Here is a 57671-nt window from a genome sequence, read left to right as displayed (position 1 = left end):
AATTTGATTTTACCTTGTTAACCATCTCTAAATAAGCCTTTCTTCCATCTGATACATAATGTTTTAAATCGTTATGTACTTCGTCTATTGGATTTTCTGTAAAATCTCTTAATATCCTTCTAGCCATTGCGATATCTAGAGGGGTATCAATATATATAGCTAAATCAATAAATTTTCGCATCTCACTATTTAAATACGCAAAAGGATAATCTAGCAAAATATAATCAAGCTCAGTATTATTTAGGAGAGACTGAACGTCAGTAATAAGAGGCGTCAATATCCATTTGTTGTAGTCCGCTCCTTCATCAACCCATTTACAAATATCTGATGGACATTCATCAAAATCATAGTTATCAAAATATAAAGCTTTAGAGTGATGTAGTTTACGATTTAGTCCCTCTGTAATTGTAGTTTTCCCTCCTCCAGAGACAGCTGCGATAGAGATTATTTTTGGTTTTTGATTCATAATATACCCCCAAGAAGAATTGTACAAATTATAATATCATTGTACTTAGTTTATAAGATTTCTATAGAACAGGTAAATTACATCTAATTATATAGATGTAATTTACTCAATTTTATTCTAAAACGGTTCTACTGTATACTACACCACTTATTGTACGAAATGCTCATTTCCCATAAGTTCCAATACTCATTCCCTATTTTACGTGCATCTCTCAGAAACTCTTCTTTTACAAACCCAACCTTTTCATAGCATGCGATAGCAGCTATATTGAAATCAAATACCCCAAGGGAAACTCTATTTAATTCTAATTCTTCAAATGTAACATTAAGAACCGCATTTATCATCTTTTCTCCAATAGATTTTCCCCTCATATCTTTATCGCCAACTAAAACTTTCCCGATTCTTGCAGACTTATTTATTCGATCAATTTTCCCAAGTGAAATATGCCCGATAACCGTTCCAGTATCTTGTTTTATCACTTTATATACAAATACATCTGCATTCTCATGATTGGCATTCTCTATATACTTCTCTAGTTGCTTTTCCTGTAATGGGTATGTAAATACCGGTCCTCCCCACTGTAATAAAAACTCTTCCGAATCAATCCAATCTATAAGTTGGTTAAAGTCTTTTCTTTCAAAATAATCAAGTTGAATCATTCTCTTTTACTCCTTTTAAGCTCGATAATTCTTCCCTAACCCTTCTCCAATTGAAAAATAATGTCTAAAATTATAAAATAAAGGATTCCACTTATTATTTCTTCATGTCAAGCGATTTTCCCTTATTCTATTTATTGTTATCACAATAAAAGATGAGCTCTTTTCATAAAAGGGCTCATCTTTTATTTCATATTTGACTAGATTGTAACCCTTGAATATGTGGGACAACCTCTGGATTTATAAGTGAAGATAAATCTCCTAACTCTTTTCCTAAGTATGCTGCTTTAATCACACGTCTCATTACTTTAGAATTGCGTGTTTTCGGTAAATCTTCTACAACATGTATATCTTTTGGACATAACGCTTTTCCAATATGAGAGTTTACTAAACTCATTAATTCTTTTTTTAGCTCCATTGTGAATGTTACTCCTTCTCGTAAGACAACAAAGCAATGACAAACTTCACCTTTCACTTCATCTGGCACCCCAATTGCCGCTGCTTCTATTACATGATTATGCTTTACAAGAATTGATTCATATTCAGCGGGTCCAATACGTTTTCCTGCAATATTTAATGTATCATCGGAGCGTCCAGTAATGATGTATTGTTCCCCGTCATAAATAACCCAATCACCATGTACCCATTTATTTCCAAAACGTGACCAATATGTATTAACATAACGTTCGTCATCTTCCCAGAAACTTTTCGTCATTCCAACCCAAGGCTTTTCTAGACATAATTCTCCAACTTCATCACGAATTGGATTACCTTGTTCATCTAACACAACAGCTGCCATTCCAGGTAAAGATGCATTGAAACTAATCGGTGCGATTGGTTTAACTAAGACATTCCCAAAAATCCCGCCAGAAATTTCTGTTCCTCCCGAATAGTTACAAATTGGTACTTTTCCTTTTCCAACTGTTTCAAAGAGCCACATCCAAGGATCTGGATTCCATGGTTCACCCGTTGACGCAAATACTTCTAGACTCTCTAGAGAATGTTTCTTTACATGCTCATCACCTTTTGCCATCAATGCTCGAATTAATGTTGGTGAAATACCAAGATGAGTAATTTGGTATCGGTCAACCGTTTCCCACAATCGACCTGCCTCCGGATAATCTGGGACACCTTCATACATTACCATTGTCGCTCCATTAATAAGAGAACCGAATAATAGAAATGGTCCCATCATCCAGCCCATGTCAGTAACCCATAATACACGATCACCTTGCTTAATATTCATACCAAATCCTGCATCAAATGCCGATTTCAGAGGAAATCCAGCATGTGTATGTACTGTTCCTTTTGGTTTTCCAGTCGTCCCTGATGTATATATGAGCATAAGTGGATCATCACTCTTCATTTCTTCAGCATGTGTAAATGGTTTTTCTTTTTCAAGAATACTCCATGAAACGTCATAGTTATGAGGTGTAAAATCATTTCCCGCATGGCGAACAATAACAACTTTCTCAACAGATGGACATTCTTCACACGCCTTATCTACCTCATCTTTTAAAGAAACAATTTTACCACGACGTGAAAATCCATCAGCTGTAATAATCATTTTTGAGCCTGCTGCTTGTACACGCGTCATGACTGCATCAGCTGCAAAACCCGAAAAAATTGGGGAAATAATCGCGCCGATTTTCATTACTGCCAGCATGGCAACAACTGTTTCAGGTATCATCGGCATATAAATCGTTACGCGATCACCTTTCTCAATTCCTGAATGCTTGAGTCCATTTGCAACTCGGCTCACCCAATTATCAAGTTCTTCATATGTAAACGATTTTGTTGTACCATTCTCTCCTTCATACATAAGAGCTGGCTGTGTTCTTGTTTCTTCCTCTGCTAACCAGCGAGATAAAGCAGATTCTACTACATTGCATGTTCCCCCTGTATACCACTGTGCAAATGGTGTACCATTTTCTAAATCTAGTACTTCTGTGTATGGCTCCATCCATTGATAGCCAACTGCACGCTCTGCTTCTCCCCAAAACCATGCAGTTTCTTCAATTGATTTATTATAAAACGCTTCATAATCCTCATAACCAAGTGATTTCATCCACCCATATAAACGTGTTTTATCTTTATATTCTTCTGTCGGAAACCAAACAGCTTGTTTCAATGTTTTTCCCTCCTTATTTTTCGAACAAGAAAGCCCTAAATAGGGCTTTTACACTGGATAAACTGGATGTTTTCGATCTGTAAATACTTGATATTTACTCATGTACATTTCAAAGCGTTTCTTTAACTCTTCACGTAAATCATTCGGGTGAACAATACCGTCAATCACCATTTCTGATGCTAGACGATAAATATCAATATCTTTTTTATACTCTTCACGTTTTTCGGCAATAAAACTTGCACGCTCTTCTTCTGGTAATGCTGCAATTTTATTTGCATATACAGCATTGACAGCAGCTTCAGGTCCCATTACAGCAATAGAAGCCGTCGGCAATGCTAAACAGCAATCTGGTTCGAAGGCAGGTCCTGCCATTGCATACAAGCCAGCGCCATATGCTTTACGCACAACAATTGAAATTTTTGGTACTGTTGCTTCACTCATTGCAGAGATCATTTTCGCACCATGACGAATAATACCAGCTCGCTCAACTTTTGTTCCAATCATAAATCCAGGCACATCAGCAAGGAATAATAATGGAATATGATACGCATCACATAAATTAATAAACTTCGCTGCTTTGTCAGCAGAATCATGGAATAGCACGCCGCCTTTCATACGCGGCTGGTTAGCGATAATTCCAACAGGCTTTCCATCGATTCGTCCTAATCCTGTAATAAGTTCTTGGGCAAATAGTTTTTTCACTTCAAAGAAGGAGCCTTCATCGATAATGCGATTAATAAGATCTTTCATATTAAAAGGAGCATTTTGATTTTCTGGGATGATTTGTTCTAACGTTTTTTCAAACTGCTTTGGTTCTTGAGGTCTCATCGTAGGAGCATTTTCTAAGTAGTTGCTTGGAAAGTAAGAAATATATTGTCTCGCTTGAGCAATTGCATCTTCTTCTGTTTTGCATAAAACATCTCCGCATCCTGATACAGAGCAATGCATACGGGCACCGCCCATTTCTTCAAGTGTTACTTTTTCACCAATAACCATCTCAGCCATACGCGGAGAACCTAAATACATAGATGCATTACCTTCAACCATCATAACGACATCACAGAAAGCAGGAATATAGGCGCCACCAGCTGCAGAAGGCCCAAATAATAAACAAATTTGCGGCACCTTACCTGATAGCTTCACTTGGTTATAGAAAATTCGCCCTGCACCGCGGCGTCCTGGGAACATTTCAACTTGATCAGTTATGCGCGCACCAGCAGAATCAACAAGATAGAAAAGTGGCACACGTAACTTTTCAGCTGTTTCTTGGATTCGTAATATTTTTTCAACAGTACGTGATCCCCAAGATCCTGCTTTCACTGTTGAATCATTAGCCATAACACATACAGTACGACCATGCACTTTGCCCGTTGCAGTTACAACACCATCTGCTGGTAATCCTGTTTGCTCACAATTCGCAAATAATGCGTCTTCTACATATTCACCGTTATCAAACAAAAGAGCTAGGCGATCTCGAACAAATATTTTTCCCTTTGCTTTATTTTGCTCATGATATTTCGGTGCGCCGCCTTGTTTAATTGTTTCAACACGTTCTTGAAATGAATTGGATTGTTGTTTTTGTTCTAGCACATTTACTCCCCCTTATACATCGGTTTACGTTTTTCTTTAAATGCTTGTAATCCTTCCAATCGATCTCTCGTATGGATGACACCTTCGTACGCTTGTTTTTCCATTTGTAATCCGGTATGTAAATCTACTTGTATACCATTTGAGATTGCTTGTTTTGCTAATCGAACAGCAATTGGACCATTGCTAGCAATACGCTCTGCAATTTCAATTGCTTTTTCCTCTAATAGATGAGCTGGTACCACAAACTCTACCATTCCATATTCCTTCGCTTCATGTGCTGAAACACGTCTTGCTGTATAAATTAATTCTTTTGCTCTGCCAACACCAATTAATCTTGGCAAACGCTGCGTACCACCAGCTCCTGGGATAATAGCTAGAGATGTTTCGGTAAGTCCAAGGCTTGCTGTTTCTGCTGCAATTCTAAAATCACATGCTAAACTTAATTCCGTTCCACCACCAAGTGCAATTCCATTTATTGCAGCAATAACCGGTTGTGATAAATGTTCTACCATATCCATTGTAGAACGAATCATCCCAACTGCATGACGTACTTCTTCTTCATTCATATTGGCGCGTTCTTTTAAATCAGCCCCAGCACAAAATGCTTTTTCACCAGTTCCTGTCAAAATAACAACGCGAACATCTGATGCTTCATTTAAATGACTTAATGTAGACTGTAATTCTTCTAATAATGCAAGAGATAACGAATTTGCTCGTCCTTCACGACTTAATGTTATTTTTACGATGTGTGGTGTTACGTAATCGACTGAAATGTTTTGTAGTTGTAGCATCTTATCACCTACTTATTGTTTTATGTTGCATTGCTCGGTATACATGACTTGGTAATGGTATATTTAATTTACTTTGAATAAACTGACTAGCTTGTAATAGTTTTTCTTCATTTATATTTGTTTGTACGCCCAGTTTATGGAACATATGTACTAAATCATCCGTTGCAACATTACCTGATGCCCCTGGCGCATAAGGACAACCACCAAGACCACCACAAGAACTATCAAATGTTGTAATGCCGTATTCCAGTGACTGAACAACATTTGCAAGCGCCATACCGTACGTATTATGAAAATGCATTGCAAATTGTGAAGAGTCATATTTTTTCAATAAACGCTCTAATACACTTTCTACTTGTAAGGGGTTTGCTACACCAATCGTATCCCCAAGTGAGACTTCATATATGCCGTATGAAAAAAGTTGATTACATAACTCATCTACAGCATCAATACTCACGTCACCTTCATATGGACAACCAAATACAGTAGAAACGTACCCTCTTACTCTTTTACCTGCGAACTCTGCTTGCTTTGTAATATCTTGTATGACAGATAACGCTTCTTTAATAGACTTATTGATATTGCTTTTATTATGTGATTCACTCGCTGATAGAAAAACATTCACCTCATCTACATTTTGCAAAAGAGCTCGTTCCAAACCATTTTGATTTGGAACAAGCGCAGCATATGTAACATCTGATTCCCTTTTTAGCTCTGTAAATACATCGCTTGCATCAGCTAAAGCAGGAACCCATTTTGGGTGAACGAAAGAGGAAACTTCAATATACGATAATCCAGCTTCTGAAAGTAATTGAATCCATTTTACTTTATCTTTTGTGCCAACAATTTTCTTTTCGTTTTGTAAACCATCACGTGGTCCCACTTCTTTAATGACAGCAAAAGTAGGTAGTTTCAATACATTTCACCCCTTTTTCTCCCTATTCAATTTCTACCAATACATCTCCTTCATTAACAAAGTCGCCTTCTTGTACATTTATTTTCATTACCATTCCAGCTTCTTCAGAAACGATTGGAATTTCCATTTTCATAGATTCTAAAATGACGACATCCTGTTCTTCTTCTACTGTATCTCCTACTCCTACAACAATCTTCCAAACATTACCTGCCATCGATGCATACACTTTTGTCATCATTTTTCCCCCTTTAATATTCATAAGTCTTATTTTTTTACAAGTTGTTTTGTTACAAAGCCTGTTGTATAAACTCCACTTTGGAACACTTCATCTTCCAGCACTTGCAATAGCATGGATGTATTTGTTTTGATACCCTCTACTTTTAGGTTTTGAAGAGCATCCTGTAATTTTCCAATTGCATCTTCACGTGTTTCACCATGTGCAATCACTTTTGCAATCATTGGATCGTAAAAAGGTGTAATTGTTACATCATTCTCTAAAAAGTGATCAATACGTACATTAGTTGGTAAAGTGAGTTCTGTAATTTTCCCTGGAGATGGGAAAAATGTTTTTGGGTCTTCCGCATAAATACGCGCTTCAATAGCATGGCCACTACGATTTACATCATCCTGCGTAAAAGACAACTTTTCACCATATGCAATGCGCAGCTGTTGTTCAACGAGATCCAGGCCAGTAATTTCTTCTGTAACGGGATGCTCCACTTGTAGTCTTGTATTCATTTCTAAGAAATAAAAGTTTTTTTGGTCATCTACAAGAAACTCAACTGTACCTGCATTTATATAGCCAAGAGCTTTTGCTGCTTGTACAGCAACCTCTCCCATCGCTTTACGTGTTTCCTCATCCAAAAATGGAGACGGTGCTTCTTCAATCACTTTTTGATTCCGGCGCTGTACAGAACATTCACGTTCCCATAAATACACTGTATTGCCATGTGTATCTGCAAGAAGTTGAATTTCGATATGATGTGCATCTGCAATATATCGCTCTAAATACATTTCGCCATTACCAAAGAAGTTTTGCGCACGCGTTTTATTGCTCTCGAATGCTTTGGTGAGCGTTTGCTCAGTTTCCATCAACTGCATTCCAATGCCTCCGCCACCAGCGGATGCCTTTAGCATTAATGGATAACCAATTTGTTTTGCAATTTCAATCGCTTCCTCCGCAGTCTCAATATTTGTTGTGATTCCTGGGACAACTGGTACATTTGCTTCTTGCATTGCTAAGCGAGATTCGATTTTGCTCCCCATTTTCGCAATAATCTCTTCAGAAGGGCCGATAAATACAATCCCTTCTTCTTTACAGCGAATAGCCAAGGAAGGATTTTCTGATAATAACCCATACCCTGGGTGAATCGCTTCAGCATCTGTTTTCTTAGCAATTTCTATAATCTTTTCAAGATTCAAATAACTCTCTTGAACACGCGGGCCACCTACTAGATAAGCTTCATTTGCTAGTTTTACATGAAGAGCATTTTCATCTGCTTGTGAATAAATAGCAACTGTACGAATTCCAAGTTTTTTACAAGTTTTAATAATACGGACTGCGATTTCCCCGCGATTTGCAATTAATATTTTTTGAAACATAGTGAGCCCTCCTTTTATCTACACCCTAAATGTCTTGCAATTACGAGACGTTGAATTTCAGAAGTTCCTTCACCAATTTCTAAAAGTTTCGCATCACGAATATGACGTTCTACTTCATATTCACGCATATAACCGTATCCACCATGAATTTGTACTGCCTGATTAGATATGCGACTTGCTGCTTCAGATGCAAATAATTTTGCCATAGCAGCTTCTTTGCCGAAAGGTTTATCATGATCTTTTAACCAAGCTGCTTTATGTACTAAATTACGTGCCAATTCTACTTCAGTAGCCATGTCTGCCAGTTTAAATTGAATCGCTTGGAAATTAGAAATTGTTTTTCCAAATTGCTGGCGTTCTTTCGCATATTGAAGTGCACGTTCAAAAGCAGATTGTGCAATTCCAACAGCTAATGCAGCAATTGAAATACGCCCTCCATCAAGTGTATATAAGAATTGTTTAAATCCCTTATTTACATCACCAAGAATATTCTCCCTTGGTACACGTACACCATCAAGTACAATCTCACAAGTATTAGAAGCGCGAACTCCCATCTTATCGTATGGACTGGAAATCGTTAATCCTTCACTTGTCGTTGGTACAATAAATGCAGAAATACGTTTTTTTCCTCTTTCATCAACACCGTTGATAGCGGTTACGATAATTGTATTTGCATACTCTGCATTTGTAATCCAGCACTTCTCACCATTAATCACATATTCATCGCCATCTAAAATTGCTTTCGTTTGTGTGCCTCCTGCATCTGATCCTGCATTCGGTTCTGTTAAACCAAAAGCACCTAATGTTTTTCCAGATGCCATTGGAACTAAATATTTTTGCTTTTGTTCTTCTGTACCGAAGTAATAAATAGGAGAAGCACCTAATGAGATTGTTGCAGCATAACTTAAACCTGTACCACCACAGGCGCGGCCAATTTCTTCAACAGCTAACGCGTACGATAGTGTATCGCCACCAGAACCTCCATACTCTTCTGGGAATGGGATTCCTAACAAACCTAGTTCGCCCATTTTTTGAAACGTTTCATATGGAAATTCCGCTGTTTTATCATAATACACAGCCTTTGGTGCGATTTCCTTTTCAGCAAAGTCACGTACCATTTCTTTAATCATTTGTTTTTCGCGAGTTAGAGTAAATTCCATTCCGTTACACACCCCTTATCGAATATTGAGTTTCGACAGCGTGCGAGTCTGTATTACAAACATTGCTTTTAAAAGACAAGGATATTAGTTAGATAATTGTTATAATTCTGTCATAATTTAATTTTAAAACAGAATCTGTCCTCATGCACAAAAAAATTCCTACATTGTTCTACAACAACATAGGAATTTCTGTGTCGAATTATGCTATTTTTTCTTTAATAGTCTCGTCCTTTACCTGAATCTGAAATTTCTACTAATGCTTCAGGATACGGTTCAAAATATGTCTGTCTTAACAAATAGTGTTCTTCAAAACGAAGAACCCATGACTTTAAAACTACAAGTAAACTACTAAGAGGTATTTTCTTTTCTGCATATTTTTTTAGGAGTGTTAAAAAATACTCCTTTTCTTGCTTGTTCAACTTATCTTTAAAGTATCCAAAAATATGCTGACATACGTTTATGTTTGATGTATAGCGAGGTGTTCGTTTCAATAATTCATATAAGGTTTTCTCATAATTCTCAAAGATATTATCCTTTGTATGATTCGCAATAATTCGGCCCAATTCTTTTTGTTTCACCTGGTTATATGCCATAAATAAATATTTGTAATCTGACTGAAATGACACTAATTCTTTCAGATTTTTATTTTGTTTTATTGTTTTAAAATGAGCAATTGTAAACAACCTCGTAAAGAAATGTTCACGAATAATAAAATTCGACAATCTACCTTCTTCCTCTATTGCAGCATGCGAAAATTTTTTTAATACAGCACCGCCAAACAGACCAGTACCTTTCCCTTTTGCTGGTGATTTTTCATATCCTGTATAAAATTTCACATCCCTCGTTCCACAACTCGGCGAACGGCTCTTTAAAATAAAACCATCAACATCCGGCAGAGCACTTAAAAATTGATCAGAAAACCGTTGCATTCTCTCTGTTACATCTTCTTTTGTTGAAGGTTGTACAAGTTTGTGAATTCCGCTTTCTTCGACAATCCGAATCGTCTCACGAGGGATTCCTAATCCGATTTCTACTTCAGGACATACCGGAATAAATGTAACAAACGGCTGTAAATTTCGAATTGTAGCATCAGGAATCATATCCCCGTTATAACGGCAAGCATCAAATTCTAGACATTTACTTACAACGACTGTTGGTTTAGCAAATTGTCGCATTTTATTACCTCCGCGGTGTTAATCCATACAATATAAATTGAATTGTATTTTCAATTTCCACTTCATCATCCCATTTTTCTTCAGGTAATAATAAAAATCGAGTTAAAATTAAACCCATTATAGCTGATAACGTAAAGCGTATAACTGAAGGGGTTGGCATTTCAATAATTTGTCCTTGTTCTTGAAAATGTATAATTAATTTTGTAAAGCGGGAAAAAAGTTCTTTTTCTACTAATTGTTGTATTTCATTTTTTAATTCTGGTTGAAACGGTACTTCTTGTATTAAAATTTTTAACATTGGAAAATGCTTTTTTGCGAATTCAAACCGATTTCGAATTGCTCTTCTTAAAAAATCTTCATACGTTTCATACGTATTTTCCAGTATTTCTTTTGCGAAAGCCTGTACGAAAAATGGAGCGACAAACTTTGTTAAAGTTGGCATGACAACCGCTAATAGTAAATCTTTTTTCGTCTTGTAGTAGCGGAAGATCGTTCCTTCCGCTACACCAGCACGCTTTGCGATTTCACTCGTTGAAGTGGATGCATATCCTTTTTCTCCAAACATATCAACCGCTGCTTCCAAAATACGCATCTGACGTTCATTGCGTTTATCTGTATCTGCACTAGCAATCAACTCTTCCAGCCAATCTTTCTTCATTCGTAAAGCCCCTTTTTTATAAACATTATATTTTGCGATGTTTTTTCAAAGCAAATACATTCCCTACTGCAAATAATACTGCGAAAAATAGTAATACACCAAGATCGCCGCTAATTCCAACAAACCCCTGATTACGAATCATCACTTGTCGCATCGCATCAGCACCATATGTGAGCGGAAATAACTTTCCTAACATTTGTAGCCACTTATTCATTGATTCAATCGGAAACAAACCTGAAAAGAAAATTTGTGGTACGATGACAAGCGGAATAAACTGAATCATTTGGAATTCATTATTTGCATATGCTGACAAGAATGTTCCTAGTGTTAGTGCAGTTAACGAAAGCATGCATGTAATAAGTAAGGTAAGCCATAGAGATCCTGCGACATACAAATCAAGAATATACACAGAAAAACTTACAATAATAACTGATTGTAAAAATGCAAAAATACCAAATCCAAGTAAATAACCAACAACTATTTCCCATCGGCGTACTGGAGTGGACAATAATCGCTCTAATGTCCCGCTTAAACGTTCACGCACAAAAGATACGCCTGATAAAATAAAGACAAAGAAAAATGTAAAAAATCCAATCAACACAGGCCCGAGTCCATCAAACATCGTAAAGTCTGCAGAGCCATGTAAAAAATTAATTTCTGGTTTCATTCCAGGCAGATCATTTTTTCCTGTCCCTTTTTGTAATACTTGAAGTACAGCATGATTTTTTGAAGAATCGCTACCTTCTAGTAATACGTTTAGTTTGCCGTTTTCTAAAGTTATGATCGCATCAATTTGTTGCTTTTCTAATTTCGTATACGCATTGTCTTTACTATATTCATAAATGGCTGCATCTTGTTTTTTCATTGACTCCACTACAGGTGCTGGGACATCTACTAATGCAATATGCGGCGTATAATCCTTTTGGGTAAACACAAGTGATAATAACCAAAGAAGTAACATGGGCGCTCCAAACATCATCGCAAGTGAGCGTTTATCTCGAAGGAACTGACGAATAATCCGAATCATTACACCACCAATCCTCATTACTCAACCACTCCTTCCAATAAAAAGACATCTTCAATCCGTCCTGATGAAGTCTGATTTTTTAATTCTTCTGGGGTACCAATTGCAATTAACTTACCATCTCGAATTAACCCGAGGCGCTCACAAAATTCAGCTTCATCCATAATATGTGTTGTCACAATAATCGTTGTTCCTTGTTTTTTCAGCTCATAGAACTTCTCCCAAATAGATTTACGAAGAACTGGGTCAATCCCAACCGTTGGTTCATCTAAAATTAATAGCTTTGGTTCATGGAGAAGTGCCATGGCAAGTGATAAACGTTTCTTCATTCCACCTGAAAAATGTTGCACTTGCTTTTTGGCATGTTGAGATAATTGCACCAATGCAAAAACCTCTTCTATTCTCTCTTTCTTGCGCTTCCCTTTTAACCCATACATCGTCGCAATAAAATCGGCATTTTCATAAGCCGATAATTCTTCATAGAGGGCATCAGCTTGCGCCATATATCCAATACGCTTCATCTCATCTAGATTAGGCATTTTTGTTCCTAGAGCTGTTACCTCACCAGTCGTTGACTCACTAATGCCAGCAATCATCTTAATAAGTGTTGTTTTCCCAGAACCTGAAGGACCTACTAAACCAAAAATTTCTGTCTGCGCTATGGATAAAGAAATATTATGCAAAACTTCTTTCTTTCCGAAACGCTTTGATACATCTTGTAAATTTACGGAGATTTGCGACACTAAAATCATCCTCCTTTTATATTAATGAGTGAGTACTCACTTTTATTTTACTCTTGAAGCATTATATGTCAAATTTATTTATAAGTATTTCTAACCTTTTAAAAACAAATACATTTTCTATAAAACAATGAAACAGAGTCAACGATAGAATACATTTCTCATTGCCGACTCTGCTTCATTTTAAAACATTATTTATAAGCTATGTCTCTAGTTTTAAATACTTTTTAATCCTAACAAGATCAAAAGAATACTCGATTACTAATTGCTGTATAGGCAAAATAACTTTTTCAGGATACAAATGTGCATGTTTTAATGTTTCTGTATATTTTTCTAACCTTTTTTCTAAATACTTTACAATTTGCTCAGGATGATTCACCAATAAACATTGACTATAATAATGAATTTGCTCTTCAATTGCTGTGTATTCCTCAATTTCAAATTCTTTATGCATGTGTACACTCCTTTATAAAAAGTTTTTATATGCACAAGCTGTGGATATTCTAAATTCAACGAAAACTGAGTATTTTTATTATTTACACTATAACAAAGAAAGGTCGTCAAAATTTGTTAGTTTATGTAACGTAGAACAAATTTAACAAAATTGTAATGGATACTTGTACTAAAAAAGTCGTACAGGTTAATTCAGCTGTACGACTACAATTTCTGGTCTATTAAAAACCCTTTGCGGAATGACACTATTCCCCAGTCCCCTACTTACTATCATGGAAGTATTTTGTTCCTCATACAAACCTGCGGTATATTTAGGCAATACCCCTTGATTAGGTGCAACTAATCCTCCTATGAGCGGTAACCTTACCTGGCCTCCATGAGCATGTCCTGATAAAACTAAATCGATCTGTTGCTCGGCATACACTTGTAAAAGTTCAGGTCTATGAGAAAGCAACAATTTATATCCGTCCGAATCTATCGTACTTTTTGCTTTAACGATTTCATTTTTCACTGTAGTTATCTCTTCATTTTTATCGTTATTTTTCACGGTAAATGCTGGATCATCTATACCGAGAAGATAAATTTCCTGTCCATCTTTTTGAATACGTACATGTTCATTTCTTAAAACTATAACATTATGTCTTTTCAGCTCTTTTTCAAAGCTATCATACCGCCCTGACCATGATTCATGATTTCCTGTAACAAAATAAACAGGATAGTGTTTTACAAGTTCTTTCATTACCTTTAAACTCGCTGCTGCATCATATCGTTTACTATCAATTAAATCCCCTGTAATGACAATAATCTCTGGGTTCAAACTTTTTACTTTCTCAATTAAAACTTCTTGGTTTTCTCCAAATTTTTTACTATGTAAATCCGACAATTGTACAATTTTAAATCCCTTGAAATTAGAAGGTATCTTACTAGAGGTTATTGATATTTTGCTTACACTTATTAAATTATTTTGTACATATGAAAATGCACTGACTCCTATTGCTAATGCGCCTATAATGAGTAACTTTTTATATCTTTTTTTCATATCTTCTCCCATCTATCAATTCTTTTTAATGATATCATTACTATTTTATCAAATGGTTTGTTTTCACAAAACAGTTACTACTATATTTTTATAATGTTTTATATAATTTCAATACAGTATGTGAAATTATCATTTTCGTCATTCCTTATCAATTTAATAATAGTAATAAAAAACCGCCTAAGATTATTCTTAGGCAGTTTTTTATTACTATTTGGCTAATGATCTCGTCTCTCTCATTACATCAACAAAGTATCCCCAGTTATTCAGTACAGAAGAAATACTAATATGTTCATCTGGTGTATGAACATTAAAAATATCCGGTCCAAATGAGATAGCATCTAACTCAGGCATTTTTTGAACAAATACACTACATTCGATACCAGCGTGAACTGCATAAATTTCAACATCTTTGTTATATTTCTCTTTATGCACTTTTTCAAACAAATTGCGAATTGGAGACTTGGGATTATATGGCCATTCTGGATACTCAGATTCTTTTTCAAATTGCGCTCCAACTAATTCAGCAATCTGCTTAATTTCATTCATAATGTGCTGTTTTAAACTACTTACAGAACTTCTGACTTCGTTTTTCAATTTAATTTCATTATGTAGCGTTTCAATAACCCCTAAGTTTGTTGAACTTTCTACAAGTCCTTTAATGTCCATGCTCATACCTTGGATACCATTTGGAATTAAGAATAAAGAAGAAATGAGTTGTTTTTGTGTTTCTTTTGCAAACACTTTTTCTACGTTTCCTTCTAATTTTGTAAGTGAAACCTGCACATCAGGATCTACAGCACGTAGTTCTTCCTGTAGAACACATGTCCATTCTTCTACTTTTTCTTCTACCTTTTGTACATCATTTACAGATAATAAGATTGTTGCTACACTTTCACGTGGAATTGCATTTGTTTTTAATCCACCATGAATTTCACTCATGTTAAATTGAACTTCATTCGATAAATCATAAAGAACTCGTCCTAACACTTTATTCGCATTACCACGTTGCTTATCAATTTCCATACCAGAATGGCCACCTTTTAGCCCTCCAACATATAGACGATATGCAACTAAATCAGCAGGTGCGTCATCCCAAATAATCGAAATTGTTTCAACTGCTTTTGCTCCGCCTGCGCTACTCACTAGTAATTTATGATCTTCTTCAGAGTCAATATTAATAAATATTTTCCCGTCAAAATGTTTCGGATCAACAGCAAAAGCACCACCCATTGTTGTCTCTTCTTCTGTTGTAATCACAACTTCAAGAGCTGGATGCGAGATATCAGTTGAATCTAATAGCGCTAATGCATATGCAACCGCAATACCATTATCTGCACCTAAAGTCGTTTGATTTGCATACAGCATGTCCCCAACAATTCGCAATTGAATTGGGTCCTTTTCAAAATCATGAACAGTTGCTTGGTTTTTCTCACAAACCATATCCATATGACCCTGGATGATAATCGCAGGAACTTTTTCGTATCCATTAGTTGCTGGTTTTTTAATGATTACATTTAACGCTTCATCTTGTACAACTTCTAAATTACGATCCTTGGCAAATTTCACTAAGTAGTCACTAATTTCTTTTTCATTCCCTGATCCTCTTGGAATCTTTGAAATTTCTGCAAAATGATAAAATACAGGGTGCTTTGTTAATTGTTCTAAATTAGAATACATGTTTGAGCTCCTCTCCTAAATACAAATGATTGAATAAAAGTTCTTTTTAAATTTCAGAGCATTCTTTTCCTTACCATTATATCATGCACCACCGTTTTACTATAAGCATTGGTATAATCATTTTTTTAACATATATAAAGCAGTATTTTATCTCAGCATTACAATTAGCAACATACTACACCTATGATAATAATAGCGGGATAAAAGCACTTCAAAATCTAAATTATTAGCATCATTTCTAAGGATGATTATCTAAATGGCGTACTTTAATTGATAAGCATACAGGATTAAATGTAGACTAATTTTTAGGACTATATTCTTTATTACTAATTACGGTATGTGAAATCATTTAATTCAAACCAGAAAAAAGCCCTTAATATTAGTTTGAAACAAAATAAAAAAGAAAATGCTTCTATGCATTTTCTTTCAATTTTTTCCCTTGTATATATTTTGATGCATCATTACTCACAAGCTTTTCTAACTGATTAATATTTTCCGTTAATGCACCTTTTACAAGAGAGAAATCTGTATTCGATACTTCTTTTTTTTCCTTAAAAAACGAAAGGTTTTTTGATTTTGTTTCTTTCATTTCTCTTCCCCCTTTTGTAAAAAAGATACAATCTTTATCTATCTTTATTATATCTTAAAATAGAAAGGATGCACTGTCATCCTTTTCTTCTTAGTTCTTCTTCTAAATCTTCTACTTGCTGCATTGTATCTCCTTTTATTAAAGAGAAATCCGTTGCATCTTCAGTCTCTTCTTTGAAAAATTCATTACTATATTCTTTTTCCACTACAATCACCTCTACGTGCTAGTGTTGGGATGATTGTCCGATTTTATTCAACTTTTGTCCGATTTCCTCGAAATTTGTTCAAAATTATGTATAAGAGAAAAGGACAGAATTGTAATTCTGTCCTCACTTACTAAAATAACTATGATGAATTGTTAAGTTATATACATTTTCAAAATCTCGATCTTGGAGATTATTCTTTTGTCCATCAATAACAATACAAATGTCTTTTACTATTTTTGCTGGTATAATGCCGACATTTTCTACTTGCACTGCTTTTTGTTCATTTAATTTCTCTATATGTTCTAAAGGTATTGTAATACTAAATTGAGAGCGAACACCACGAAACTGTGTATTTAATTCTTCGGCAGTAACAAACACAACAATCTTTGCTCCAATTTTTTCTGCATACGCATCCAAAAATGCATTTAAACTTTGTGCATATTCCCTCTCTGTTTGCCACTCCATTGTACCAAATGCTGCTGGGTTTACATTCTGAATAATTGTTGTGTAAATCTCACCTCGTGCTTTCGAAGCGATTAATGATCGCTTAATAGATTGAACCGTCTTTCCAATATCACTAAATTTCGCGCCCCATATTTCAGAAATATTTGGAGTTAAAATAAACGCAATATCGACGAATATTACCATCGCAACAAGCATTAAAATATTTTTCCAGAGGGTTAAATCAATTCCTTTCACCATGAAATAAATTGTGACTGATGTAATAAACGCACCATACCATGTTTTTCGAATAAGTTGCTTTTTCTCTTCATACAATTCTTCATTTTTCCAATAAAAGAAAATAAGAAATAAAAAAACTAGTACAAGAAAAAACAAACCAATTCGAATGTTAGAGACAGTCAATCACATCACCCTCCATTCAAAAACTTCTCACGATATCATTACATGCTCAACTCTCTCTCATTATGACAAAAGACATGGACAACCTTCTAAAGTTTGCAGCGTTGCATATACATGAGAAGGAAACCACGTCTTTTATAGAATGAATCTACAGTTTATATGTAGACAAGCCTGTATTTCAACTTTTCAAACATATTTTCACAAAGAAATATGTTTTGGAATTACACCCTCAGGTACTTCACCATCCATACTTAAATAATAATGACGAATTGGGTGTAAATTTTCATCTAACTCATATACAAGCGGAATACCTGTTGGAATGTTTAGCGATACAACTCCATCATTCGATAAATGATCTAAATATTTCACGAGAGAGCGAATTGTATTACCATGCGATGAAATGATTACTTTTTGATTTGATTGTAATGTTGGTGCAATTTCCTTATGCCAAAAATCCAGCACTCTTTGTTCTGTATCCTCTAAACACTCTGTAAGTGGAAACTCGCCTTTTTTTAACAACTTATATCTTGAATCAGTAGCTTCATATCTCGGATCGTCTTCAGTAAGAGCTGGCGGTCTTACATCAGTACTTCTTCTCCAAATATGAACTTGTTCATCTCCGTATTTCTTAGCTGTTTCTTCTTTATTTAATCCTTGAAGTGCTCCGTAGTGTCTTTCATTTAGCTTCCATGATTTATGTACAGGAATCCAAGTCAGATCCATTTCATGGAGGATAATCCATAGTGTCCGAATTGCTCGTTTTAATACGGATGTGTACGCAATATCAAACGTGTATCCATTGTTTTTTAATATTGCACCAGCTTCTCTTGCTTCGTTTAATCCATTTTTTGATAAATCTACATCTGTCCATCCTGTAAATCTGTTTTCCAGATTCCATAAACTTTGTCCGTGACGAATAAGTACAAGCTTTATCATAATAATTCCCCTTTCGGAAATAACCATTTAAATTTTGCAATACGTACACGTAATAAAGTATCTGGCAATGTTCATTTTTTATCCATGGATTCTATGATTTATTCATAGTTACCAAAATACACGGATAAAATGTATTCTTTTTCACACTCTAAAAACAGAAGAATGAATCATTTCCTTATTTTTAATCAGCTGGTTCTTCACGCTTAGACAACCATGCATCAAAGCCTAGACGGCTATTAGCTAGTTCATTCATAACTTGATGCCAATTCTCTTCACAGCTTTCACCAAATTTTGAAAAAATACTTCCCATTTGTTCTCTTTGCACATCGCTTAGTTTTTTCTCTAGCTCTGCTCCTTCTTTAGTTAGAGCAAGCTGCTTCACACGGCGATCGTGCTCGGCTTCATTGCTTTCAATAAGCCCCTTTTCAAGAAGCTGACGAAGTGGTCCGTGAAGAGCTTGTTTACTTATTTCTAACAGAGATAGTAATTCATTTATACTAAGCCCTGGAAAACGAGCAATAAAAAATAAAATTCGATGATGCACTCGCTGTATACCATATTCTTTTATAATTTCATCTGGTTTTGCTGTAAATGTTTTATATGCAAAATAAAACAATGCAAGTGCCTGATTCATTTGTTCTTCTTTATGTTGTGTCATCTACTTTCCCCCTATATGTAAATTATACCACAATTTATCTCTGGGAAATTGTATCAACAAATTTGCCTTAATAAAGGAGAACTTCTCTCAAAGTTAATAGCAGAGCTTGCAAAGAAGTTACTCTTCTCAATCAAATTAATCTTTAGCTTTATTTTTATATCTATCTCCCAACTTCATAGCGAAGAACTGAGGAATCAAATTCAAAAAACTCACAACTACTAATAGTTGAGAAGGTGAAAATGGCTTAAAGTAACCAGCATCCCACCCTATCCCTGCCGTATCTTCCATCCTGCCGATAAAATAAAATGAAATAATTACAGATACAATATTTCCGATAATCAGGGGAATTGAGTTACTTAGTAATTGTCCAAGGAACGCAAGAAGCGAAGTTGCTACAATCATTATTAAATAGCCAAACATTGAACGATTGGCAAAGTCTAGGTGCATCGAAAAATAGACAAACGGAAAACAGTATAAACAGACTATTAAGATGCTAAATCCTATTTTCCTCATATTTCACCTCATTTTGTAATTTTAAATAGAAGCAATAGAATTGATAAAAAAACGTATCACTCATTAGATTGAGAATACGTTTTTATTTACTAACATATACCTAGTTTTCCGAAAGATTTAACTGCCAAGAAACACCATACTTATCATTAAGCCAACCGAATTTTTTACTGAATGGATAGGCTGCAAGCGGCATTAAAACTTCTCCTTCTTGTACTAGCTTATTAAAAGTTTCATCAATTTCCTCTTCTGTATCACAATTTACATATAACGACATAGAAGGAGTAAATGTAAAGTCATGCTTCACATTACTGTCTATACACATAAACTCTTGTCCATTTAATGTAAATGTTGCATGCATTACAGTTCCTTCTTTTCCTGGTCCATTCGCACCGTAACGAGAAATATTTATAATTTCTGACTGATTAAATAAGGAAGTATATAAGGTCATCGCGTCCTCTGCATTACCATCAAACATTAAAAAAGTAGTAATTTTTTGTTTTGTATTCTTCAATTAGAAGCATCCTCCTTTTGTGTAGATACATATGAAATCGTTCGTTCACCTAACAAACCGAACGTATATTCCTATAATTGTATTTTCCTCAAAAAGTATAGGGGTGTCAACTAATTATTTAGTGTTTGTATTTATTTGCTTACCTTCTATTCCGTCAAGAAGTTCGATGATTTTTTCTTGACTTATAAAGGGGGCTAGACTAGCAAGCTTTTCTATATTCAATTCATTATCTATCATTTGATCCACCAAATGATGGATCGTTTCCTGATCAAGAAATGGTACAAGTTTGTGAACGCCCTCCCAATTCAAATCAGCGTGCTGTTAAAATGAACTTAACACAATCAATTCTACTATCCTATCAACTATTCGTTGCATAGTATTCATTCAACTAACAGTAGAATGAGCCAATGTAAAAAAACAGGGTCAAAAATAAAAAGTCCCTTCAAAGAGGTGAAAGGACTAGCTTGCAGTGCTTATGCTAATAGTATCTCTTTTTCTGCTTAAACAAAGATAAACTTATCTGATATACCAGCATCCAACACCTCATTAAGAGCGGTCAATATTTTTCATAATCTCCCCAATCAATCCCTGCTCTTCTGCCGACATATCAGCATGATTCTCCCTATCATATCACACTGTTTCGCCCTCATTTCTCAATATTCTTTTTGTTACAATTGCTATTACTATCATTATGAAACTTATAAACAATATAGGTAAATAAACTTTTATACTAAAGGTTTCAAACATAAAGCCATATATGACCTGCCCTATAGGTGCCATACATTGCGCAACTGCTGTAATAATTGCCATGACTTTTCCTAAATTTTCATTTGGTGTGTTTTTTTGCACAACTGTAATAACAAAGATAGAAATAATGATCATTGCCATCGCAATAAGGATTGCACACAAAATAAAGAGAATAAACGACGGGTAGTATCCAATTTTAAGAATAGGAGGCATAACAGAAACAGCCATTGGTACAATTAAAAGAGCGATGATAAGTAACCACTTATATAGTGTGTTCATTTTCATCTTTTTTGCAAAGAAACCGATAGATAAGGCACCTAAAATTGTAGCAAAATCTATAAGACCCATCCCGATACCATATAATGTGTCGCTACTTTGCATCGTTACCCGTAAAATGATGGGACCACCAACAACAAAGAGTGGTGTGAGGATTAAGTTGAGCAATGCCGCAAGGATCATAGATTTCAAAATATAAGGCTCTCTAACAACATAAGTAAACCCAGCTCTCATGTCTTTTATAATTGTCGGTACAATATGCCCATTCTGTTCCCTTTTCACAAATGGTATTTTAATAAACATCTCTAATATTGCCGACAAGAAAAAGGCAATACAACTCATCACAACAAGTACTTTTAAACCTACAACACCATACAGTACGCCGCCCAAAACAGGAGCCGCTACGCTTGACAATGCTTGAACACCATTCACGATACCATTTGCCTGTTCCAAATTTTTTTTCGTAACGAGCAGCGGAATACTCGCCATAACAACAGGAGTATACATCGCACTAATAATCGCTAACAAAATCATGACAACGCCGATAATTATCACGGAAGTATTATTGACTGATAATAACAAAAGAAAGCCGAAAATAATAACACTACTTATCATGTCATAGATGACCATCAAATTACGTCGGTTAAATCTATCTGCAATAGCACCGCCAAGGGGTGCCAACAACAAAGGGAGACTCGATATAGCATATAAAGTAGCATAAATGTCCGCACGCCCCGTTATATCCAGTACATAGAGTGATAAAACAAAACGTAAAAGAGTGGACCCTAAGATAGATACGATTTGCCCAATCACCATGAGGTTAAAATCTTTAGAAAAAAGGTTTATATGGATACTATTTTGCATCGTATACACACCTTCCACCAGGATATTAGACCGACTGTCGGTCTAAAAATTTTTATAAAAAAAGTTATTTTAAGACTGTCCCATCAAAATAGCTAGAATGTAATCAAAGGTACCTTTTTCAGCTCCAAGAGTGGTTTCCATCATGTTGATGAACGCCTTTGCCTTTTGCATCGCTTCATGAGGCTGCCATTGAAATAATCCTTCGTCAAATATGACTTGTGCAGAAGCAATTAAAAATTCTATTGTTTCCCGCGGATAAGCGGTCACAAATATTTTTTCATTGATCCCCTGCTCAATTATCTCTGTCAAAACAGGTGTTAAGTGTAAAATAGCTTGCACTAAACTTTTTTGATGCATCTCTGCATTATTTGGTCGGTGAAATTGTTCGATCATTTTTTCTTTATTCCCACCAGCTTTCGGTACTTGTGCCATTAAAATTTGAAGCAACTTATCAAGTACGGGCATATTTGGATTTGAAGCAATCTTTTTCGCTGCTGCTACATCTGCATTTACAATTCTCATAATAATAGCATCCATCACTTCCTCCTTTGATTTGAAGTAATGATAAAATGTTCCTTTTGCAATACCAATTTCTCGTAAAATATCATTTACAGTTGTTTTCATATACCCTTTAGAAGCAAACAACTTTTCTGCTGTATTCAATATTTCGCTTCTACGCTCTTCATACTCCTTTACAACCCTCATAAAAAAATCCCTTTCACTTAGACTGACTGTCGGTCTAATACAAATATATGTGTATCCTATAAAAAAGTTTCATTCTTATCTATAAATTTTATTGCACATCACAAACAGTCGATCACCCTTCCTTTTTTCAATTCTTTGCCTAGCCATTCCATCCCCCTTATTCCAGTCATAAATTAACACTTTTTTCATATTTCACTAACATATACAACACCCTAATTAAATTATCCTCCCGCTTTAAGGAACGAAAGAATATTTTTTTGCATTTATTCCACCTTTTAGACATGATAAAAAAGTCATTTTCCTTCTTGAAAGGAAAATGACTTTTTATTAACGACCTCGTCTTTGCTGCTTTTGCTTTGTACTACTTTGCTTTTTACTTGGTTTATGAAATGATCGTTGTTTTGTACTTTTCGATCCTTCGCGATTATCTTTTTGACGATATTGACCTGTTTTCTTCGGCTTTTTCATTTGCTGTTTTTGCTTTTCTTCATTCGCATCATTGTTTTCTTTAACAGGCTGCTCTATCACTTGTCTTTGCAATGTTCTGCCAATATATTTCTCAATCTCTTTTAAGTACATTTCATCTTTTGGTGCAACGAATGTAATTGCAAGGCCTGATTCACCAGCACGTCCAGTTCGGCCAATTCGGTGTATGTAACTCTCTACATCTTCTGGAATGTCATAGTTAAATACATGCGTTACGCCTTCTACATCTAATCCACGTGCTGCTACATCTGTCGCGATTAAATATTGAATTTTCGCATCGCGGAAACTCTTCATCACTCGTTCACGTTTCCCTTGAGATAAATCGCCATGAAGTTCATCGCAATTATAACCGTATCCTTTTAAATCATCATATAATTTACTCGCTCTACGCTTTGTACGACAAAAAATAACGGCTAAAAATGGCTGATCTCGGTCCATCACATAACGTAAGGCATCTTGTTTTGCACGATCCGTTGTTTCAATCACACGTTGTTTTATACTATTTACTGTTACTTCTTCGCTTTGAATCTGGATTATCTCAGGCTCTTTCATATAGCGCTTCGCAAGTTTTTTAATATCTTTTGGCATCGTTGCTGAGAATAACATCGTTTGTTTACTTTCAGGTGTTTCTTCTAAAATTTCTTCTATATCGTATAAAAACCCAAAATGAAGCATTTGATCCGCTTCATCTAACACAAGCATAGAAACATTGGATAATACAATTGTTTCGCGGCGTAAATGATCTAATAAACGCCCAGGCGTTGCCACTACAACATGTGTGTTCCCTTTTAGTTTTCTCATTTGCTGTGCTACATCTTGACCACCATATATCGCAAGAACGTTGATATCTTCCTTATGAACAATCATCTTTTCAATTTCAGTTGTAATTTGCAATGCTAATTCTCTAGTTGGTGCCACAATTAAAGCTTGTACGTCACTTGATTTAGGATCAACCTTTTCTAAAATTGGCAAGATGAATGCAAGCGTCTTACCTGTTCCCGTTTTGGCTTGCCCAATTATATCTTTTCCAGACATGACAACTGGGATTGCTTTCTCTTGAATTGGTGTCGCTTCAGCGATCCCATTTTCACGTAATGTATGATTAAATGTTTCACTAATTCCTAACTCTAAAAAGTTTTTCAAACAGATCACTTCTTTTCCTTATTTTTCACATTGAGTTTTCATTGTACCATTTGTTTCACTAAATATGAAAAGAAAAATAAATCTAATTCAGATAGTTAGTCTGCCTAATTAAAAAAGAATAAGCTCCTTTATTTGCCTTAAGCATAGTATGTAAAGGACTATGAAGTATTAAAAAAAGTAGGTGAAAACATGACATTAGATTCCCAACGTATTATAGGATTTCCTGGAATAGGCATGGGCGGTTTCCCTGGCATGGGCATGGGCGGTTTCCCTGGCATGGGCATGGGTGGTTTCCCTGGCATGGGCATGGGCGGTTTCCCTGGCATGGGCATGGGCGGTTTCCCTGGCATGGGCATGGGCGGTTTCCCTGGCATGGGTATGGGTGGTTTCCCTGGCATGGGTGTACCATTTATGCTATAATTTTGATTTCTAATTATTTACATCAAGATATAGATAACAATAGGTAAAGTTAACCCTCATATATCAATAGATTAAATACAAAAAGATACTGAATACGGATGAAAGGTATAACAATAGGCAGTTCTCTAACATCGAAGACTCGTGCTGGCATAATGAAAGTAATCCTTCTAGCAAAACTACTATTAAAGCTAAGGAATAATAAAATCCCCCACTCAATTTGCGGGGGATTTTATCTTGCATATGTTCTAAAAAACAACCTACTATTTCCTCAATTCACTATATAAATCCATTTTAATTTTTCTCCTATTATACAAGAAATACCCTATAGAACAGACTTTTTTTAAGTGTCTATTCTATAGGGTACATTTTACTCGTTTGCTCTTTCTGTTTTTACTTCGCAGGTGGCAGAAAAAGGTCCTGACCGCTTCTATGCATGGCTAGATGCTCTTTCCTGCCTAAAGAGAGGGGGGTATGTCGTTTTTTTAATTGATGTATATATAAAATCAATGTCTTTTGCTGTTACTCTTAAGATGTATTTACATTTAATAACTGACAATTTAAGATAAACGTTTATTTAAAGTTATTTCTTTTAAACTCTCTTTTATTTCCTCTTTCGTTCTGCCAATTTGACTTTCAACAATTGCTGTAATAGCGCCTTCTACTAATGCAGCGTCAATAATTTCCACATTTCCTTGCATTTCTTCATCTAAAAATTCCAGCGCCATCTCAGCATTCATAAATGCACTTCCAATATCAAATAATACCAGAACACCATCTTTTGAATATACATGATGGATTGCTTCCTGAATTTTATTCATATCAGTTCCTAGTCTATGGTCCTCTGTACCACCAGCAAGGGCTACCTTTGCATTCGGTGCCATCTGTTTAGCTAACTCATAAATTCCTTCTACAATTTTTTCACTGTGGGAGACTAATACAATTCCAACCATTTTTATGTTCCTTTCATTTAAGCTTCTTTGGTATATTCATAGATACAGCTTAATAAAAGCATACTCGATACTGCACCAGCATCTTTATGCCCAATACTTCTTTCTCCTACATAACTCGCTCTACCTTTTCGAGCAATAATCTGTGCTGTATGTTCAGCTCCTTTTACTGCTGCGTCTTTCATTCGTTCCAAAGCTTCAAGTGTACTCTTTTCTTCTTTTATTGCTACATCTAATGCTTCATATGCAGGAATGAATGCATCCAACATTGTTTTATCATCCAGTTCAGCTTTTCCTCTCATTTGAATTCCGGAAATCGCCTCTTTAAGTAATTCTTTAAATAAAATTATGTCTACTTCATTTTTCCCTTTTAATACATTACTTGCTTTTAAAAAAGCTGTTCCATATAATGGTCCTGAAGCACCGCCAACATTAGACACAAGGGCCATTCCCGCCTTTTTCAGTATCTCTCCTAAATCATCACTTTCTTCATCTTTTATCTTTTCAATCACACTTTTAAACCCTTTACTCATATTTAAACCGTGATCGCCATCACCAATTGCTGCATCCAATTCAGATAAATACAATTTATTTTCCTCTATTACTTTGTCCATTTGTTTTAGTATTTCAATCACTTGCTTTGCATAAAACATATGACTTCACCTCTATCCCAGTTGTTTAAAAGCTGGTGTATCCGCAATATCATCTAACAATTCTTTCATTTCTTGATCCAGCTTTAATACTGTAATTGAACATCCCGCCATTTCTAGTGAAGTCATATACTCTCCAACAAATGTTCTCACTACTTGAATTCCTTTCTCTTGCAATCGTTCATGCACTCGTTTATTCATTATATATAGCTCCATTAAAGGGGTACCTGATAATCCATTTACCATAACTGCTACTTCGTTATTCTCTTCTAATTGTAAATCTCTTAAAATATTATCAAGTAAATGATCACAAATTTCATTAGCAGATTTCATATTTTCACGATGTGTACCAGGCTCTCCGTGGATACCCATGCCAATCTCAATTTCTTCTTCCCCAAGTGAGAAGTTTTCCTTTCCAGCAGCAGGAACAATACAAGAAGTAAGCGACATTCCCATACTTCTTACATTTGAAACTACTTTCTCTGCAACATCCTTCACTTCTTGTAAAGAAGCACCTTGTTCTGCTTTTGCTCCAGCAATTTTATGTACAAAAACTGTTCCAGCAATTCCTCGGCGTCCTGTCGTAAATGTGCTATTTTCAACCGCAACATCATCATTTACAATAACAGATTCAACTGTGATCCCTTCCATTTCAGCAAGTTCATTTGCCATATCAAAGTTCATCACATCGCCCGTATAATTTTTTATAATAAATAAGGCTCCTTGTCCATTTTCAACTTCCTTTATCGCTTCAAAGATTTGATCCGGAGTTGGTGAAGTAAATACTTCACCAAGGACAGCTGCATCTAACATTCCTCTTCCTACATATCCAGCATGAGCAGGTTCATGCCCGCTCCCTCCACCACTTACAAGAACTACTTTATTTTTAGAGCGATTTTTTCTAACTACTACATTAAAACCATCTAACTTTTGAAGGTACTCAGGATGAGCAGATGTCATTCCTTTTAACATATCTGAAAGAACTTCTTCAGGTTTATTGATTAGTTTTTTCATAGAAACTCCCTCCTTAACTTTGTACAAATAAGAACGTTTCTTCGTTGGTTGTAATCGCTTACATAACAAATTAAATAGAGGACGTAATTTATTCTCCTCTCTCCCCCTTAAGTATACTGCTGAAAAAATAGCAGTTCAACTTTTTTGTGAACATTCACATAAATTTAACACTTGTAAAATATTTTCCAATAATCTAAATATTCAAATAAACCTTTGTGCTTTACAAGTCCCTTGAATAATAATATAAATTGTACTCTGAATCATGGACTTTTTTTAAGTGTCCACGATTCTGGGTTTTTGTGTGTTTTCACATCTATTTCCTCGTTATAATGGAAACAATGATAAAAGTGAGATACGGGAAATGAGTAGAATTATTTTTAATGACTTCAAATAAAACAATTAAAGGTGAATGAAAATGTAGTGAAGGTATTGGGCCGTTCTATCATCTATCATGCTGACTTTAAAATAAAAGCTGTGAAAAAATCAGAGTCGGAAATGTCCTAATCAAATCTTCCTAGGGAATGAATTTGATTTAGGTATCATTGGGGAAAAATCCAAATCAATGTTTAAAACTCTAGAGAAAGATAAGTCTTAGTTTTTAAAGGTCTTTTTATTAAACTGTCCATTTTATAGGTTGCAGTTCAATTTAGAATACTTTTTTGGGTTTAAACACCATAAAAATTTTATTTTCAACCAACAAAATGCAAACTTTATACCCTAAGAAATTACCATACTGGAACATTTTGAATTCTTATATTGCCCCACCTTGTATATCACCGTGAAATGCTAGAGCAACTCCAATTACAAAAATCTGATAATTTCTATCAGTACACCTCTCTTTTTTTATTTATGTTTATCAGCTAAATATCTAGCGTAATGAATTAGATTCCTGGCCACATCTAATTCAAGATTAAATATACTAGGTACACCTGGTCTCCAATTCACTTCAAACAACCACAATTTTTGGATTTTATCAATCCCAACATCAATTCCTAACTCGTCAAATAATACATTTTTATATAAAGAATTAAAATGGTTAGAAAAACTTATCGCAAACCGCTCCAAATACCTTTGGATATTGTACGAATTATTACCAAACTCTGTTTTTAAGAAACTCTCTAAATAAGTACTATAACCACCACTAGCCATGTTCGAAACAACGCTTCCCAATGAACCTATCCTTGGGTAAATTGAAGTAATGACCCAATTTCCTTCCCCATTTCTTTGAACATGTAATCGAAAATCATAAACATGACCAGATTTCATTTGACATGAAATGAATCGTTGAACTATGTAACCCTGTTCTTGGATTTTATGAGATATAAAGTCTATTAATTCTTGTTTATTAATGGATAAAAGTTGCCCTTCCTCATTTATTTTGTAATGTTCCCTATATTTTTCAATGAAGACAATACCCTTACCTTGATGTCCAGACATCGGTTTAATAATAACTCGTTCATAGTTATTAATCATATCAAAAAATTTATTAACATCAGTTAATTCATAAAAGGGAATAAGATATTGCTCAAACTCTTTTGCTTGTTTAATTTTGTTATATACACTTAATTTATCTCCAATTGAATGACTTGTGAACGGAACCTTCTCATATAAATAATCATAAATTTGCTCAGTGTTATCACTAACATTAACACTTGCATTATAAATAACATCGGGAAAAGAAAATTCTTTTTCAATCCATTCACCATTTTCATAAATTTTCCCTAAAATTTTTTCAGTTTCTATATTAACTTTTCCTAAAGTAAAATAAAAAAAGTTTACACCTTCAGCTTTTGCTACAGCTGCATATGCATATGCCTTCTTTACATATATTGGATCTTTCCGGTGGTGAAGCATACCAATTATAACCATATGGGTTTTCCTCCCCTTCTTTCTAAATTTCTTTTTCAAACACGTATCAAATTCATCTTATATATATTCATAATCCCCCTTCATTTGACTAATTTTAAAATATAAAGAACGATTTTTCTCCTATTTTAATATTCTACTTATATGTAAATAATAAATTTGAGTTTTTATAAAAATGATTGAAGGTAAGGGGGCATAAGACTATGAATACTATTGTTTTTATTGAAACAAATAAATCTGGATCAAGTAGAGAAGCAATCAAGGCAGCAGAAAGACTTAATTTCTTTACAATTTTGTTAACTAGAAAAAAAAAATTTCTTGAAGAACGCAATACATTTCCGGATGTACATGAAATGATTTTCACTGATATAGATGATTACGCTAATGTAGTCACAATAATTAACAAGCTTAAAAACACAGGAAAAAATATAAAAGGAATTTTTAGTTTTATCGATTCTTTCGTTTATGTAGCTGCACGTTTATCAAAAGAATTTTGTCCAAATATAATATCTACCGAAGCAATTTATCATATAGAAAACAAAATATTGACTCGTAATGTACTAAAGGATTTACCAATCTCACTCAATTATTTAGTTTATAAACCAAAAGAATCATTATCATCTTTTCTTAAAGAAGCTAAAAACATGAATTTCCCTCTTATCGTTAAATCCCCTAAATCATCAGGATCAAAAGATGTATTGTTAGCAAAAAATGAAAATCAATTAATTTCATCTATGCAAACTCTTTTGAAAAAACTACCTAATGAAGAAGTTCTGATTGAGGAATATGTAGATGGACCTCAGTACTTGGTTGAAATTTTAGTTCACAATGGAAAAGTGCATATTATAGCAATAATTGAACAAGAAATTACATTTTTTAATCGTTTTATTGTCACTGGTTATTCTTTGCTAGGACAAGTAGACTATAAACTATACTATAGCCTTCTCAAGACTATTAATTCCGTTATAAAGGCTTTTAATATGAAAAATGGCGCGTGTCATATAGAACTACGTAGAACAAATGATGTTTGGAAATTAATCGAAATAAACCCTAGAATATCCGGTGGAGCTATGAATGACATGATTGAAATTGGACATGGAATTAACTTAGTACAAGAAACTATTCAATTAATGTTAGGAAACACACCTTCACTAAATAAAAAGCATTATAAATATGTATACACTCATTACTTAACAGTTAAATCTAAAGGAAAACTAATCCGAGTTACAGGAAAAAATCGTAGTTCTAAATATCCTGGTGTGGAAAAGGTTTATATAAAACCCAAAAAAGGGGCCATCCTAAAACCACCTACATCAATGGGGCATCGTTGCGGATACATTTTAGCATCATCATATTTTAAAACAGAAGCTAAAAAAATAGCTTTAGAAGCAGCTAAAGAAATCTCTTTTGAAATCGAAGAACTAATAGATGCAACGTAAGCAAAAGCGGCATGTAAGCCGTATTTTCTCATGTTATTTATCAGTAAATTTTTTATTTAGTGATAAGATAATCATAATTAATTGATACACTTCGTGAACAAATTGTACTAACCCTTACTTTGAAAGTTTTACAAACATAGCAAGTACAACCTAAAAAACAAACAAGCACTTCAAGTAAGTGCTTGTTTGTTTTTCTAATTTTAAGTTTTAATATATTTACCCAAAGAGGGGTTGTTACTAATTCTTAAACTTCTCCTTCGCCGCTCTCATCTTCACATTTAAATCATGATCAATGGAGTCACGAATATCACGCTCTACTGCTTCCATCGCTTTTTGGAAATTTTGTAAGTAGATCTTTAATTCTTCTTCTTTTTCAGGACGTTGTGATGGTGGTAATTGTACCACTAGTGACAACATAGCTATCAAATCTTTCATTAAGAACGTTTCAAGTTTGTGCTGTTGCTCAAACATGCGTTGTTCTTGATAGTACGGAAGTGCGTTTAATACTGAAATTGTAATCTCATCAACCGTTCTTTGTAATGAAGGGTTAATTGATCGTTTATATGCCTGAATCGTATTTAATTCATCAGGATAACGGTCGTAAAAATACAATTTATAAAACGATAGATCTGTTGGTTTGGATGATTGTTGCGATTCTTGTCTTAGGAAATCCTTTACTTTTATCACCGCTACATCGATATCTTCAGTTGTAACCTTTTTGGTTGCTTTCGCCATTACATGTACTTTTTTCTGTTTATCTTTCGGTAACATAGAGAAAACTTGTTCTCTTGTACGTTGGTCTGCTGCACAGAAAAGGGTATTCAATGCTTTCTGTTCCTTTTTCCCCTCTGTACGAATCCAGCGATAAAAGAGTGGATGCTGCGTAAATTCTTGTAAAAACGGCGTTGCTTTATTTGATAATTTTTCAATTGATTCATGTGCGCGCTTATAAGGCTTCACCCATGATAAATAAAATTTCCGGCCGAAATACACAAGCGAGACAACGATCGTGAATCCAACTAAAAGTAACGTTCCGATTAGTATTAAAGCCATTTTAATAAAACTCATCTTTTCACCTCCTCTAATGACCCCTTATTTCTTTGGACGCTGAATGAGCTTTTGCTTCATTTCATCATTAAATGTGTCGAGTTCAATAACAAACTTCTTACTAGATTCAATAATACGCTCTGATGATTTCTCAGATGCTTCAATAGCCGCAAACACATTTTGGAAGGATTCACGTAGCTTATCCATGCTGATTGCTGGATTTTCAAGCAACTGCGTCGTTTCTTCTGTGTTTTGTTTTAAAGCTTGTGAGTTACTTAATACCATTGATTCAATTGCTTCATTAGTCGCGTTAACTGCATCGATTGTTTTACGTTGATTTGTTAATGCAAGTTGGATTGCTGCTGAAACAGTAACAACGTTTTGCGTCATTGTAATCGCGTTACGAATTGCTTCTGTTAACTTTTCATTGTTTTTCTTAATGATATCTACAGATGCGATAGATTGTAGCAATACACTTTTTGCTTGCTGCATGTTTCGTGTACGTACAAGGATTTTTTCTAACGCATCATTAATTAATGGAATATCTTTTTGACGATCTGGATTTTGCTTCTCTGCCTCCAGCATGCCAGCAAGCTTTCTTCCTAAATACACTTGCTTATCAAGCGCATGAATTTTATCATGTGATTGTTCTTTTAACATTTCTAAACCGACTGTATCTTCTTGAAGATTATCACGACCAATAAGTAATGATCTAATAATCTCTTCAACTTGTTTATCTATGGATTGATATTTATGAGCATACGTTTCAAGTGGATTTTTCTTGAACACTTTAAACATAAATTTCTTCATACCCGATGCTTTTAGTGAATTAGGATCGAGTTCTGATACTACTTTACGTAATTCTAACAGCGTATTTGGAATTTCTTCATTCTTTCCATTCATCATCGCTGTTACAGGGCGTTTAAGTGCTGATAATGTTTGCCCCGCAGCTTGCTGTTCTTTATCTCCTAAATCTCCAAGTTGTGATAATACTTTTGAAAGATCTGTATTTTGTTCACTATTTAGTTTCTGTACATAAAGGTCAGCTTCTTTATTCAGTTCAACAAGTTCTTCATCTTTAATAACCGTATCAACAACTACTTCTACATTATCTTTCACTACTGATACAGGTTCTTTCTTCTCTAATTCAGTCAACAAAATCGCTCCTTTATTTATATGTGCGAAATTATTTGCACTATATTTCATCTAAAATATCGTATTCAACATGTATGATACTTGTTTGATAATAAACTCCTGCTTATGCAGTCATTCCCTGTTTCTTACCATAAGTATACCTGTTCGCTGCATTATTTTCCTCAGACTTAAGACCTAGAATGCTACGTGCTGAAGGCGGATTCTTCACATGTTACACGGTGTATTGTTTAGTAATTCCGCTTTCAATTTTATTTTGTCTACCTTCCCATTTGGCTTCTTCGGTAAATGTGATAGTACAGTCCAATTTCTTGGTTGCTTATATGATATTAATTTTTGACGGCACTCTTTCTGAATATCAACTAATTCTCGAGAAAATTCCTTAACGATAACAGCCCGTATGATTTCCCCACGATTCTCATCCTTTTCCGAAAACACTACCGCTTCTGTAACCCCGGTGATTCCAAGTAATGCATCCTCTATTTCGCCAGCATACACAAAACTCCCAGCAGCTTTTATAACGTCTCGGTCTCTACCTACTAAAACAATTTTTCCATCCTCTCTTTGGAAACCAATATCATGTGATGTTACCCAATCTTCTATGAAAGTAGCTTTTGTTTGTTTTTCATTTTCAATATATCCTTCAAAAGCCTGACCGGATCGAACAAATAACTTCCCAAAGTTTTCTTTATCAGTTACTATTCGTTCTTTCTTCTCATTAAAGAAAGCAATCTCCACATCGGGGAATGGTACTCCGACTGTTTCAGGTGCAGTTCTTGCATCTTCTGATGTTAATAATGAGGCATACCCCATTTCTGATGATCCGTAATATTCATACAAAAATGATTTAGAAAAACATTCCTCAAATTTTTGTCTTTGTATAGTCGATAATTTTGTCCCAACTGAAATCATACACCCCGGAATCATTTCCTGCACACTTCGTTTTTGCTTTGCATGGCGAATTAAAGGCTCAATTACAGCTGGTGTGATCGAAGCACATGATCCTTTTGCTTTGAAAAAGGCCTCTGGTGTAAATTTAGATAATAAAACAATCTCAGCTCCAATAGCTAATGCATGAAGTGCCGGATATAACTGCGCTGAATAAGATAAATGTAACGGAACTACTATCCGATCACTTTCAGTTAGTGAAAACGCCTTACTCCATCCTTCAAAACTACTAGTCCAAGATTGATGACTTTTAACAAAACCTTTCGGTGTGCCCGTTGAACCTGAAGTATAACCCAAAAAGTATAACTCATCCTTACTATTCACATGTCTAAAAGGAAATGAGATGGTATTATGCTCAATTGTTTGACATACTGTCTCTTTGGATGTAATAATCCAATTAGGCTCCGTTCTACTTACAATTGTTTTCCATTCAATTGCTGTAACGTCTGGATGAACCGGCATTATAATTCCACCAATTTTTGAAACCGCAAGTGCATCTTGAATCCATTCCATACAATTTTCCAACTTTATAATAAAAATATGCCCTGGTGCCGCTCCGTTTTGCATAAGAACTGATGCACGATTTGAAACACATTGCGCCAACTCTTTGTAAGTCCAGCTATCATGTTGTTCCGAAAGCGCAACGCGGTCAGGATATTTTTGTGCCTGCTCATAGAAATAAGAATGTATACGCATTTTTTATTGAATCTCCTTGTTTGTTATAGCTATATTTTTTATTTTTTTCGCGCCACAAACGCCCCTTTTTGAAAAGCTAGTAATACTGTTTCAAATGCACTATCTTCTTCAATCATCTGAATAAATTCCGCTAACTCTTCTGCATGTGAAGTCGCATTATCGATGACAAGAAATCCTTTTGGTTCTAATATGCGTTTTATATTTTCCCACCACCACATATATTGCGTACGCTCTGAATCTAGAAAAATAAAATCAAATGAACGATCTACTTGTGTATCTAAGAATGCGCCCGCTTCTTGATTATGAATATCAATTCGCTGTCCAAGCTGGGCCTTTTCAAAATTCACAAGCGCCTCCGCGACCCGTTCTGAAGAAAGTTCAACAGTTGTGACATTTCCGTTTGTTTCCTCAGCTGCATTTGCCAGCCATAATGTTGAATATCCATTTGAAGTACCGATTTCCAACATTCTTTGTGCACTAAGTCCTTTTATTAAAATGGATAAAAACTGGCCCATTTCACGAGAAACATTTCTTAACTTTTCTTCTCGCTTTTCTTTTTTACTATCATGCTCTTCCCCATATCTTTCAAGTTCTAACAACAATGATTCTAAGGAATTCATACTATTCATCGCCTCTCCAATAAATGTAATGATAAAAAAAATTGATGAAAAAGTTGATTATGTTTGTCTACTTTTCATTATATGCGAAACGAAAGTCTTTTTCCTGTTATAAGGAAAAAAATTGAATTTTTTTGTAGCATATTGCTTCATTTTTTGGTAAAGTTAATTTCTACGTGTAATTATTCCATTCACATTATTTTACAATTAAAATGCAATCATTTTTAATCGGTATTTCAAATCAAAGAAGCGCCCTTTTTGGACGCATTTTCTTTTGTTTATAACTAATATGTAAGAAAGGATGCTTTAAACATGAACGTGATTAATTTAGATGCCGCTAGAAAACGTAAGCAGCGCAAAAAGCAAATGATAACTATACCGATTATTAAACGTATTTACGAAGAGGACGGAGAAATCAAGTTCGAGGTATTAGGCGAAAAGGATGTTCCTCTTGAAATGTTAGAGAAGTAAATGATATGGTCCTAAATTAAAGACGCATTTCTGCTGAAATGCGTCTTTTTCATTCTATACATTCTCATTTAAATGAATAAGTTTTTCTGGATTCACCATCATATAAATAGATGAAATTTTCTCTTCTTGAAACTCAAACGAAAGCACATACGCAGCCCGGTTATTTACATTTACAATAATACCTGGAACACCATTTACTATTCTAAATGTAATGGAATGTTCTTCTGACAACTTCTTAGTAATTCCTAAGAATAGACGTACAATCTTTTCAGAAGTGTAAATTGGTTTAAGAGCCGTTGTAACCTTCCCTCCACCATCTGATTTAAATATCGCATCTGTTTTTAAGATTTCTATCATTCCTTGTACGTCTCCTCGTTGCAAAGATGTAACGAATTGTTCCACATATGTGGCCATTTGCTTTGTACTTAATTTTGAGGCTCTCGGTTTATCCATTATACTCTTTCTGGCTCGATGAAAGATTTGTCGACAGTTCACACTACTCTTTTCAACGATTGATGCTATCTCATCATAATCGTACCCAAACACTTCTCGTAATATAAACACCGCCCGTTCAATTTCAGATAACTGTTGCAATAATAAAAGATACGCTGTAGACATAGATTCCTTCATTATATATGCCATTGAGGGATCATCATTTTCTTCAACAAGTGGTTCAGGTAACCACATACCAACATAAACATTTCGTTTATGAGCTGCTGAACGTAATTTATCGATTGCACGATTTGTAACCATCTTGCATAAATACGCTTTTACATTGCCGTACGACTCTATCTCTTCTGTTTGACTGAATGAAAGAAATGTATCATGAACGATATCTTCTGCGTCCATGACACTCCCAAGCATACGATAAGCTAAAGAGAATAATAAAGGTTTATACGCTTCATACAACTGTTCCGTTTCCACGCTCACTTGACCCTCTTTCAATTTGTGACTTTACTCAATTCTAAAATTTGGAGTGCCGCTCGCTTTCCACTAGCAACCGCAGCATCAGCTAATAATTCATCATGGCCAGCCCAATCTCCTGCAACATATATCCCTGGCATTTCAGGAACAGTAGGTCCCGGCTTTTCAGTACGACCAATATGAGGAAAATCATGGACAACTGTTATTTGGGGTAAATATTGTTTTACAGCTAATTCCTGTTGCCACTTTGGATGTAAAAGGTCCATTGTATGTTCTAAACACATTCTATCCTCATTTGGATAATTGATTAGTACTGTAGGATTGTGATATTTTATCAAGCTAACTACTGCTGTCCCATCCTCACTTAACTTTGAAGCTCTCGATTGATTTGTAAAAAATACAGGTTGATCTAATCCTAAAACAAATTGATGTGATGGGTTGGGTAATTTTCTTAAACCAAGATCTAAGGAAGCAACTGTCACTGGCACTGATTGTTCTTTCCATCTATGCAGCACTGTGTCTTTTATTGCCACATCGAAATTTTTCATATCAATTCCTCCCTTATTGTTCTACATACAAGACGAATGAAGAAAGAGGAATGTGACATTTTTTAAAATTTATTTTTCCTTCCAAAACAAAAAAATCCCTTATCTCATATTAAAGGATCTTTTTGTTTACATAATATTATTACCAATAACTTATATGAGTGGTACCCTTCAGCGGAACTGGATTCCAACTTTGTTGTATTGTTTGCCATGATTTGACCGTTCCATCTTTACTTTTAATAAACGCTTTAAATTCTATTTTTCTCATTTTTAATTAATCTAAGAAAGCAGTAAAAGCAATAGCAACTAGTAAAACACCACTAATGAGTGTTCCAAATTGTCCAATTGTAAATTTTCCAATCCTCACATTGGCTACTTTTTCACCTAATACAACTCCCGCCCACACAGTTATAAAACTAGCAATAGCGGCGGCTAAGCATATGGCAATAGGTGATAAGCCTAGCAAACCAGCACCTAAACCATTTGTAAGTGCATTTGCTGAAAGTGCAACACCGAGAAAAATCGATTCAACAAAACCTATACTTCCAGACTTATCAAGGTCTGCTTTTGTTGGGTCTTTCATGATTGTTTTTAAATGATCCGAGACACCGTCTGTTTCTGATTGCTCTACCGACATTTCCCTCATAGATACAGCTTCTTTACTTCTTCTTGGCATTGCAAGTAATATAATACGGATTCCAATAATGACTAGTAATAATGAACCTACAATAACCGGAAATATTCCTGGTAATACTTTAGAAAGCCACACACCAAAATAAATTCCTGCCGCACTAAATGCAAAACAAATAATAGAAATAATAAAGTTAGAGAAAGCATGAATACGAATTCCACGTATCCCATAAGAAATACCTACCCCAAAATTATCAATACTCGAAGAAATTGTAAGTGCCAATATCATCATCCATACCATTTTGAATAACCTCTTTTCATATTTGATGTACACTTCTTTGGATGTTAAGTTTTTCAATAATGGTTTGTTGATAGATTCAAAGAATCAATATTTTTCTTTCTGACTATGACTCATTTCTTTTGCATCTTGCACTTCCTCTTCCTCTTCCTCTTCCTCTTCCTCTTCCTCTTCTATGTTTCTCTCATGATTCTTTAACGTTTTTTGTAATGCTCTTTCTGCTTTTGCCTCATAAATAATATCTTCTATTTCTTCTTTCAAAGTTTCAGTAGCTGATTTAACACCTCTTATTCCCGCTTTCATAATTGGACGCAACGTATTTTGAGCTACAGAAAGAATAGAAACAGAGGCTGCAGCTAATGCAGATCCTACCAAAATTTTTCTAATCATTTTTTCATCTCCCTCTATTTTTCACTGCGTTCATTTCTATTTAAATTGCTACTGTAACTTCATGACATTCTTGCCTGTGAATATTTTCTGTTTTACGAGTTAATAATTTCAAACATATTTTTGATAACTTAGATACAGATCCAGCCACGACTGTAATCAAAATCCATTGTTTTATATTTAACGGAACTGTGTGGAAAATTTTCGAAATTGGAGGGAAATATAGTGCACCAAATAATGTTAGCCAAGAGATACCAATTGCTGTCATAAAGAAATAATCTTTTGACCAATCACGAACTGTTTCTTCAGACCCTTCTTGTCGCCATGAGAATGTTTGAATCAATTGCCCCGCCACTAAAGTTGCAAAGGCTGTTGACTGTGCTACAGCAAGAGGCATCCCCATAGTCAAACTCGCAACAAATAATCCTAATGAACCAGCTCCAAGCAACACACCTCGTGTAATTACCTTTTGATATAACTCTTTATCAACAATATCTTGCCTTTTTGTTTGCTTTGTTTTATTTCCAGGATTTACAGCTAAAATCATTGCTGGTAACGCATCTGTAATTAAATTCATTAATAAAATTTGAATTGGAATTAATGGGATAGGTAACCCTGCTATTACAGCCACACTAGTAACTAAAATTTCTGCTAGATTACCAGTTAAGAGACAGCCAACTGCTTTACGTATATTACCAATAATTGTTCGTCCTTCTTTTACACCGTCTATAATCGAACCAATATGATCTTCTTTTAACACAATATCCGCTGCTTCTTTCGTTACTTCTGTTCCAGTTTTCCCCATTGCAATTCCTACATTTGCCTTTTTAATTGCGGGTGTATCATTTACACCGTCTCCAGTCATAACAACAATTTGCCCATATTTTTGAAAAACCTTTACAATTCTTAATTTATGACTCGGTGTCACACGTGCAAATATAGAAACATCTTTTACAGTTTCCTCAAGTTCCTTATCGGTAAGCCTATCGATATCCTGACCATTTAACACTTTATTCGCTGTATTCTTAATTCCAATTTCTTTCGCAATTGAAATAGCTGTATTTGGATGATCGCCAGTAATCATTACAGGTTTCACACCTAATCTATAGGCTTCTAGAATACTCTTTTCTACCTCTGGTTTTGGTGGATCAATCATGCCCACTAATCCAACAAAAATCAATTCTTGTTCTTCTATTTTGTTAGCTTCCCAATCAACAGAACGATATGCCAAAGCTAATACCCGTAGAGCACCGTCTGCAAGCTCTGTATTTCTTTGAATGATTCTGTTCTTTTGTTCATCATTCAGCAGATGTACACGACCGTTTTCTTGGTAGAATTTACAACGATCTAAAATCGCCTCTACAGAACCTTTCGAAAACATTTTGTATTCATTTTCTTCCGTAGAATTTTGACAAATTACACTCATGATACTTGTTTCAGAATCAAACGGTATTTCATGACATCTATTCCATAACCCTCTGTAATCTTCTACAGGTGTTGACTTTGCAGCAAGACAGAGTAGTGCCCCTTCCGTTGGATCACCTTTCATTTTCCACTCATTCTGTTCTATCTTTAATTCACTATTATTGCATAAAACCGAAATTTGCATGATACGCTCTAAATCAAGACCTTTTACAGAAACATTAGGTTCATTTCTTTCGTTCACTTTTCCTTCTGTCACATTCATTTCTGTCACGGCCACTTCGCCGGACATTTCTCGAATTTCACCATTTGGCTCATAGCCATCCCCTTCAACAGTCCACAGCTGATTCAATGTTGCGATTGCCTTAACTGTCATTTCATTCTTTGTTAGCGTACCTGTTTTATCCGAACAAATAATTGTTGTTCTTCCTAGAGTTTCTAAAGCAGAAAGTTTTCGAACTAGTGCTTTATTTTTAGACATTCGGGATATACCAGCACTTAAGGCAATCGTAATCATAATTGGAAGACCTTCTGGTATTGCAGATGCTGCTAATGTAATAGAAGTGGCTATCATTTGCGTGATTGGTAACCCGCGAATGATTCCAGCCAAAAGAACAAGTCCACCAGCTGCCACAGCTCCTTTAATAAACATCTTACTAATAGAAGTAACTTTCTTCTGTAAAGGTGTCACTTCTACTTCCTCACCTTGTACTAAAGAGACCATCGCTCCCATTTCGGTATCCATTCCGGTCGCAGCTACAACTCCAATTGCTTTTCCACGTGTAACGGCGGTCCCCATAAACAACATATTTTTCCGCTCAGCTAATGAAGCCTTTAGATCCAAAATGCAATCGACTTTTTCAATTGGTAGAGATTCTCCTGTTAATGTGGCTTCATTCACTTCTAGGTTCCATGAATGAATAATTCGAAGATCTGCTGGTATACGATCACCAGCTTCTACACAAACGATATCCCCTGGGACAAGTTCTTTGCTAGAGATATCAAATGTATTCTGATTTCTAATAACCTTACAATTTGGTGGTCGGAATTCATTAAGTGCCTCTACAACTTTCTCAGCTTTACGTTCCTGCATAGTTCCAATTACAGCATTGCAGAGAAGAACTGTTCCCATTGCTAATCCGTCAAACCATCCACCTGTAAACATCGATAATCCTGCCGCACCAAGCAAAATAAGTGATGTAAATTCTTTAAATTGTTTCAGGAAGGAGACAATCCATGAAGTAGATTGTTTAGATTGAATTTGGTTCATTCCAAATTTCTTCCGTAAATTCATCAATTGATTATCGCTAAGACCTTGTTCCTTGTTCACATGAAACATGCTCATCATTTTTTCTGCAGTCATGGAATGCCATGCTGCTTTATCGTAACCTATAGCTTGATCACATCTATTTTCCTTCACATGTTTCAAAAAAAAGTCCCTCTTTTGTAAAATAATTTTTTCACTTATTCGTTTTGCCCTAGATAAGAACAATAGCGACATAGCATTCGTCATTAAGGCAATGATAGGAGCGGTAAAAATAGAAAACATCGCAAATAAACTTCCGACATAGTTCCAAATTTTAGTGATTCCAAAATGTTGATTTACCATTTTATTTATTTTTTGCGCATACTCAATTGATTGAAGACTATTCCTTAATTTATTGACAGAAAGTTCAGGTATTTTAAACCATGAAATATTCTCCCGCTTGTTCTCTCCTCCTACATATATAAGATCTTCCCCTATTGATCTAATGGCTGTTACACGCCTTACTATTTGCTCTTCAGTGTTTTGCAACCAACTCGTATCAATACCATGTCTCTTAAGAAGGGGATGACTAATATTTAAACTATTATTTAAAATGCCGACTTTCCATTCGTGATGGGATAACCAATCTGATACCTTCTCTAACTCTGGTACAATTTCTACTTTTGAACCAATAATAAATCCAATACACTTTTTATTTTTACTTACAAATAAAACATTGTATCCTTTGTTCTCTACTCGTTTTGCTTCAAGATAATACCTATTACATTCCTCACTATGTTTTTCTACAAAGCGTTTACTACCAACACATATTTCTATTCCTTGTATAGTGCCCCTCATTCCATGGCTATTACTTTCAACAGAAAATGCGGTACGTAAAGTTTTTCCCGTTTGCACTACTTTTTCAATAACTTCATCCTTTAAAGGATGGTTACTTTTCTTCATAAGTGGTGCAACCACACTCCAAATCTGACTTTCCTCTGTATCATGGCTAATACACTGTACCGCTTCTAATTTTTCTCTAAATAAATTTGATGTGTCATCAAAAAGAATTGTTTTTGTACGTGATAATTGAGGCAAAGATCCATTGTGCGGAATTGTATATTTTTTATCTCGTGACACAAGCTCTGCTTGATTCCAAGCATACTCTGTCGCTGTAATAGCGGGCCGAGGATTCGCTCCCAAAAGAACCGACATTCCTTGCAAAGGATTTCTCGTTAAAGCTAATGTCGCAGCCCCTAAAATCATTCCTCGTTTTGATTGTTTATGACTATATAATTGAATTTCAGAAGATAATTGAGGACCATTCTGACTATCAATATTTGCTTGATTTCGCTTCCAATTTACAAAGTGTAATAAACTAAGTCCCGCAAGCACAACAAGATTTTCCCTAGCAAAGGCTAATGCAAACGTACTCATTCCTAAAATAAGGTCTGAATTCATTTTCTTATTTATAGACATTTGTTTTAAACCACGTTTTAAAAATGGATATCCTGTACATACAGAGACCAACCCGGATAAATAAAAAAGCCCTGTACTTTTAGCTAAAGTAGACCTTCCCATTAACATTTGCTTCACACCTAAAACACCAAGACCTAAAAGTGAAAAAGCTAACGGCAGAGGGATTGATTCTTTTTCAAATGATCGATCCACTTGTTTTGGTATTACGTGGAATGAACTTATGGGTTTATCATCTATAATGTTGTCTTCTTCACTTTTTTCATTATTTACATCTTTTAAAAAATCACTTTCAATAGATTGAATGATTTGATAGATATCATGAGATGATACGATATTAACGTTATAGCAAATAAGAACTCTTCCTGTTTCTATAGAAGCATGAATCTTCTCAATTCCCTTTACCTCTTGAAATTTACACATAAATAAAGACTTCATTTCATTGTTATGCTTTAGACCATATAATTCAATCCGAACTCTTCCTGGAAAAGCTCGAATAAATCTATTTTTCAATGAAATTATGGACATTGAGATTCTCCTTATAATTAATTTGAATAATTCTGTTATGATTTACTTTATGCATGATTCAAAGCATTATTTTTATTGAATGATGCCCACTTTTCTTGCAAACTTGAAACAGTTTCTTCTATTTTTTCAGCTATCCCTAGAAATACAATAGTAGTTCGAACAGCCGCTCTACGTATCGCTGTTTTTACTTTAGATTCCTGTGGATGATTTAAATCACTATCATTAACTCCATCTTCTATACAATCAACATTTTCATTTGGCTCATAAAAAATAGTTTCCGTTTCTTGTATTACTTCAGAATCGGTGCTATCAATTTTTCCTGCTATACGTAAAACTGCTGAAGTTGTTTTAACAGCTGCTTTACGTATAGCTTTTCTTGCTTTAGAAGATACAATAAGTACTGTGCTACAAGCTACTCCAAGAGGTGATGTTATAAAACTGAACATACTAACAGCTCCCTTCAATGTGAATATGTTGAGAAATCACAGTTGAATGTATTCTCTTCTCTCGTTAAACGGTGTATGCCCTAATATACAAAATGGGTTTATACTGAGAAGAAACTACACTTTTGCACGCAGGAAATTTTTAAGCTGAAACAATTAAAGACATATTATGTAAATTTCGTAAAAAATATGTTAATTATCCGTTGTGTTTTTGGTAAATTATTGAATAACTGTTGCGTTTTCATTGAATATTTGTTGCGTTTTTTTGTAAATATTGCACAAAAACAAACACCTTTATTAAAGGAATTTAATATACTATAAAAAATCTATAAGGAGGTTTTTTTATGCAGTTGCGAAACTGGAAATACATTATCATTTATCATTTTATTTCTAATTTTCAAACTTTTTTATCGAACATAACGGTTGCACTTTTAGGCGAATTATTTCTTTTCTGTATTCTAAATGTTTTCCCAAAGAAACTTCATAAATTCATTCGTTCAACGATTTTGAATAGTAATATGGGTTTATTACTCACTTAATATTCACATTTTTATTTAAATGATATGAATATGCAACATAACAAAATATTGTTATATAACAATCCATCGCATTGATTAATCTTCTACATTTTTTATTAAAAATATAGCTTATTCCATCTCTGTACATAAATACACCTCTAACAGACACTGTAAGCTTGAGAAATAACCTTCCTTCACTATTTAGACATTTTTCAACTCAAATTCAAAATAAAAATCGTCTACATATACAACAACATGAATGGTAAACATTAAATATCTGGAGCTAATGTATATATACATCAATTAAAAAACCAACATAAAACCCCTCTTTTTAGTGGGAGAGAGCATCTGGCCATGCATAGAAGCGGTCAGGGCCTTTTTCTGCCACATGCGAAGTAAAAACCGAACGAGCAAATAAGTGTAGGTGGCTTTTTATCCTGCATAGCTGGGATCTAGAAATGGATTTATATAGTCAGTCCCTATTGACCCCTGACTACGTATTCATATATAGACTTAGAGGCTTTTAGAATTTTTAAATGCAGTATAATTCTGCTCCAAAGCTAAATATGTGCATCGTACCAGAAATTTAACAAGAAGAGTGATCCTTCTTAAGACTCTTTATCAAACCGTAGCAGCCAGATAACTACGTGTTAATCCTGAGAAGAACAATACATCCTAAGGGTAAGAAAAGCGCTAACCTTATAACTCTCGAAAACTTAGTATATAATTCGAACATATTGACAATATATACACATTTTGTTAGCGATATGTCAATATACATGTATAGTTCTACAAGGGAATACTGTATTATTTTTTTATATTTTTCATACAATATTATGAGCCCCCAAAAATACCATTCTAATTAAATAGAAAGGACAAAACAGTATGTTTGCAGAAAAACAAATTCGCCATTTTGGTTTAATGTTAAAAGAGTTATTAAAGGAACGGTCATTATCTATAAGGAAATTTAGTGAACTTACTAAAGTTGATACAGCTACAATTTCACGAATAATAAACGGAAAACGAAAAGCAACTCCAGATCACTTACAACGATTTGCTGACTGTCTTGAAATTCCTACGTCAGAGTTATTTGTAGCTGCTGGTTATCTTATGGATCAGAAACAGTCAAATATTCAGACATCGATTGAAAGTATTCAAGATTTTCTCGATTCCTCTAATTTTTATACTAAGAAGTTTAGTGCAGAAAGTGTTGAGCAAGAATTAGCTAGATATGAACAATTTTCACAAACAGAAGAAGGAAAAGAGATCATACTTCAAAAATTTGAAGATAAACTTCAAAAAACAGACAGTATAGGGCCGTTTATTAATCAGTTGAAGGATATGTATAAGAAATTTCTCTCGAAGAAGACTACAACACGTGAACTTGCTTTAATTGGAAGTGCACTAATCTATTTTATTTTACCAGTGGATGTTATTCCCGATTATCTTTTTCCACTTGGGTACATAGATGACGCTATGGCTGTCCAAATTGTTACAAATTTATTATCCATTAAAGTATGAAACTCATGTAAAACAAGAAATTGATGATTGAATTAACAAGCGAACGCTGCAGCATACCCAAAGATAATAGACTTTTGTATTGAACAAGACCACCAGCTCCTGTAATTAATATTTAAACCTAGAGAAACAATCTTCTTCACTACTCTTAAATATTTTTTCACCTCAAAACAAATATCTTCTTCGTATACAACAACGTGATTCATTAACGTTTAAACCCCAACAAGAAAGAGCGGTTTCGTAACCGCCTTTTTTTAATCTTAAACTACCTCATATACACCCCGTCATTAATTGGGTATCTCATTTGAACATATTTTTTACAAGTTCACTTATAGATTCCCTTTCGTTTCAGAATAATTTATTCCCCTATTTTTCTATAAATATCACTTCACATTGCTACAACTAGACTCATACCCTAATTTGTATACTTATTTTAAAGCAGAAAGGCAGGAACAACGAATGACCTCTTATATAGATTACACCTCTCCCTCCATCCGATTCACTCATGATTTAAGCACAAGTAATTTCTTTAAAAAAGATGCGCAAAATTATATAAATGTACTTGGAATTAAACAATTAAATACATTAGAAAATACATCCTTACTGGATATCTTCCTAAGCACAGGCAATGTTGTAGAGCCACATGTCCATCAAAATGCTGCTGAACTTGTTTATTGTATTTCGGGAGCTGCTGTCGTTTCGTTACTTAACCCCTTTACAAATCAAATTCTTAATTTCCCTATCAAACCAGGTCAAGTTGCTAATATTCCACAAGGCTGGTGGCATTATGAAATTGCTTCTGTAGACAATACACATTTATTAGCAATTTTTGATGCTCCTACGCCAGAAGTTATTTTTGGATCTGATATTTTAAGACTAACTCCAGCAAATGTAATGGCCCATACTTATTGTCTTGACGAACAACAATGGAAACAAGCTATATCTCCTATTCAATCTACTACTGTCATCGGCCCCCCAACAAACTGTAATCAAAACCGAAATGAAATGTATAACTCAGCATATTCTAATCAAACATATATACAGCAGGCACCTTCTTATTATCAGGAGCAAATTTCTTTTCATCCATACTTGGGATATTAATGTGCATTATTATCCAAAAATAAAATATGCTTAACTCCACTGATGGAAAGCCTTCACCAATCGGGCTTTTACAGGCAGATTATCTCCAACTACCTTCCTCGCTTTTCTCTGAATCTTGAGACGGGGGTATTGCTACCCGCAAATATAGGGATACATTGGAACTTCTATCAGTGGAACTTCTTCTTCACTGCTAGTTATATAAATCCATTTTAATTTTTTGACGTCTAAATCCCTGCTATACAGAATTAAAAGTAACCTATACTTGTTTGCTCTTTCTGTTTTTACTTCGCATATGGCAGAAAAGGAATCTGACCGTTTCTATGCATGGCTAGATGCTCTCTCCCACCTAAAAAGAGGGGTTTTATGTCGTTTTTTTAATTGATGTATATATAATTAAAACCAACTTACTTTTCTCTACAATTTGAGATAGAAAACTTATTGTTCATTCATACAAGATAAATAGATATCGTTATACACTCTCTATCGTAACTTTTACTAGAGTTCATACATATAATATTTATATATTACACTGGAGGTGATAATATCATGAGTAAAGATGATAATTACCGTAAAAACTCTTCTAGCAATAAAGATGTCCGTAATTCTTCTTCCCAATCGCAAAAAGACTTATACCAACAAGGCTATGTAAAGAAAAAAGGATGTAATTGTAATAAAAATAAATAGACCATAGTTTCATATGAAAATTCCCGAAAAACTCCCCATAATTAACCTATTATTTCAGATTAATAGTCTATTTGCATTTTTCATTAAGATTTAAATCGATACAGTAAAACTTTAATCAGTGGGGTTCTTCATCCCCCACTGATTATTAGCCCACACCAATCGGACTTTTACGAGCAGTAATACTCCCACCTAACTTCTTTGCTTTCGCCAAATTTTGAGGTGGGAATATTACTACTCGCAAATAGCAGGATAAATATTAATCACTCGTTCTCCGATTCATGTGTCTTACTTTCATGCAAGATAAAATTTGCCCATATGTTCCACTTATGTAACTCTAAAAATTGTAATTTCTAAACAATAGTAAAGCCGCATTCTTTCATTAGAATGCGGCGAGATTCAATTACATATGTTCAATTATAAAATCAAAAAATTCTGTTTCAAACCCATTATTTTTTGATGGACTACAAGTATAAAATCCTATTTTCACAGGACAATTACCGCGATCTTCCATAAGATGCGCGATTCGAACTTGTTCCCAATCATCGCCCATTTGTTCAGTTCTCACATAAATGGTATAATCACCATTCTTTCGAATAATTCGGAAACAAAGCTGTTGTTTGACGAATTCATTTGAGAAATTTTGTGTCGACCAATCCGAATACCCACTATTCGTCACCACAGCCCCTAAATGTGATGGACCTTCAGGAATATATTCAAGTGATGTTTTTAACCAGCATTCTTCAGATAACATAACAAACAGCCCAGCTTGATCATATGTTGCCCGCGGATTCATACGTAATGAAACTTCAGCTTGAAAGTCTGCAGAGACATCTTCGTAAAATACATGACCATTCATCACTTCGAATCCATAATGTGTTTTTAACCAAAAATCCGTTTCTTCACTTGAATGAACAATAAATGCTTTATCTTTTACCTCATGATATTTTGGTTCATTCATTACTGTAAGTTGTTCTATATGATTGGGTATGTAAGATTTTTTCATAGTCCCTCCATAAAAACCTTTTGAGAGTACACATTAAAATTCAGTTAAGATCGGAAACTTATACTCATTGAAATGAATCTTATTACTGCTTCGAACCATTAAATACTTATTAGACTGAAATTCCTCATATGCTAAATCCTCAATTCCTAACTCATCAGGATAAAAGTAAAACTCAATTCCTGTAAATGATTCAGGGATTTCAGCACATACTTCATCTAAAATTGGTAAAATTGGTGCAAACACTCCAAATAACTTTAGCGTTTCTTCTTTCACTTCATACACAATAAGTGCATCCAATTTCTCTGAATAATATAGCTTGTCATTCCACCTAGCCTCGTACATATTAAAATAAAAAGAAGATTGGTAGTTTAATGTGGAAAATATATTAGAAAGTGGCTGGCTGTCCTCTAGCTTTTCTTTCATTAACTCTATATCTTCTTCATGAAAATAATTTAATTTTCGAAGTGATGAGCCTGTTGTTTCATCACTAGCATATGATAATGTCATCAGATGTTCTTTTATAACTTGAAAACCAAAATTTTCATATAGCTTAGGATGCTCTGTAAATAAAATTGTGCACTCATACTGGCTATCAATTTGTTGTAAAACTTCACAAAGAAGTTGTTTCATCAAGCCTTTTCGACGATAATCAGGATGCGTCATAACCGATTGAATTCCCGCCGCATTCACAGTATTACCATTTACACGGAGTGGTAGAGAAAAACTTGAAACATTAGCAATTACCTTTTCCCCATGAATAAATGAAACTGGCTTATATGTATGATCCCAAAATCCTCTCGCATCAAAATCTTGTAAGGTTTGCACTGAAATACCAAACACTTCTTCAAATAATGAAAATAACTGTTCTTTTCCTGGTTCTTCTACAAGAAAATTTTCGAAAATAGCAACATTCCCCATGTTGTCCCCCCATACATTCATTCCATTAATTTCATTATATTACATTGTCGATTTATGTAATATAATGCTTTCAAATCAATATAGTATCACAAAATATAGAAAAAGAGTTTAAATTATTTTATATTTTGATTTTTTATACAAAACCTAAATAAAAGTATATTAGGATATTTAAATATCTATATTCTATTTTATACAAAATACCCCCACCTTAAAATTTAACGAAAACAAAAAGTTAGATAGGGGATAAATTTCATATTATATTAAACGGCACTCCTAAGGTAGAATTTATTTTCAATAAAAAACAAACTTTTTACTATATTACTATAAAAACGGTGTCCTTGTACTAGCTAAGCAGCCACTTTAAGGACACCGTTTTTTATAAACATTAAAAATAGAATTTTTATTTTATTTTATTTTAATATTCAGAAATATATTAAACACCCTCAGTTATTCACTAATCCCTTCTAGTCGCGCTTTCGTATTTACTTCTTCCCCCATTAAACGTTTTTCAAATGTTTTTTTCCAGCTTGCTGAAAGAGCGTCAACTTCTAAAATCCATCGTATTCCCTCAAAATTTTGTTTTTCTTTGTGCATCATATGGTTTGCATAAGCAATTGAAATACCTTTTGGGTCCGTCTGAATCTTTGCCAGAGAATCTGTCGGTGATACCCATCCTTCTTTTAAAACACGAAAATAAAACCCGGTATATCCTGTGTTTTGAAAATAAAGTGGTAATTTCGGTATATCATACTTTTTCGCTAATTTAAAACAAGGCTGCCTCGGCTGACTTACTTGTACCACCGCTTCCCCAACTTGAAATATATCACCTATACAAACATCTTCTTCAAGCATTCCCTGCACTGTTATATTTTCTCCAAAAGCACCGTATACAAGGTTACGATTCAATTCTTTTTCCCAATATGAATAATGGTTATAGGAATAAACACAAACCGCTTTATCTATTCCTCCATGATGAATTAAATCAGCTTGCCCATCTCCTTCAAATTTTAACGATGATAAAAAGACAGGTTCATTTACTTGTGATTTATTAATACCGGTTCGAATTAAGTTCCCTCCATATGTCACTTCTTTTGGCATGCCTAAATTAAGGGAGACTAATTCATACAATTTTGTCATCCCTACCCCCTCCTTTTGCCGCCTTCACATATAAAGGCGTTACATAATATACTCCTGTTGGCACAGCTTCTTGATATCTTTTATGAAGTTCTTGAGAATAATTCCCCGGTAGTATATTAGATCTCCGCAAAGTTTCATCACCTCATCTATTTTCTCACAATAGTTACATTACTCTTTTACTAATGTGATTATAAATTCCGGAAAAACATTGTTCAATTCAATTATTTATATAATAATGCTAGGTAAATCCTATAATTAGGGGTGATTCCAATCTAATTACGACAATTAGAATACTTTTTAGCAGTTTCGAAAGAGTTACAATGGAATCATTAATTCAAATGGTTTCAAAAGGAATGGGAATTACAGTTTTACCCAAACCGTATATAGACTTTCTACAAAGTGAGCATATTCAATCTATTAGAATCGAGAATCCTAGCCCAACAATCGACATTGGAATTATTTATAGAAAGGACAAATATATGTGTGCTGCTACAAGGGAGTTTATTGAGCAATTAAAAACAATTGTAGATACTTTTTAAAACTATTGTTGTAAAAGAGAATTGTAACAAAAATCAATTAGCATTTAAGTCCATTGAAGCGCAACCATATATAAAGAGCCTGCTATTTATCATAAATCCAGATGGATATCTCCCGTATTACAATTTTTTCTTACGCTATTTAAGGGGTAAATCAAATAACCTTGTCTTAACAGAGTTTTTCTCCAGTATTACGACAAGGTTCTCCCCAAATTATGTATAGTATTTTATATTATTTCTTAACTTGTTCACCATTTGCTATTAATGTACTTCCGGAAAATGTCCCTTTTTGCATAAATACTTTATCAACTAGCTCTTTCTGCTCTGCTTGTGACATTACACCTTTACCTTCGCCAAGATTCCCGCTTTGCAATTTCCAAATCGTATTATGGTCTCTATCTACTTTCTCGTATTTTCCTTGTTTCCATCTCTCTAAAATATCTACATACGTATTTGTATGACTTAGATCATTGCTCTTCACAATTTCTAATAAACTTTCAATTCGTTCTTGCGTTATAAAAATATATCCCCATTTTTGATCCACTTTTACTTTTTGATGAGCCATTTCGTGTAATGCAATTTGTACCTTTTCATCGGTCCACTTAAAGTTTTTATTAAAATCACTATTTGGTAATGAATAATTACCATTTTCTAACAACTCCGCATTCTCTGCTTTCACTTTACTATCAGCTAATACTTCCACTGCAGGAGCCGCTGTTGGTACCTTTTTAGCAGTTGGTTTACTATGATTCATATAATATAAGAGTCCATAAGTAATCGCTACACCGATTACAGCCATCCCTGCAATTACCCCTAGTATTTTTAATAACGTTTTCATTGTGCATGTTTCCTCCCCAGTATTCCATCTCTCGTTTTCTTCACACTTATTAAATATGCTTTTCTATTAAATTTCTTTCTCTATTCCAACTCCTCTACAACACGATTTGACAAGAATATTCATGTATTTCCTTATATTGTATTTCTTTTCAGAATATTGTTGTAAGATTATTCTGAAAAAATAGCGCGATTTTTAAATTGCAACTTTTATCATTCTTGTTAATGAGACGGCACATTATTTTCACTTCATGTAGCCTATAGATTTTCCCACAATAGAAAAACATTTCATTATCAGTATTGATAAAAATGTATTAGATCCTAAAGACACTGTTACAAGTTTGGATCAAGGTCATATGAAATTACCTACACTATTAAAATATATTCATTCAATCATTAACAAAACGACTGTGCATGGTATCGATATTTGTAGTGAAATCCCATTGCCATCAACTTAAGAAATTGGTTGTTCTCCAAAACGAAAAAAAAATATTTTTAAGGATACATTAGTTTTTTTTATAAATGTGACCAAGACCAACTAATATTAAACAAAATGAAATGAATGATAGTATAGTTCCTTGAATTTCATGAAATGCAGTAAAAAATCGTCCATATGAAGTATCCCAGCTGGTTAACGAAATAGAGTAAATAGAAGCTGTCAAATATGTAAAACCAAAGAGAAGGATTCCGGAAAAAATATAAATCGCTCCTATATTTTTTATAATAGATTCACCTCTAGATTGATGTATTATTTGTAATATAAAAAGACCTTTAAAAATCAAATGTCTTTTTTATATTTATGTTATATTCTCCAAGAAAGAAATAAGAAAAAAGAGAGATTGATTTGAAGTTTAGATATGTTGTGCAACTTATCTTTTTATTTTTTGTATTTATTATTTCCGCAGGGTTTGCTTGGTTTGATGGGAGTAATATTGTAAATCGGAATGACCTGTGGGACAGTACAGCTATTTTCACAAAATTCTTTTCTGGTGTGGATGTTGTTTATAATGAATATGATATATCGCAATTAGATTATTTTGTATATGCGGCTAAGATTCATTCGACGTCATTTATGATTATGGTACTTAGTTTTATCTGGTTTTCAGGGATCCTTTTGTATGTATTTCTTAAAAAACGAGGAGATAAATCGTATGCGGATTAGCTTATTATTAAGATACTTCACTTTTTGGTTTTTGATTATTAGCTTAGTAATTTGTACTCATGAATATATGGGAGGAGATAATAAACATCTCTTATTTTTTTCTTTTGGTTTAGATCCAATTATGACAAAAGCTGTATATACAGAACCATATAGAAGTATGATGTTTGATGAGAGTAGTAGTAAAATTTTATATTTTGGGTATGTCTTACATATTTCTCTAGCGTTTTTATATGGGTTATGTCTTGATTTAATTAAATTTGGTTTTAAAAAAGTAAAAGTTTATTTGTAAATAAGGGGTACTGACGCATGCCCATCAAGCTAACCGAGTAACTTACTAGATATGGAAGGATCCTTGGTTCAAAATTAACAATTGATAGAAAAGTAGGCATACTAAAGAAGCCTATTAAAATCTGATTTTTTCGCTAGGCAGCTTGTCTATGCTTCACCGTCGTTTTATACACAATCCCTAGAATATCAAAGACGGTCATTTTCTTATACCGATGACATTTACGACCGTTCTTTTTGAGCAGTAGATAAAGACGATGCAAAATTTTCAAAAGTTCTTCTGTGCCAATGGCTATCGCTTGAAACAGTAACGGAAAGTAATCTTTAATCATATAAATCGCTTTGTATTCACTCAGCTCCTGCTTTGTTTTTTCAAGCAGAAACTGTCGCATTTGAAACATCGTAGAAGAACAGAGGAGAATGCCGATGAGTTGTCCATATAAATGGCACTCTAGACGTTCTCTTTTAATATTTTTACATTCATCAATTTCAAAAAATGACTTCCACGTTTTAAACAAAATTTCAATCTGCCAACGAAGTGAATACAGTGAGTGCACGTAGTTCGTTGGTACTCCTTCTAGAGACGTGTTCGTGATATGTACATTCATACCCATTAAACGTTTACTTTTATCCTTCATGACAATGCCTTTTTTCTTTTCACGTATCGCTTGGTTTTTCAGGCGTGTTTGCGTTTGATCATCGGTTAAACGATGGATAATGACACGTGCTGGAAGCTTCTGATTTTGTCCAATGTATGCCTCGGAAATTTCTATTGTTTCACCAGGGATTAGGCTCGACATCATTTGTGTCATATCAAGCTGTATGTATTCTGTTTGCTTTTTTAACGTGCCGTTGTTGAAGTATTCTGGCTCAGGGTTCTTGATATAAATGCGTGTATTCAGCTTCAACCGCGAGATATAGTAAGCCTCTTTATCATGAATAGTTTGTAAGTCTCCTAAATCGAAGTAACCAAGATCACGTAAACACAAATCGCCCGCCTCTACGGTTTCAAGGCAGATGGTACCGTATGTTTTATCATTATTCTTTCCTGGTCCAAGCTGCACGTTAAGAAATTGACCACTAAGTAAATCATATTCCAATTGGATTTTCACGCCTGCCGTATTACTACTTCCACCTGAACCTTGGTGGTCAGTGGCGAAATGATCAGGCAGTTGAAACACTGTTGCATCTAAAATACGGATACGATTGAAAGTAGAGATCATGTGTGCAGAAAGTGAGTGATTTGAACAGAGTTTTTGTTTGAGAAGAGAAGTAAAGACTTCTCGAAGAAATGCGACAGCTGCTGGATTAAAGCGTTGATTTAGTCCTTCTGAGCTCATAAGTACCCCGGTGAAAGCTTCTAACTGACTGCACAAATGTGTAAGTGATGCGCTGGCTACTTCTTGACTGAGCCATACGCAAAGGGCAATGAGTTCGTTCGCTTGATACTTACTAGATCGCTGTACAAAGCCAACTTGTTTGGCGATATCTTGTAGGACTACTGGAGATAAAAAGTATTGTAGCTCTTGTGCGAAAAGATTCAGCTCATTTGAAATAATAGGATTCATTAAAAACACCATCCTTTCTCATAAACTTCTTACGATAAGCATAGCGTTTTTTTATTTTGAGGATATGATTTTAACTTCGCTTGACGGGCAAGTGGCGAGATGCCTTATAAGAATAAATTATAAATATAGATAAATAAATTGTAATTTACTCTGTTGAAGTGATGCACCTAAAATGAAGATAACAATTATATAAGGGGTAATTTTATGAGTAATAAATTGAAATATTTATTAGGGGTTAGCATTACCGGATTTGGGGATGGAATTCAACAAATTGCCTTGCTATGGTATGTTTTTCATTTAACAGGACAAGCAACTTCTATCGGATTAATGATTGCAATTTATTATATACCAAGTATCATTTTAACACCTTTTGTGTCTGTTTATGTAGATCATCATGATTCTAAAAATATTGTTGTTCTAACAGATAGTATTCGATTTGTACTTGTTTTAATCATGGCAATACTTATTTTCATAAAATTTGAATCAGTATTTATTTTTTACATTATGCAATTCTTATTAGCAGTTTGCTACACCGTTTACAAACCTGCATCTTCTGCATTTATTAAGGAAGCATTCTGTAATCATGATATACCATTTGTTATATCAAAAGCATCTTCATTAAATGAAGCAGCATTACTAGTGGGAACTGGTATATCTGGGTTATTTCTAGTTAAATTTTCTTTAGCCACTAGTTTCTTTATTAATTCTGTAACATTTTTAGTTGCGGCCATTTTCTTTTCTTCTATAAAAAGAATGAACCCTAAAAAAATAAAAAATACAAGAATATCCTACCTTGCAGAATTAATATCGGGATGGCGTTTTATTAATCAAACAGAAGGAATGAAGTACTTACTGTTTTTATCCATTTTGAATAGCATTAGCATACAAATGACAACAACTTTATTATTACCTCTTGCAGAACAGTTTGAAGGAGGTAGCGGACTTTACTCAATATTTGAGATAGCATTTTCAGTAGGAGGAATTATAGCAGGTTTGATTGCTATCTATTTTTTAAAAAAGTTTAAACATAAAGTTATTTTTATTACGATGATGGGTATGGCAACCTCTTCTTTTTTATTATATTTGAATGACTATAAAACAACGGCCGTTATTTGTATATTTATAATGGGGCTATTTACCATGTCGCATTTGATTATTGTGCAAACGTTAATACAGTTGAATACTACAACAGAATATATTGGTAGGGTAATAGGCTTAAGAACAATTCTAGCATCATTTGTTAAGATATCGTCCGCTCTGTCGACTGGTATTTTAATAACTCATATGGGAGTGAATAATATTTTGCTTTTATTTTCTATCTTAATATTGGCTAGCTTTATTACGATTGGAAATATAAAAAAACACATGTATTGAAATGAAGGGAAATACATCTGGAAGATTATTCAGAGATGCTATTACGGGTTGTAAATAACTTGCGAATCGGGGGATAAAATGGTTAATATACGTTCGAAAACAGAAGAATTAAGGGCGAAATTAAAAACTATATTGAATCGAGAATATAAAGAATTGGCTGTTCAGGAGTTAAAAGTAATAGGAAATGGAGTACAAAATATTGTGTTCCGAGGAGATTCGGAAAAAGGACCTTTAGCATTTCGAGTACCTTGGGGACGTGAAGTGAAAAATATAAATGAAGGGTTGTTTAATAGTCGAATTTCATTGCAAAAGGAAGCGGAGCTTTCTAAGTTTTGTAGTTCTAAAGACATTCCAGTGCCAAAGGTTCACGGACTGCACCTTTCTACGGAACTTGATTTTTTAATTTCAGATTACTTGGCTACTGATCATATTCCAATTTCAGCTTACAAAATAGGAGAAGTAGTTAATAAGCTCCATAATATGCCAATTGAAGATTTAAATTACCAACATAGGACTAGGAAATCTAGCAAGTATATAGCTGAACGTCTCGTAAAAAGAGTAGAAGGATTTAATAAAATTACACATTGCGATATTAAATTTCCTGATATATCGATAATCGAAGAGATTCTTAAACAAGCAGATCATGTAAGGAAATTATTACATATGGACATTCGACCAGCAAATCTAATTGGATATAACGGAGAAGTTAAGGCGTTGGTTGATTGGGATAATGCTCTAATTGGTCACCCGCTGTTAGAACTTATGAGGATAGCTGAAACTAATGAAATTGATTGGTGTGAATTTAAAGATGGATATAAGAATAAAGGTATCTTTGAATCTATTCCTCGTATTGTCAGCTTATTTTATCAGCTTGATACAGCGGTAATGCTTGCAAATCTGTTTATAGCGCAACTGAAAATAGAGGATAAAGGCATATTCTATAAAGAGCGTGTGAAAACACTTCATAATGAAATACATAGATATTTATAAAAATAAATACGAGCAAAATGCACAAAATTTTCGTTCTGGGGGTGGTATGTGATTTTAAGTTGATGGGCATGGGGTACTGACGGCAAAACGCGGATTTTATACGTTAATACATTTTTCAGGAGATGAAGCCCTGATTTTTATAGGTCAAGAAAAGAATCAGGGCTTCAATATTTTTTGTTAAGTTAATATGATCATTGAATACGATATTTCATCTTTTAGCAGTTTCTTCCTTACCGAGTTCTAGCCAGTCTTCAAATAGTTGATCATCCTTCAGATCTAGATAATGCTTTAAAAATGCAACAAAC

General features: G+C 34.3%; 56 protein-coding genes and 7 pseudogenes (1 of these 63 running past the window's edge). 13 read left to right on the top strand and 50 right to left on the bottom strand.

Going from position 1 to position 57671, the window contains the following annotated elements:
- The 28 genes and pseudogenes from ACIQ7L_RS00305 to ACIQ7L_RS00170 form a co-directional block, all read right to left on the bottom strand.
- Positions 1-466: the 5' portion of a nucleoside/nucleotide kinase family protein gene (locus ACIQ7L_RS00305; RefSeq protein ID WP_400565374.1), read on the bottom strand. 83 nt of this gene lie to the left of the window's left edge; only the first 466 of its 549 coding nucleotides appear in the window; the start codon lies at positions 464-466; the stop codon falls past the left edge of the window.
- Between the two features lie 128 nt (positions 467-594).
- A complete protein-coding gene (locus ACIQ7L_RS00300) occupies positions 595-1125 on the bottom strand; it encodes a GNAT family N-acetyltransferase (RefSeq protein WP_400565371.1) in 531 nt (176 codons plus the stop codon).
- Positions 1126-1140: 15 nt separating this feature from the next.
- A pseudogene (locus tag ACIQ7L_RS00295) lies at positions 1141-1218 on the bottom strand (flavin reductase family protein); the annotation flags it as partial.
- Positions 1219-1312: 94 nt separating this feature from the next.
- Positions 1313-3253 carry an AMP-binding protein gene (locus ACIQ7L_RS00290; RefSeq protein WP_400565369.1) on the bottom strand — a complete coding sequence of 647 codons (1941 nt, stop codon included), beginning with the start codon at positions 3251-3253 and terminating at the stop codon, positions 1313-1315.
- A gap of 48 nt (positions 3254-3301) precedes the next feature.
- Positions 3302-4843 (bottom strand): acyl-CoA carboxylase subunit beta, encoded by a 1542-nt coding sequence (locus ACIQ7L_RS00285; RefSeq protein ID WP_097897940.1) that lies wholly within the window; start codon positions 4841-4843, stop codon positions 3302-3304.
- Between the two features lie 2 nt (positions 4844-4845).
- Positions 4846-5634 carry an enoyl-CoA hydratase gene (locus ACIQ7L_RS00280; RefSeq protein ID WP_400565366.1) on the bottom strand — a complete coding sequence of 263 codons (789 nt, stop codon included), beginning with the start codon at positions 5632-5634 and terminating at the stop codon, positions 4846-4848.
- 4 nt (positions 5635-5638) lie between these two features.
- On the bottom strand, positions 5639-6550 hold the full coding sequence (locus ACIQ7L_RS00275) for a hydroxymethylglutaryl-CoA lyase (RefSeq protein WP_400565364.1): 912 nt from the start codon (positions 6548-6550) through the stop codon (positions 5639-5641).
- Between the two features lie 22 nt (positions 6551-6572).
- The gene (locus ACIQ7L_RS00270; RefSeq protein ID WP_400565361.1) at positions 6573-6788 is read right to left on the bottom strand and encodes an acetyl-CoA carboxylase biotin carboxyl carrier protein subunit; all 216 of its coding nucleotides are present in this window, start codon (positions 6786-6788) and stop codon (positions 6573-6575) included.
- 26 nt (positions 6789-6814) lie between these two features.
- Complete coding sequence (locus ACIQ7L_RS00265) at positions 6815-8152, bottom strand: acetyl-CoA carboxylase biotin carboxylase subunit (protein ID WP_400565359.1); 1338 nt, start codon at positions 8150-8152, stop codon at positions 6815-6817.
- Positions 8153-8166: 14 nt separating this feature from the next.
- A complete protein-coding gene (locus ACIQ7L_RS00260) occupies positions 8167-9312 on the bottom strand; it encodes an acyl-CoA dehydrogenase (RefSeq protein WP_097897944.1) in 1146 nt (381 codons plus the stop codon).
- Positions 9313-9527: 215 nt separating this feature from the next.
- The gene (locus ACIQ7L_RS00255; protein WP_400565356.1) at positions 9528-10487 is read right to left on the bottom strand and encodes a YbgA family protein; all 960 of its coding nucleotides are present in this window, start codon (positions 10485-10487) and stop codon (positions 9528-9530) included.
- Positions 10488-10491: 4 nt separating this feature from the next.
- Entirely contained in the window at positions 10492-11145 is a 654-nt protein-coding gene (locus ACIQ7L_RS00250; RefSeq protein WP_400565354.1) for a TetR/AcrR family transcriptional regulator, read from the bottom strand.
- Between the two features lie 25 nt (positions 11146-11170).
- Positions 11171-12190 (bottom strand): ABC transporter permease, encoded by a 1020-nt coding sequence (locus ACIQ7L_RS00245; protein WP_400565351.1) that lies wholly within the window; start codon positions 12188-12190, stop codon positions 11171-11173.
- Positions 12190-12912, bottom strand: coding sequence for an ABC transporter ATP-binding protein (locus tag ACIQ7L_RS00240; RefSeq protein ID WP_400565348.1), 723 nt, complete (start codon positions 12910-12912; stop codon positions 12190-12192). Before ACIQ7L_RS00240 ends, ACIQ7L_RS00245 begins: the two co-directional genes overlap by 1 nt.
- 199 nt (positions 12913-13111) lie before the next feature.
- The gene (locus tag ACIQ7L_RS00235) at positions 13112-13363 is read right to left on the bottom strand and encodes a hypothetical protein (protein ID WP_400565346.1); all 252 of its coding nucleotides are present in this window, start codon (positions 13361-13363) and stop codon (positions 13112-13114) included.
- Between the two features lie 186 nt (positions 13364-13549).
- Positions 13550-14401, bottom strand: a complete 852-nt coding sequence (locus ACIQ7L_RS00230) for a metallophosphoesterase (protein ID WP_400566295.1) — start codon at positions 14399-14401, stop codon at positions 13550-13552.
- A 207-nt stretch (positions 14402-14608) separates the two neighbouring features.
- Positions 14609-16078 (bottom strand): aminoacyl-histidine dipeptidase, encoded by a 1470-nt coding sequence (locus ACIQ7L_RS00225; RefSeq protein ID WP_400565343.1) that lies wholly within the window; start codon positions 16076-16078, stop codon positions 14609-14611.
- A 412-nt stretch (positions 16079-16490) separates the two neighbouring features.
- Positions 16491-16667, bottom strand: a complete 177-nt coding sequence (spoIISB, locus tag ACIQ7L_RS00220) for a stage II sporulation protein SB (RefSeq protein WP_400565341.1) — start codon at positions 16665-16667, stop codon at positions 16491-16493.
- A 76-nt stretch (positions 16668-16743) separates the two neighbouring features.
- Positions 16744-16872, bottom strand: coding sequence for a D-alanyl-D-alanine carboxypeptidase (locus ACIQ7L_RS00215; protein WP_141523353.1), 129 nt, complete (start codon positions 16870-16872; stop codon positions 16744-16746).
- Between the two features lie 123 nt (positions 16873-16995).
- Entirely contained in the window at positions 16996-17736 is a 741-nt protein-coding gene (locus tag ACIQ7L_RS00210) for a type II toxin-antitoxin system SpoIISA family toxin (protein WP_400565339.1), read from the bottom strand.
- A 195-nt stretch (positions 17737-17931) separates the two neighbouring features.
- Entirely contained in the window at positions 17932-18669 is a 738-nt protein-coding gene (gene gpmA / locus ACIQ7L_RS00205) for a 2,3-diphosphoglycerate-dependent phosphoglycerate mutase (RefSeq protein ID WP_335360527.1), read from the bottom strand.
- A gap of 181 nt (positions 18670-18850) precedes the next feature.
- Positions 18851-19327 (bottom strand): MarR family winged helix-turn-helix transcriptional regulator, encoded by a 477-nt coding sequence (locus ACIQ7L_RS00200; RefSeq protein WP_400565336.1) that lies wholly within the window; start codon positions 19325-19327, stop codon positions 18851-18853.
- 135 nt (positions 19328-19462) lie between these two features.
- The gene (locus ACIQ7L_RS00195; RefSeq protein WP_400565333.1) at positions 19463-19840 is read right to left on the bottom strand and encodes a hypothetical protein; all 378 of its coding nucleotides are present in this window, start codon (positions 19838-19840) and stop codon (positions 19463-19465) included.
- Between the two features lie 100 nt (positions 19841-19940).
- Positions 19941-20351 carry a VOC family protein gene (locus ACIQ7L_RS00190; RefSeq protein ID WP_400565330.1) on the bottom strand — a complete coding sequence of 137 codons (411 nt, stop codon included), beginning with the start codon at positions 20349-20351 and terminating at the stop codon, positions 19941-19943.
- A 114-nt stretch (positions 20352-20465) separates the two neighbouring features.
- Entirely contained in the window at positions 20466-20588 is a 123-nt protein-coding gene (locus ACIQ7L_RS00185) for a hypothetical protein (RefSeq protein WP_400565329.1), read from the bottom strand.
- A gap of 393 nt (positions 20589-20981) precedes the next feature.
- Positions 20982-22238: an MFS transporter gene (locus ACIQ7L_RS00180; protein ID WP_400565326.1), complete on the bottom strand. Its 1257-nt coding sequence runs from the start codon at positions 22236-22238 to the stop codon at positions 20982-20984.
- A 69-nt stretch (positions 22239-22307) separates the two neighbouring features.
- Positions 22308-22943 carry a TetR/AcrR family transcriptional regulator gene (locus tag ACIQ7L_RS00175; protein ID WP_400565324.1) on the bottom strand — a complete coding sequence of 212 codons (636 nt, stop codon included), beginning with the start codon at positions 22941-22943 and terminating at the stop codon, positions 22308-22310.
- Between the two features lie 327 nt (positions 22944-23270).
- Positions 23271-24581, bottom strand: coding sequence for a DEAD/DEAH box helicase (locus tag ACIQ7L_RS00170; protein WP_400565322.1), 1311 nt, complete (start codon positions 24579-24581; stop codon positions 23271-23273).
- 180 nt (positions 24582-24761) lie between these two features.
- On the opposite strand from ACIQ7L_RS00170, the gene ACIQ7L_RS00165 reads away from it, so the two are divergent.
- Positions 24762-24992: a hypothetical protein gene (locus ACIQ7L_RS00165; protein WP_400565320.1), complete on the top strand. Its 231-nt coding sequence runs from the start codon at positions 24762-24764 to the stop codon at positions 24990-24992.
- A 557-nt stretch (positions 24993-25549) separates the two neighbouring features.
- Here ACIQ7L_RS00165 and dhaM read toward each other — a convergent pair.
- From dhaM to ACIQ7L_RS00145, 4 genes are all read right to left on the bottom strand, one after another.
- The gene (gene dhaM / locus ACIQ7L_RS00160) at positions 25550-25942 is read right to left on the bottom strand and encodes a dihydroxyacetone kinase phosphoryl donor subunit DhaM (protein ID WP_400565317.1); all 393 of its coding nucleotides are present in this window, start codon (positions 25940-25942) and stop codon (positions 25550-25552) included.
- 17 nt (positions 25943-25959) lie between these two features.
- Positions 25960-26592 carry a dihydroxyacetone kinase subunit DhaL gene (dhaL, locus tag ACIQ7L_RS00155; protein ID WP_400565315.1) on the bottom strand — a complete coding sequence of 211 codons (633 nt, stop codon included), beginning with the start codon at positions 26590-26592 and terminating at the stop codon, positions 25960-25962.
- Positions 26593-26604: 12 nt separating this feature from the next.
- A complete protein-coding gene (dhaK, locus tag ACIQ7L_RS00150; RefSeq protein ID WP_400565313.1) occupies positions 26605-27603 on the bottom strand; it encodes a dihydroxyacetone kinase subunit DhaK in 999 nt (332 codons plus the stop codon).
- A gap of 843 nt (positions 27604-28446) precedes the next feature.
- Positions 28447-29472: a YheC/YheD family endospore coat-associated protein gene (locus tag ACIQ7L_RS00145; protein WP_400565311.1), complete on the bottom strand. Its 1026-nt coding sequence runs from the start codon at positions 29470-29472 to the stop codon at positions 28447-28449.
- Between the two features lie 200 nt (positions 29473-29672).
- Here ACIQ7L_RS00145 and ACIQ7L_RS00140 point away from each other — a divergent pair, with 200 nt between their 5' ends.
- Positions 29673-30908 (top strand): ATP-grasp domain-containing protein, encoded by a 1236-nt coding sequence (locus tag ACIQ7L_RS00140; RefSeq protein WP_400565309.1) that lies wholly within the window; start codon positions 29673-29675, stop codon positions 30906-30908.
- A gap of 237 nt (positions 30909-31145) precedes the next feature.
- Here ACIQ7L_RS00140 and ACIQ7L_RS00135 read toward each other — a convergent pair whose 3' ends face one another.
- From ACIQ7L_RS00135 to ACIQ7L_RS00120, 4 genes are all read right to left on the bottom strand, one after another.
- Positions 31146-31976, bottom strand: coding sequence for a DUF3974 domain-containing protein (locus ACIQ7L_RS00135; protein ID WP_400565306.1), 831 nt, complete (start codon positions 31974-31976; stop codon positions 31146-31148).
- 24 nt (positions 31977-32000) lie between these two features.
- A complete protein-coding gene (locus ACIQ7L_RS00130) occupies positions 32001-33110 on the bottom strand; it encodes a toxic anion resistance protein (RefSeq protein WP_400565304.1) in 1110 nt (369 codons plus the stop codon).
- Positions 33111-33314: 204 nt separating this feature from the next.
- Positions 33315-34751: a class I adenylate-forming enzyme family protein gene (locus ACIQ7L_RS00125; RefSeq protein WP_400565301.1), complete on the bottom strand. Its 1437-nt coding sequence runs from the start codon at positions 34749-34751 to the stop codon at positions 33315-33317.
- Between the two features lie 38 nt (positions 34752-34789).
- A complete protein-coding gene (locus ACIQ7L_RS00120; protein ID WP_400565298.1) occupies positions 34790-35380 on the bottom strand; it encodes an O-methyltransferase in 591 nt (196 codons plus the stop codon).
- Between the two features lie 300 nt (positions 35381-35680).
- On the opposite strand from ACIQ7L_RS00120, the gene ACIQ7L_RS00115 reads away from it, so the two are divergent.
- Entirely contained in the window at positions 35681-35839 is a 159-nt protein-coding gene (locus ACIQ7L_RS00115) for a hypothetical protein (protein ID WP_400565296.1), read from the top strand.
- Positions 35840-35893: 54 nt separating this feature from the next.
- On the opposite strand, the gene ACIQ7L_RS00110 is transcribed toward ACIQ7L_RS00115, so the two are convergent.
- From ACIQ7L_RS00110 to ACIQ7L_RS00085, 7 genes and pseudogenes are all read right to left on the bottom strand, one after another.
- Positions 35894-36763 (bottom strand): sigma-70 family RNA polymerase sigma factor, encoded by an 870-nt coding sequence (locus ACIQ7L_RS00110; protein WP_400566292.1) that lies wholly within the window; start codon positions 36761-36763, stop codon positions 35894-35896.
- Positions 36741-37281, bottom strand: a pseudogene (locus ACIQ7L_RS00105) (dehydrogenase); the annotation flags it as partial. The gene ACIQ7L_RS00110 and the pseudogene ACIQ7L_RS00105, both read right to left, overlap by 23 nt.
- A 169-nt stretch (positions 37282-37450) precedes the next feature.
- A pseudogene (locus ACIQ7L_RS28145) lies at positions 37451-37573 on the bottom strand (CBM20 domain-containing protein); the annotation flags it as partial.
- Positions 37574-37582: 9 nt separating this feature from the next.
- The gene (gene ytaF, locus ACIQ7L_RS00100; protein ID WP_400565293.1) at positions 37583-38239 is read right to left on the bottom strand and encodes a sporulation membrane protein YtaF; all 657 of its coding nucleotides are present in this window, start codon (positions 38237-38239) and stop codon (positions 37583-37585) included.
- A gap of 84 nt (positions 38240-38323) precedes the next feature.
- Entirely contained in the window at positions 38324-38626 is a 303-nt protein-coding gene (locus ACIQ7L_RS00095; protein ID WP_400565290.1) for a hypothetical protein, read from the bottom strand.
- Positions 38627-38666: 40 nt separating this feature from the next.
- Positions 38667-43295: a cation-translocating P-type ATPase gene (locus ACIQ7L_RS00090; protein WP_400565288.1), complete on the bottom strand. Its 4629-nt coding sequence runs from the start codon at positions 43293-43295 to the stop codon at positions 38667-38669.
- A gap of 47 nt (positions 43296-43342) precedes the next feature.
- Complete coding sequence (locus tag ACIQ7L_RS00085; protein WP_400565286.1) at positions 43343-43741, bottom strand: hypothetical protein; 399 nt, start codon at positions 43739-43741, stop codon at positions 43343-43345.
- A 1400-nt stretch (positions 43742-45141) separates the two neighbouring features.
- Between ACIQ7L_RS00085 and ACIQ7L_RS00080 the strand changes: the two genes are divergently transcribed.
- Positions 45142-45777 carry a DUF1232 domain-containing protein gene (locus ACIQ7L_RS00080; RefSeq protein ID WP_400565283.1) on the top strand — a complete coding sequence of 212 codons (636 nt, stop codon included), beginning with the start codon at positions 45142-45144 and terminating at the stop codon, positions 45775-45777.
- Between the two features lie 32 nt (positions 45778-45809).
- Here the strand turns inward: ACIQ7L_RS00080 and ACIQ7L_RS00075 are convergent, their stop codons facing one another.
- A complete protein-coding gene (locus ACIQ7L_RS00075) occupies positions 45810-45980 on the bottom strand; it encodes a hypothetical protein (RefSeq protein ID WP_400565282.1) in 171 nt (56 codons plus the stop codon).
- Positions 45981-46233: 253 nt separating this feature from the next.
- Between ACIQ7L_RS00075 and ACIQ7L_RS00070 the strand changes: the two genes are divergently transcribed.
- The gene (locus ACIQ7L_RS00070; RefSeq protein ID WP_400565280.1) at positions 46234-46875 is read left to right on the top strand and encodes a cupin domain-containing protein; all 642 of its coding nucleotides are present in this window, start codon (positions 46234-46236) and stop codon (positions 46873-46875) included.
- A 546-nt stretch (positions 46876-47421) separates the two neighbouring features.
- The gene (locus tag ACIQ7L_RS00065) at positions 47422-47559 is read left to right on the top strand and encodes a hypothetical protein (protein WP_400565278.1); all 138 of its coding nucleotides are present in this window, start codon (positions 47422-47424) and stop codon (positions 47557-47559) included.
- Between the two features lie 400 nt (positions 47560-47959).
- On the opposite strand, the gene ACIQ7L_RS00060 is transcribed toward ACIQ7L_RS00065, so the two are convergent.
- The 4 genes and pseudogenes from ACIQ7L_RS00060 to ACIQ7L_RS28140 form a co-directional block, all read right to left on the bottom strand.
- On the bottom strand, positions 47960-48562 hold the full coding sequence (locus tag ACIQ7L_RS00060) for a DUF1349 domain-containing protein (RefSeq protein ID WP_400565276.1): 603 nt from the start codon (positions 48560-48562) through the stop codon (positions 47960-47962).
- A gap of 33 nt (positions 48563-48595) precedes the next feature.
- Positions 48596-49480, bottom strand: coding sequence for a GNAT family N-acetyltransferase (locus ACIQ7L_RS00055; protein ID WP_400565274.1), 885 nt, complete (start codon positions 49478-49480; stop codon positions 48596-48598).
- Positions 49481-49927: 447 nt separating this feature from the next.
- The gene (locus tag ACIQ7L_RS00050; RefSeq protein WP_400565270.1) at positions 49928-50617 is read right to left on the bottom strand and encodes an MOSC domain-containing protein; all 690 of its coding nucleotides are present in this window, start codon (positions 50615-50617) and stop codon (positions 49928-49930) included.
- Positions 50618-50627: 10 nt separating this feature from the next.
- Positions 50628-50747, bottom strand: a pseudogene (locus ACIQ7L_RS28140) (aminotransferase class III-fold pyridoxal phosphate-dependent enzyme); the annotation flags it as partial.
- A gap of 187 nt (positions 50748-50934) precedes the next feature.
- Here ACIQ7L_RS28140 and ACIQ7L_RS00045 point away from each other — a divergent pair.
- A pseudogene (locus tag ACIQ7L_RS00045) lies at positions 50935-51156 on the top strand (LysR family transcriptional regulator substrate-binding protein); the annotation flags it as partial.
- 4 nt (positions 51157-51160) lie between these two features.
- Positions 51161-51306: pseudogene (locus ACIQ7L_RS00040) on the top strand (LysR family transcriptional regulator); the annotation flags it as partial.
- Between the two features lie 79 nt (positions 51307-51385).
- On the opposite strand, the gene ACIQ7L_RS00035 reads toward ACIQ7L_RS00040, so the two are convergent.
- The gene (locus tag ACIQ7L_RS00035) at positions 51386-51991 is read right to left on the bottom strand and encodes a PRK06770 family protein (RefSeq protein WP_400565268.1); all 606 of its coding nucleotides are present in this window, start codon (positions 51989-51991) and stop codon (positions 51386-51388) included.
- A gap of 289 nt (positions 51992-52280) precedes the next feature.
- Between ACIQ7L_RS00035 and ACIQ7L_RS00030 the strand changes: the two are divergent.
- The 3 genes and pseudogenes from ACIQ7L_RS00030 to ACIQ7L_RS00020 form a co-directional block, all read left to right on the top strand.
- Positions 52281-52433 (top strand): annotated as a pseudogene (locus ACIQ7L_RS00030) (arginase family protein); the annotation flags it as partial.
- A gap of 398 nt (positions 52434-52831) precedes the next feature.
- Complete coding sequence (locus tag ACIQ7L_RS00025; protein ID WP_400565266.1) at positions 52832-53149, top strand: DUF4306 domain-containing protein; 318 nt, start codon at positions 52832-52834, stop codon at positions 53147-53149.
- A complete protein-coding gene (locus ACIQ7L_RS00020) occupies positions 53139-53438 on the top strand; it encodes a hypothetical protein (RefSeq protein ID WP_400565263.1) in 300 nt (99 codons plus the stop codon). The genes ACIQ7L_RS00025 and ACIQ7L_RS00020 overlap by 11 nt, the downstream gene beginning before the upstream one ends.
- 133 nt (positions 53439-53571) lie before the next feature.
- Here ACIQ7L_RS00020 and ACIQ7L_RS00015 read toward each other — a convergent pair whose 3' ends face one another.
- Positions 53572-55002 (bottom strand): IS4 family transposase, encoded by a 1431-nt coding sequence (locus ACIQ7L_RS00015; protein WP_400565262.1) that lies wholly within the window; start codon positions 55000-55002, stop codon positions 53572-53574.
- A 204-nt stretch (positions 55003-55206) separates the two neighbouring features.
- Between ACIQ7L_RS00015 and ACIQ7L_RS00010 the strand changes: the two genes are divergently transcribed.
- Positions 55207-56376: an MFS transporter gene (locus ACIQ7L_RS00010; RefSeq protein WP_400565261.1), complete on the top strand. Its 1170-nt coding sequence runs from the start codon at positions 55207-55209 to the stop codon at positions 56374-56376.
- A gap of 78 nt (positions 56377-56454) precedes the next feature.
- On the top strand, positions 56455-57366 hold the full coding sequence (locus tag ACIQ7L_RS00005; RefSeq protein WP_400565259.1) for a phosphotransferase family protein: 912 nt from the start codon (positions 56455-56457) through the stop codon (positions 57364-57366).
- The last annotated feature ends 305 nt before the right edge of the window (positions 57367-57671 follow it).

The sequence above is a fragment of the Bacillus sp. NPDC094106 genome, assembly GCF_044764345.1.
Taxonomy (GTDB): domain Bacteria; phylum Bacillota; class Bacilli; order Bacillales; family Bacillaceae_G; genus Bacillus_A.
Note: the sequence above shows the minus strand (reverse complement) of the source record. Positions and strands in the feature narration are given on the sequence as shown.

Excerpts from the sequence above, each read along its gene's own strand:
- ACIQ7L_RS00300 (WP_400565371.1), bottom strand. The coding sequence starts at position 1,125 with ATGATTCAACTTGATTATTTTGAAAGAAAAGACTTTAACCAACTTATA.
- ACIQ7L_RS00280 (WP_400565366.1), bottom strand. The coding sequence starts at position 5,634 with ATGCTACAACTACAAAACATTTCAGTCGATTACGTAACACCACACATC.
- ACIQ7L_RS00270 (WP_400565361.1), bottom strand. The coding sequence starts at position 6,788 with ATGATGACAAAAGTGTATGCATCGATGGCAGGTAATGTTTGGAAGATT.
- ACIQ7L_RS00265 (WP_400565359.1), bottom strand. The coding sequence starts at position 8,152 with ATGTTTCAAAAAATATTAATTGCAAATCGCGGGGAAATCGCAGTCCGT.
- ACIQ7L_RS00260 (WP_097897944.1), bottom strand. The coding sequence starts at position 9,312 with ATGGAATTTACTCTAACTCGCGAAAAACAAATGATTAAAGAAATGGTA.
- ACIQ7L_RS00255 (WP_400565356.1), bottom strand. The coding sequence starts at position 10,487 with ATGCGACAATTTGCTAAACCAACAGTCGTTGTAAGTAAATGTCTAGAA.
- ACIQ7L_RS00250 (WP_400565354.1), bottom strand. The coding sequence starts at position 11,145 with ATGAAGAAAGATTGGCTGGAAGAGTTGATTGCTAGTGCAGATACAGAT.
- ACIQ7L_RS00245 (WP_400565351.1), bottom strand. The coding sequence starts at position 12,190 with ATGAGGATTGGTGGTGTAATGATTCGGATTATTCGTCAGTTCCTTCGA.
- ACIQ7L_RS00235 (WP_400565346.1), bottom strand. The coding sequence starts at position 13,363 with ATGCATAAAGAATTTGAAATTGAGGAATACACAGCAATTGAAGAGCAA.
- ACIQ7L_RS00230 (WP_400566295.1), bottom strand. The coding sequence starts at position 14,401 with ATGAAAAAAAGATATAAAAAGTTACTCATTATAGGCGCATTAGCAATA.
- ACIQ7L_RS00225 (WP_400565343.1), bottom strand. The coding sequence starts at position 16,078 with ATGTATTCTAATTTAGAACAATTAACAAAGCACCCTGTATTTTATCAT.
- spoIISB (WP_400565341.1), bottom strand. The coding sequence starts at position 16,667 with ATGAAAGAAACAAAATCAAAAAACCTTTCGTTTTTTAAGGAAAAAAAA.
- gpmA (WP_335360527.1), bottom strand. The coding sequence starts at position 18,669 with ATGATAAAGCTTGTACTTATTCGTCACGGACAAAGTTTATGGAATCTG.
- ACIQ7L_RS00200 (WP_400565336.1), bottom strand. The coding sequence starts at position 19,327 with ATGACACAACATAAAGAAGAACAAATGAATCAGGCACTTGCATTGTTT.
- ACIQ7L_RS00195 (WP_400565333.1), bottom strand. The coding sequence starts at position 19,840 with ATGAGGAAAATAGGATTTAGCATCTTAATAGTCTGTTTATACTGTTTT.
- ACIQ7L_RS00185 (WP_400565329.1), bottom strand. The coding sequence starts at position 20,588 with ATGATAGATAATGAATTGAATATAGAAAAGCTTGCTAGTCTAGCCCCC.
- ACIQ7L_RS00180 (WP_400565326.1), bottom strand. The coding sequence starts at position 22,238 with ATGCAAAATAGTATCCATATAAACCTTTTTTCTAAAGATTTTAACCTC.
- ACIQ7L_RS00175 (WP_400565324.1), bottom strand. The coding sequence starts at position 22,943 with ATGAGGGTTGTAAAGGAGTATGAAGAGCGTAGAAGCGAAATATTGAAT.
- ACIQ7L_RS00165 (WP_400565320.1), top strand. The coding sequence starts at position 24,762 with ATGACATTAGATTCCCAACGTATTATAGGATTTCCTGGAATAGGCATG.
- dhaM (WP_400565317.1), bottom strand. The coding sequence starts at position 25,942 with ATGGTTGGAATTGTATTAGTCTCCCACAGTGAAAAAATTGTAGAAGGA.
- dhaL (WP_400565315.1), bottom strand. The coding sequence starts at position 26,592 with ATGTTTTATGCAAAGCAAGTGATTGAAATACTAAAACAAATGGACAAA.
- dhaK (WP_400565313.1), bottom strand. The coding sequence starts at position 27,603 with ATGAAAAAACTAATCAATAAACCTGAAGAAGTTCTTTCAGATATGTTA.
- ACIQ7L_RS00145 (WP_400565311.1), bottom strand. The coding sequence starts at position 29,472 with ATGGTTATAATTGGTATGCTTCACCACCGGAAAGATCCAATATATGTA.
- ACIQ7L_RS00140 (WP_400565309.1), top strand. The coding sequence starts at position 29,673 with ATGAATACTATTGTTTTTATTGAAACAAATAAATCTGGATCAAGTAGA.
- ACIQ7L_RS00135 (WP_400565306.1), bottom strand. The coding sequence starts at position 31,976 with ATGAGTTTTATTAAAATGGCTTTAATACTAATCGGAACGTTACTTTTA.
- ACIQ7L_RS00125 (WP_400565301.1), bottom strand. The coding sequence starts at position 34,751 with ATGCGTATACATTCTTATTTCTATGAGCAGGCACAAAAATATCCTGAC.
- ACIQ7L_RS00120 (WP_400565298.1), bottom strand. The coding sequence starts at position 35,380 with ATGAATAGTATGAATTCCTTAGAATCATTGTTGTTAGAACTTGAAAGA.
- ACIQ7L_RS00115 (WP_400565296.1), top strand. The coding sequence starts at position 35,681 with ATGAACGTGATTAATTTAGATGCCGCTAGAAAACGTAAGCAGCGCAAA.
- ytaF (WP_400565293.1), bottom strand. The coding sequence starts at position 38,239 with ATGGTATGGATGATGATATTGGCACTTACAATTTCTTCGAGTATTGAT.
- ACIQ7L_RS00095 (WP_400565290.1), bottom strand. The coding sequence starts at position 38,626 with ATGATTAGAAAAATTTTGGTAGGATCTGCATTAGCTGCAGCCTCTGTT.
- ACIQ7L_RS00090 (WP_400565288.1), bottom strand. The coding sequence starts at position 43,295 with ATGTCCATAATTTCATTGAAAAATAGATTTATTCGAGCTTTTCCAGGA.
- ACIQ7L_RS00085 (WP_400565286.1), bottom strand. The coding sequence starts at position 43,741 with ATGTTCAGTTTTATAACATCACCTCTTGGAGTAGCTTGTAGCACAGTA.
- ACIQ7L_RS00080 (WP_400565283.1), top strand. The coding sequence starts at position 45,142 with ATGTTTGCAGAAAAACAAATTCGCCATTTTGGTTTAATGTTAAAAGAG.
- ACIQ7L_RS00075 (WP_400565282.1), bottom strand. The coding sequence starts at position 45,980 with ATGAATCACGTTGTTGTATACGAAGAAGATATTTGTTTTGAGGTGAAA.
- ACIQ7L_RS00070 (WP_400565280.1), top strand. The coding sequence starts at position 46,234 with ATGACCTCTTATATAGATTACACCTCTCCCTCCATCCGATTCACTCAT.
- ACIQ7L_RS00065 (WP_400565278.1), top strand. The coding sequence starts at position 47,422 with ATGAGTAAAGATGATAATTACCGTAAAAACTCTTCTAGCAATAAAGAT.
- ACIQ7L_RS00060 (WP_400565276.1), bottom strand. The coding sequence starts at position 48,562 with ATGAAAAAATCTTACATACCCAATCATATAGAACAACTTACAGTAATG.
- ACIQ7L_RS00055 (WP_400565274.1), bottom strand. The coding sequence starts at position 49,480 with ATGGGGAATGTTGCTATTTTCGAAAATTTTCTTGTAGAAGAACCAGGA.
- ACIQ7L_RS00050 (WP_400565270.1), bottom strand. The coding sequence starts at position 50,617 with ATGACAAAATTGTATGAATTAGTCTCCCTTAATTTAGGCATGCCAAAA.
- ACIQ7L_RS00035 (WP_400565268.1), bottom strand. The coding sequence starts at position 51,991 with ATGAAAACGTTATTAAAAATACTAGGGGTAATTGCAGGGATGGCTGTA.
- ACIQ7L_RS00020 (WP_400565263.1), top strand. The coding sequence starts at position 53,139 with ATGCGGATTAGCTTATTATTAAGATACTTCACTTTTTGGTTTTTGATT.
- ACIQ7L_RS00015 (WP_400565262.1), bottom strand. The coding sequence starts at position 55,002 with ATGAATCCTATTATTTCAAATGAGCTGAATCTTTTCGCACAAGAGCTA.
- ACIQ7L_RS00010 (WP_400565261.1), top strand. The coding sequence starts at position 55,207 with ATGAGTAATAAATTGAAATATTTATTAGGGGTTAGCATTACCGGATTT.
- ACIQ7L_RS00005 (WP_400565259.1), top strand. The coding sequence starts at position 56,455 with ATGGTTAATATACGTTCGAAAACAGAAGAATTAAGGGCGAAATTAAAA.